The sequence below is a fragment of the Heyndrickxia ginsengihumi genome, from assembly GCF_011008565.1.
Taxonomy (GTDB): Bacteria; Bacillota; Bacilli; order Bacillales; family Bacillaceae_C; genus Weizmannia; species Weizmannia ginsengihumi.
The window spans coordinates 1-57,671 of the sequence record NZ_JAAIWK010000021.1; the positions used below are offsets into that span (position 1 = coordinate 1).

Consider the following 57,671-nt stretch of genomic DNA (forward strand, 5'->3'; position numbering starts at 1 on the left):
CGCCGCCAGCGTTCGTCCTGAGCCAGGATCAAACTCTCCAAAAAGATGTTTGATATAAGCTCATAAAAAAATTGACGTTTCGTTTTGTTCAGTTTTCAAGGACCAATTCCTTTTACAGTCACTTTTTTCATTTTACCAAAGTAACTTATCATTGTCAACAAGTTTTTAAAATTATTTTTTAAAGTTGTTTGTCTCTCTATCGGACGAATATTAATATACCATGCATTTTTTTCTGATGCAATAGTTTTTTACATTTTTTTTAAAGAATGTAATCAGATTGCAAACTTTGCATTTACGTTAAGAAACTTACTTTCTAAAAATACATGTTTCACGTAATGATTTCATATTGTTTATCAAAATGATTTTCATGAAAAGGAGGCTTGTTTGCATGACTATTCTTGCCTTTATTTTAACAATTTTAATGGCTCTTTATCTATTTCTATACTCGTTTCTTATTATTAAGCAAAAGCAACAAACGAACATTATTCCTTTTATCATCATTGCCTACTTATTCAGCGGTCTATCCTATCTCTTCATTGGATAAACAGTTTTTTTATGATGTCGCTTTAACATACGACCATTCAACATATAATAAGAAACAGTTAATAGGATTGTAGTTCCTCCTATCGCCTGAAACATAGTGATTTTTTCCCGGAAGAAAACATAAGCTAATAGCGAGTAACAGAAAATAGGTCCAATTTCGAAAGGAATAAGGATAAAACGATTCTTTCGTACAAACAACATAAAAAAACAAAAAGATCGTAGAGGAAAAATATACGATGAATGTGTATGAAATAAGATCTTCTCTTTTTCTTATATATTGTCCAATCATTCAATATCCTGTAATGAGAGCACAAGAAATAAGAGATAATATATCGCCCAGCAGCGCTTTCCCACTAATATAGAAATCTCCCCAACTAAGCACTGCCCAAAATCGCCAGTCCCCCACACAATTGAATTGAAGGAAATTGCTTCTTTAAAGACTATATATGTACCTGTGAACGCAAAAATCGGCTGCAATGTGACAAGAACTGTTGAACTTGCAACCGAAGTATAGTTCAGCGATTCAAACCAAAGGATAAAATGAAAGGCTGATAGCCCTCCCGCTATACAAGATAGTAGCAGATCCTTCTTTTGCATATTCCTAACTTGTTTCACATATTTTATAAGAAAATCAGCGGTAGATAATCGAGAAAAAAGCGATAAAATGCAATCACTCCAACATCAGCAGTACTTAACTTCACAAATATGGCAGAAGTGGTCACGGCTAAAACGCCTGCAACTAGGGCTATGTATGGATTCAAAATGATTTTCTCCTTTAAGTAAATCAAGCCTTTGATAAAATATAATTACTATTTTTTAATATCGAAGCATTTATTTGACTAGTAAATGAGGTGAATAATTGACTTGTTGCATTTTGAACATGTTGAAATTTTTCTAAAGCTTGGAATATCAGCGATATTAGGGTTAATTATTGGACTAGAACGAGAGCTAAAAAGAAAACCTCTCGGATTAAAAACAAGCCTTGTCATTTCTATCATAAGTTGCTTATTAACAATTGTATCGATACAATCCGCTTATCTTTTTAAAGGCTCAAATTATATTCAAATCACGATGGACCCATTAAGATTAGCAGCACAAATCGTATCAGGAATTGGTTTTTTAGGGGCAGGTGTCATTTTAAAGAAGGATAACGATACGATTACTGGCCTTACAACTGCAGCGATGATTTGGGGAGCTAGCGGAATCGGGATTGCTGTAGGCTCAGGTTATTATATAGAAGCAGTTGTAGGTGTCATCTTAATTATAATCAGCGTTGAAATCATTCCATATATGCTAAAAAAAATAGCGAGAAATCATTTCCATAATACTGATTTACAAATAAAATTAATCATATATGATAGAAGCTCGATAGATAAAGTCATTTCATCGATTGAGCAAAATAAAATAACCATTGAACAAACAAGAATTAAAGATTTGGATGACACCTCCCATCTATTAGATTTAAAAGTTCGCACAAATTCCTATCAATCTACTACCGAAATCTATCAAAAAATTACAGCTATACCCGAAGTAAGGCGAACAGAAATTATCAATTAAGATAATATGTAATCTTGTTCTTCTGCCGTCATAAAGTAATTCGTTTATCGCTTTTTTATATGAGGATAATAGTTCCGATAAATAAGGATAACTTTACTATTGATTTCAAATTTGATTATATGTAATATATAAATACAAGCTGCGTTGTACGTAACGATAATAAAGTTTTAACCTTTAAGCTGTTATAGGGAGTTTTACATCGAAACTGGATTGTCATACCTCTGTCTAAATGACAAGGAGGCAGACGAGAACGTTTTTGCGAGCACCCACTTTGAGGAGTGTGGTTAAAAACTTTCTTACTCAAGTTACGGCAAAGGCGGCCATACATAGCTTACAAAAACCAGTTCTCACAAAGAACTGGTTTTTTATTTGAGTATGGAAAAGGAGTTTAGACTATGCAAAAAGGAATACTAGGATTGCTTGGCGCTGTTGTCGTAATTGTTCTTTCAGTATTTTTTAATCATACACAACATCAAACGACTACTAATTCAAGTGCGAATCAACAATCTGCACAGCAAAATACAAATGAGGATACGGTCTCTAATACTGCAGATGGAAAACAAATACCTGTTACACTTGTCTCGGCCGTAGATGGAGACACGATTAAAATTATGTACAATGGAAAAAAAGAAACAGTTCGATATTTATTAGTTGATACACCTGAATCAAAAAAAGTTGGCACATGTGTACAACCATACGCAAAAGAGGCATATTACCGCAACGAGCAACTCGTTAAAAGTGGGAAATTAACGATTGAATTTGATAATGGAAGTAAAAGAGATAAGTATGGAAGATTGTTGGCCTATGTATTTGTAAATGGGAAATCTGTTCAAGAATCGTTATTAGAAGAGGGATATGCTCGTGTTGCTTACATATATGATCCTCCTTACAAATATCTCTCACAATTCAATGCCGATGAAAAAAAGGCTGAGGATAAACATTTAAAAATCTGGTCCCGCCCAGGCTACGTAACGAGTAAAGGATTTAACGGATGTGCCTCTGATAGCGGATCATCCGCATCTGACAATCAAAGCAATTCTAATACAACGCAATCTTCTTCAGCAAAACAACAGAATCAAACAGGAAGTAATGAATATTTTCGGAATTGCACAGAGTTGAGAAAGAAATATCCAAATGGTGTTCCAAGCTCCAGCCCTGCTTATCAAGCAAGTATGGACGGCGATCATGATCATTACGCATGCGAAAGGTCTTCCAGGTAATTGGAAGACTTTTTTGTTATCTATATAAAGTGCCAGATCATTCCGATTTCTAACAACTTATTCGATAATTTCCGCGGGCTTACTAAACAGCCCGCGGAAATAACTATTTCTTAAACAAATCTTTCATAAAAGAGCGTTTTCAAAAAAGCGGTCTTGTTAAAATGCTGTCTATCGTTTTGCCAGACGAATAACATTCCACGATAATTTAGGTATTTGAGCTGTGATGATTCCATTTTCTAATACTGCATTTCCATTAGAATGTGGGGCTACATTTGCCTTCTTAGCTGCATTCGTTTGCTTTACATTTTCATTTTCAAGGACAATATGCTCTACTAATTGATATCCATCAAAATTACGAATATTACATTCCATTTGAAGCGCTTCCTCTAAATCCCTATTCACTGCAAAGATCGTCAATTCTTCTTTTTCTTCATTATAAACTGCCGTAGACTCCAGATAAGAAACATCTGTAAAATCTTTACTATCATACTTAGGACTAGAGATAATTGGGTTTAATGCGATGCCACGACCATATTTCGAAGCGTGCATAAATGGATAATAAATGGTTTGTTTCCAGGCTACACCATTCTCCTCTGTCATGATCGGCGCAATGACATTTACTAATTGTGCAAGACATGCAATTTTCAATCTGTCTACATGTTTAAGCATCGTAATCAACATGCATCCGACCAATAAAGCGTCCTCAAAATTATAATGATCCTCTAATTGCGGAGGAGCTATCGCCCATGGTTCAATTAATTTATCAGCTTCATTTGAGTGATACCATATATTCCATTCATCAAATGATAGATTAATTGTTTTCTTACTTCGTTTTTTCGCTTTAATATAGTCCGCAATCGAAATCACTGAACGAATAAAATCATCCATCTCAAGTGATTGTGCTAAATAATTGGCAATATCGTTATCTCGATTGCCATAATATTGATGGAGAGAAATATAATCTACATGCTCATAAGTATGATCGAGGACAGTCGCTTCCCACTCAGCAAAAGTAGGCATAGAACGATTTGAACTTCCGCATGCAACTAACTCAATTGTAGGATCAACCCATTTCATTACCTTTGCTGTTTCACATGCAATTCTCCCATATTCTTCTGCTGTTTTATGACCAATTTGCCAAGGACCATCCATTTCATTCCCAAGGCACCATGTTTTAATGTTATACGGTTCTTTCACACCATGAGAAATACGTAGATCACTATAATATGATCCTGAAGGGTGATTGCAATATTCCACTAAATTCCGTGCAGCGTCAATTCCACGCGTCCCTAAATTGACTGCCATGTTCACTTCAGCATTGACGAGCTTCGCCCATTGCATAAATTCATTCGTCCCAATTTCATTTGTCTCTGTTGTTCTCCATGCTAAATCAAGTCTTCGCGGTCTATGTTCTCTAGGTCCAACACCATCTTCCCAATTGTAGCCAGAGACAAAATTTCCACCAGGGTAACGCACTAACGGAACACCCAGTTCCTTTACCATTTCAATGACATCTTTTCGAAATCCATTCTCATCTGCTAGCTGATGACCCGGCTCATAAATACCGCCATAAACAGCACGGCCAAGATGCTCAATAAAAGACCCATAAATCCTTTCATCAATCTCAGATACTTTGAAATCCTTTTCTAAAATCATTTTAGCCTTTTTCATATTCATGCCGTCCATCCTTTCATTCTGATCATATTTTTTAAGATTAAGAGACTCTTACCATTTCAAATTCCTGAAAGAGCACAATGCTTATCTGGAAATTTAGCCTTAAACTGAACAAAACACCCGCAATATTGACGAGTTGTTCCATTGATAAGAGAAGAACATTCGTGACATAACTTTAATCTACTTTCGTAAATTTCACCCGATACAATTACTGACTGGTCTTCTGCATAATTACTAATAAGCTGTTGAATTTTTTTCTTAGAAACGACTAATGATTCTAGACAGCCTTTACATCTTTTCATTTTTCTCTCTCCACACATTACCGATTACAGGATGGATCATATAGAAGCCCCGTCTCATGAGTTTATCTTCAATATAGTTATGGACATCGGCGGCAGTTGAACATCAATCGTATCGTTTTCTAATTGAAATTGCCGAAATTCGGCGGGGCTTACATTTTCCGGCTGATCAAATGTATTATGCGCATTTTGAACAGTTGCTGTTAGCACCGTTCCTGAAAGCTCTAGATTCCCCTCTATTCCTTGCAAAAATAATTCAACATTCGCACTATTTTCTACATCAATATTTACTAAACTTACATGGCATATCCCGCTTGCATCTTTTGAAGCTGAAACTGTTACTTTCGGTATTTCTATTTCACCCCGCTTTATGATCTCAATATCTGATTCTATTGCTAATAATGTTGCATCTTGATGTACTTTAAAAAGATCAAACACATGATAAGTAGGGGTTTTAAGCATTTTATCTCCCTCTGTTAAAATCATCGCTTGCAAAACATTTACAGTTTGAGCAATATTCGCCATTTGCACGCGATCACAATGTTCATGGAATATATGAAAATGAAGCGCAGCAATCACTGCATCTCTAATCGTATTTTGCTGATACAAAAACCCTGGATTTGTTCCAGGCTCAACATCGAACCAAGTCCCCCATTCATCAATGATCAATCCTACTCTTTTTTCAGGATCGTATTGATCCATAATTGTGCTGTGCTTTGTAATAAGTTCATCCATATAAAGCGCTTTATTCATAGATATAAACCATTCATCTTCAGTGAAGTTAAGTGCTGATCCTTTTCCTTTCCAGAAATCTCCTGGAATCGTATAATAATGCAAGCTTAATCCATCCATGAATGCTCCCGCTTGTTTCATTAATATCTCTGTCCAATTATAGTCATCGACATTAGGCCCGCCCGCAATTTTATAAAGACGATTTTCACCATAATTTCTTGCATAAGTTTGATAGCGTCGATAAAGATCTGCATAATATTCAGGGCGCATATGTCCTCCGCATCCCCAATTTTCATTTCCTACTCCAAAGTACTTTAAATGCCACGGTTCAGTTCTCCCATTTTCTTTACGCCAATTTGCCATGGGTGATTCTCCATCGAATGTCATATATTCAATCCACTCCGACATCTCTTGAACCGTCCCGCTACCAACATTTCCACATATATAAGGTTCACAGCCAAGGAATTCACATAAAAGCATAAATTCATGTGTGCCAAAATGATTATTTTCAACTACACCTCCCCAATGTGTATTGACTATTCTTTTTCGTTCTTCTCTTGTTCCTATGCCATCTTTCCAATGATACTCATCAGCAAAGCACCCTCCCGGCCAACGGAGAACAGGAATATTTAATTGTTGCAGAGCGTTTAAAACGTCATTCCGAATCCCTTTTGTATGAGAAATATTTACGTCCTCTCCAACCCAAATTCCCTCATAAATGCATCTGCCTAAATGCTCCGCAAAATGCCCATAAATATTTCTATTAATCTTTCCTTTTTCAATATCCGTGTTAATAACTATTGTATTTTTCAATCACCCCACCACTTTCTTTTAATCCCATATTGTTTAATGATCTTTCACTTATACTAATAAGAACGAATGCTACGAAGCTTCCTATTATAAATAATAAAAAAGGAAGCACATATACAGTGATTGCACATAATAATAAGAATGCTATACCTGCTATCGTCCACTTGAATTGAGCAGCACTAATTAATAAAGCATTTTTAAATAATATAACGATACTTATTTTTTCAAACTGGATATAAATATTGAAGATATGAACAAGTACACTAAACATTAACAAAGTTGAGAGCAGAATAAATGATATTCCTAAAAACAAGAGAGATGATTGTATACTTGTCATTAATGTTAAGTCTTCATAAACTACGATAAAAAACAAAATAAAAATGAAATTAATTAAGATTTTTTGGAAAATGGATTTTTTCATAGCCCCGAAAAATTCGGATAAAATTCTTTCATCACCACCGTTCCTCCAATTTTTAACAACAGAGAACATTGAGGTCGTTGCCGCAAAAATTGTCATAACGGGTAGACAGCAAATAATCCAGAGTAAACTAAGTAAAATATAATTGGTGAAAATCAGTAAATTCCCATAAAATTTACTATTAATCCAGTTCAATTATCTTCACCCCTTTTTCAGATCAACAATTATTCTTTCATTCCAGACATTACAACTCCCTGTACAAAATATTTTTGTGCAAATATATATACTAATAATAATGGAATCATTGAAATAACAGTCCCCGCCATTACAGGACCATAAAAAGATATATGTTGTCCTGTAAACAATGCTAAACCAGCTGGCAACGTTCTCATTTCTGTTTTACTCGTTAATAAAAGGGGATAAAGTAGATCATTCCAGTTGTTCATTAATGTAAATATGCCAAGGGTTAAAAGAGCAGGCTTACATAATGGCAGCATGATTTTATAAAAAATCTTAAATTCATTTAGTCCATCAACTCTGGCTGCCTCTTCCAAATCTTTTGGTAATGAAACAAAAAACGATCTCATCATAAAAATTCCGAAGGCACTGGTCATTCTAGGCAAAATCAGTCCGATATAGGAATCTAATAAACTCATTTTGTTAATCTCTATAAAAAGAGGAATCATAAAAACTTGAAAAGGGATCATCATCGTAAGTAAAACTAAATAAAACAATATATTTTTCCCTTTAAAATTCATTCGCGCAAAAGCATACGCTGCTAATGAATCGAAAAAAACAGATGTAATAACAACTCCACCAGCAAAAATGATTGTATTTTTGATGTAACTTAGTAATGGAATCGTTGTCCAAACCTTTAAGTAATTCTCAAATGTATATTTATCTGCAAATATTTTAGGTGGATAAGAAATAATATCTTTTTCCATTTTGAATGAAGAAACCAATAACCAAAAAAACGGGAAGATAATAATAATTAAAACAATTACCATAAAAATTTTATAACTGATATTTCCAATCGTTAGCTTTTTCATGATACCCCCCCTTATCCTAATTGTTTCTCTTTTCTATTAAGATAATAATTTGTACTTATCGCAAGAATGGCTATAAGTATAAATAAAATTGCGGAAATGGCAGAAGCATAGCCTAATTGATATGGCGCTGAAAAACCTCTACTGTATATATATTGTACTGCAGTCTCTGTTTTAAATTCCGGCCCTCCATTTGTCGTAATATACACTTGATCGAATACCTGTAAAGAACCTATTAAATTTGTAAGTATACAGAAACCTAACGATGGTAGTATTTGAGGAATTGTAATTTTATAGAACTGTTGAAATTTCGTTGCACCGTCAATTTCAGCTGACTCATAATAGGATTGTGAAATACCCTGAATACCAGCCATTAATATCATCATAGTTACCCCAAAATTTTTCCAAACGGTTAAAGCAACAATTGTCGGCATAGCTTGGTGAGGATCGCGGAAAAACTGCGGTGTCGGCATTCCAAATTTAGATAGCAAATATGGTATTGCTCCGATGTTTGGATCGAGCAACATAGACCAAATAATACCAATAGATGTTAAAGAACAGACAACAGGTATAAAATAAATTGATCTTGAAAATTTATTAAAAACTGTATTTTTCGCCAATAATGCTGCCATAATCAATCCGACAACAACTTGTACTGGCGTTTCCAGAATTGTAAAATATAACGTGTTTTTAAAAGCGTTCAATGCACGAGAATCATGAAAAAACGTTATAAAATTCTCTAACCCTACATACTTTGTATTTGTGAAAAAAATATTGATATCGAAAAATCCGAGAATAAACGTTCCGATCAATGGAACAAAAACGAATAAGATGAGGATTAGAAATGATGGTAATATAAACAAATATGCAGCATGGTTAGGTCTATTCCAATAAGCTCCTAGACTTTTTAATCTGGCATTCATTCGAATCCTCCTCATTTTTGTGCATGGATAATCGTATGAATACGGTTATCCATGCACAACTGAAAATGTTGTTTACTCTTTTAATGTCATTAAATATTAATTCTCGGATAATTTTTCATTGATATTTTTGTCAGCATCTTTTAATAATTTCTTCGGATCTGCTCCACTAAATAGCTTCTCAAGCAATGGATTAATAATATCATTATTAATTGTTGCCGTTTTTGTTGATCCACTCATAAACGGTTTAGCATATTTCACTTGTTTACCTAACTCAGAAACAATATGATTTTTCTTAATTTCTGGATCATTAGAAACACTCTTTAGATACGGAGGAAAGCCATTTTTAGTACTCCATTCTTTTCCGATTTTAGTTGTATTCCAGTACTTAATGAATTCATAAATTGCTTCTTTTTTACTTTCGTCAGTGCTTGACGGAATTGCAAATCCTACTCCATCAAGAATTGCGGTTTTCCCAGCCTTTCCTTCTGGAATAGTTGTAACACCATAATTGATTTCATTTTTCTTGAGTCCATTATTTAACCATGGACCGTTCATATACATGGCTAACTGACCAGAGTTCATTAAGTTATCAGCTTCAGCCCCAGAGATTGATTGCGGTGAAGATTTGTCCTTATATACAAGTTTTTGGATTGTATTTAAAACTTCCAAATTTGCTTTAGAATTAAAGGTCGATTTAGAGTAGTTACTATTTGTTAGACTTCCTTTATTAGCTAGCATCCAATTGTATAAAATAGCATTTCCATCAGTCGGGAAAGCAAATCCATATACTTTCTTAGATGGATCAGTCAACTTTTTAGCCATTGTAACTAATTCATCCCATGTTCTAGGCGGCTTATTTGGATCTAGCCCAGCTTTCTTAAATAAATCCTTATTCCAATACAAATACATTCCTTGTACCTGCATAGGAATAAAATATTGCTTTCCATCGATTTTTCCTAGTTTCAAAGCTGTTTGGCTAAAGTCACTCTTATTAACGCCTTTGTATTTCCAAAAATCATCCAAAGGTTGTACAGCCCCATTAGCAACATAAGATGCGAAATCCCCATAATTCATAAGTACAAAATCTGGTGCGGTTTTGGAGGAAATTGCTGGTGGTAATTTCTCATTAAAGTTCGCCCAAGTCATAACATCCATTTTTATTTTGATATGTTGATCATTTGTTTTGTTGAATCGGTTCACGATTCCTTGTAAAATTTCACCGTCCGAAGCTGTAAACCCATTCCAAAACGTAAGTGTAATCGTTCCATCTTTGCTAGTTCCTGAAGTTTGTTTGCTGCTGCCACAAGCCGTTAAAGACAGAACAAATGCTAGAACAAACATCAATACAAAGGCTTTTTTTATGTGTTTCATTTTAGACACCCTTTCTTTATGTTGGTTTCTAATTTAAATGACTAAATTGAATCATGTTCCAAGATAGTTTCGGCAAGATAAAATGAAAGTTAGAATCATTACTAAAATCTATACTGGTCTTTTTTAATATAATTTTTTCAGGTTCGTCATACGTATTTCCGGCGAACAAATCGTTTCCTTCTAATATCGCATGCTCTATTGGCAATAATTTACCGAATGATTGTAAATTGATGTCAACTTTTACATCATCATCCATACTATAATTTAGTAAAAAGAAAGTGACCTTTTTATCTTTTTGATTATAAATTGCCGATCCATAAACGATTGGCACGTCTCCATATTTGTTAGATTCAGCTTTAGCAGATTCTATTCTCGTGTATAAAGCGCTTCCATTTCCGTGTTTAATTAATTCTCTAAATAGAAGAAATGTGCCCTGTTTAATAGAACTTCCACCCTCCTGAACATTAATCAAACCTCCTTCATTGATTAACAATGCTTGGCACGCAATTTTAACTCGGTCAGAATTATTCATTAATGCGCATATCATCCCTGCCAGAGCTAACAAATCAATGAGAGCTGCTACGCTTTCTCCTTTTGGTTTCTCCCATTCCGCATTGTGTCGATCGTTTGATTTATAACAGGGTTCACAACGTTATATTCATCAAATGATATGTGAACGGTTTTTTTAGTTCTTTTCTTTGCCTTCACAAAATCAATTGTTGAAACAATACTTTTAATATAGTTATTCATGTCGATATAAGAATATAAATAATCAAGAATGTTATTCTCATAGAAGTAATACCTATGAATGGATAAATACTCAATATCTTCATAAGTATTTTCTAATACAACTCGATCCCAGTCTGGAAAAGATGCAAGAGCAGGATCAGAACTTCCACACGCAACTAGTTCAATCGATGGATCCACCCATTTCATAATTTTGGCTGTTTCTTTTGCTTTTTTTCCATAATCATCTGCAGTTAAATGGTTAATTTGCCATGGACCGTCCATTTCGTTTCCAAGACACCATAATTTTATATGATGGGGTTGTTTATGACCAAATGCCTTTCTTAAATCACTCCAATATGTTCCACCGCTATGATTACAGTATTCCACCATATTTCCTGCTTCTTTTGCAAATCCAGTTCCTAAATTGACGGCAGCCATTAGCTCTGTATTTACTTTTTTTGTCCAGTCTACAAATTCATCTATTCCTACTTCATTTGTCTCATGGACTTTCCATGCTAATTCTAATCTTGTTGGTCTTTTCTCAACAGGTCCTATTCCATCAGTCCAATCATAACCTGAAACAAAATTTCCTCCTGGATATCGGATAATCGGTATATTTAATTCTTTTAATAAATCGATAACATCTGTTCTGAATCCTTGTTTGTCAGCTAGTGGGTGTGTAGGCTCGTATATTCCTGTATATACGACCCGCCTCATATGCTCTACAAAAGATCCATATAAACGCTTATCGATTTCTCCAATCACAAAGTCTTTATTTACTATAAGTTTCGCTTCTTTCATCTCTTCCCTCCTTTGAAAATCCAATTGGTATTTATACTTCAAACCGTAATACACAATACTTTCTCAAACTTAAATGAGCTGAATTCAGTTTTGAAAATTTTCAACAACTAAGGGGGCGTCTTTTTTGAAAGCGTATTCTTTGTTTATTCAATAGTTTATTATAGTCATTCGTACATGTCAATTAATTTTTCTAAATTGTACGAACATATAAAAAATTAATTATTTTAGGTGATCTTACAATTTATTTAATCGTACGTTCGTGAGCTATCCCCTAAATTAACATGTGTTATTAATACATTTTTCGATACAATTCCACAATATCTTCCTAAAAAATTATACAAGTGAAATTAAATTCCTTTAATTTGTACGTACATGTTTTATCATATTTACGTCTATTTGCAGCCTTAAAGAGAATCTCATAAATCAATGAACTCTTCTTACTTTCATTAAAGCAATTAGTAAAAATTAGTTTCGTAGAAAAAAGAAAGACCCTTCGAGCAAACTCGAAAGGTCTCTTATCTCAACTAGTCATATACAACAACGCAGCTAGATTTTACATTCTTTCATTATATATGCATTATTCCGCACGGTTATTTTTAGTAATACCTGTTACTTTAAACTCTCCAATTTCGTTCTGTAAATTTTCTGTTAGCTGCGACAAATGTACGGTGTGTCTTGCCAATTCACTTGATAATGCCGCTTGTTCTTCCATACTAGATGAAATTTCTTCAGTTGAAGCAGCTGTTTCCTGAGACACCTCTGCTATATCTTCAATCATTTTGATCACGAGCTGCTTCTGCTCTTCAATAGATTGAATAGAAACTGTTTCCTCTTTAATTGAATGTAACATCGTATCCAATGATGTTTTTAACTCTTTCATTGCCTGACTAACACTTGTCACTGCCTCTTTTTGATTATGGCTAATATCATTTGTCTTTTTCATTACATTAACTAATTCAGCAGTATCTTCAAGAACATTGTTAATGATCTGTTGAATATGGTTTGTTGATTCTTTTGATCTTTCCGCTAAGTTTCGTACTTCATTTGCTACTACTGCAAATCCTTTGCCAGACTCTCCGGCACGCGCTGCTTCAATTGATGCATTTAAGGAGAGTAAGTTGGTTTGTTCAGCGATTTGATTAATTACACCTGTAACATCTGAAATAGATTTCGATTTTTCATTTAGTTGCTCAATCATATTTGTTACATGCTGGAACGCCTCTTCTAATTGGTGGTAGGAAGTTTGCAGATCCTTTACTCTTTCAGTTCCCAATTGCGTGCGCCCTGTAGCTTCGTCAACTTCAGCTGCAATCGCATTAGATTGATTAAATAATTTTTCAATTTCGGTGCTCAATTCTTGGATAATAGAAGAACCCCGATCAATTCGATCAGATTGATTTTCCGCTCCTACGGCAATTTCTTCAATAGCTTTAGAGACTTCTGAAATAGCCGTTTCATTTTCGGAAGTACTCATTTTTAAATTAGATGTTGTTTCATTAACGGAATAAATATTTTTCCCTACATTTATAATTAAATTTCTCATATGATGCAGCATTTCATTGTAGCTTTTTGAAAGATCCCCAAATTCATCATTGGAGTGAATAACAAATTCTGTAACCAAATCCCCTTTTGCCGTTTTTGCCAGCGTTTTTCGCAAATTTGTAATGATCTTTGTTAATCTACTTGCTAAGAAAAATGCACATATCAACCCGATCATTAATCCGATTATAATTGAGTACAATCCAGTCATTTGAACTTTATTTAATTGTACTTGGATTTCTTTCTGTGGATTGAATGAAACAACTTTCCAATTGACAGTAGGAATCGTCGTTGAATATAAATTATACTTTGTTCCAGCCCATGTTAACGTATATTCGCCTGACTGTTTCTTATAAGCATCCTCAACCCATTTAAACTGCGAACGGAGTTTAGAGGAAGATTCGATATCTTTAACACCCTCTACCTTTCCGCTATTGGACGGTTTAATATTTTTTCCGTCCGCTCCGTTTATAAATGAGGTTACAACTACACCTTGCGCATCTAAAATTGCTAGATGTGATGCTGTATCCTTTTCAAATTTTTTCCGTGCTTGGCCAATAGTAGATAAGTCAATATCATATCCTACAGCACCAACCATCTTTCCTTTGTACATGACAGGAGTTACGATAGATGTCATAATCTTCCCTGTAACCTTATCTTTATATACATCCATCCATTGGGTTTCTGGATTTGCTTTTAGTTGCTTATACGTTCTAGTATCCCGCACATCCATATCAAATTTTGCATATGGTGATATATGGAGCTTCCCGGTGTTCCAATCCATATAATATGCAGCAACTAGTGCTTTATTGTTTTTCTGAATGGTATGTATTGTTGCTTCAACATTTGCCATCGATTGCTTACGGCTTAAATCTGTTGAAACTAAATCTGCTAGTTGTTCAACCGAATCTTTATAACCTTTCAATTCAAGATTAATTTGCTCTGCTGCTTGACTAGCATTCGTTTCATTTTGCGTACGGTCATCTTTTTTTAATATTCCACTAATTGTAAAGTATGTAAATGCGACTGTACTTAATAAAGAAATGAGAATAGCGGTACAAATAAAAACACTCCATTTATACCGAATAGAAAATCGCCTTTTTGTCATATTATTTTCTTCCATTTATGTCCCTCTCCCCAGATGAGTAATTTTAATAGACGAAAGGTACCATCAATCGTCCTTTTTTGTCCAACTTTTTTATTATATCGTCATCTATTCAATTTCATAAAGGAATTTTTCTCGGTAATTAAGTTTCCAAACTATTTTTAAAATTTATTTTGCAGTCATTCCATTTAATATCATTGTGTTTCATGGTGTAAAATAGACTCCGGGACTATTTTTTGACAAAAAATCAGCTTATTCGGCACTTGCAAAAAAATGCTGAATCCGATAGAATTAAATGTATTCAATACAAGATATTGAAACATAATCAACAAAACAACACTATATATTGATTCATAAAGCAAAATAATACATTTTATGGTTAAGAGATTATTAGATTTAAAGTAAAACTCTTAAACAGATTGCTTTTATCTTCTTAGACAAAACATATGTGATGAAACATTATAACTTCTCTGGATTTGGGAAGGTGAGACAATGACTTTAAAACATTATTTAAATGTTAAAATCATCGTTCATCCGCTCAAGGTAACCTGAGCAGTTTTTTTATGCCACTTCAGATCAACTCTCTATTAACTAGATACAGATGGTAGGGAATTTTGGTGAATAGCTGTTCATTACATGTGGAAGATGGGAATTTTTTTAATCGAGAGGGGAAAAAACATGCCAGAACTGAAAAATGAATTACAAGATGTGTTAGAAATTATTCAAACTGCTGCGGAAAAATATAACCTTAATGCTACAGATATTATAGAACAAGTAAAAGATCTTAATGCAACTGCAAAAGATGCTAATCAACATGCATTATTCTACTCATTAAATCAAATTGCAATGGATCAACCTCAATGGACTTTTGTTGCGGCTCGTTTATTTTTAAATGAACTATATGAAAAGGCTGCGGCAAATCGTGGATATAGCCGCTCATTAAAATACGGGAGTTTTTTCAACTTAATCCAAACCCTCACAAATAAAGGCATCTATTCACCTGATTTACTGAATCTGTACTCCAAGGAAGAAATCGATGAACTTGCAAAAGGAATTGTTCCAGAAAGAGATCATTTATTCAATTATATTGGATTATTTTTACTTGCAGATCGTTACTTGGCGAAAGACCATGACGGCAATACATATGAATTGCCACAAGAACGCTTTTTAATCATTGCAATGACTCTTATGAAAAACGAACCAAAACAGCGTCGCCTTGAACTAATAAAAGAAGCATATTGGGCATTGAGTCATTTATATATGACGGTTGCGACTCCTACACTTTCTAATGCTGGCAAGAACTATGGCCAATTGTCATCTTGCTTCATTGATACGGTTGAAGATTCACTTGACGGTATTTATTTAAATAACTGGGATGTTGCAAGATTAAGTAAAGACGGCGGCGGTATCGGCATTTATTACGGTAAAGTTCGTGCATTAGGTTCTGATATTAAGAAGTTTAAGGGAAATTCTTCTGGAGTTGTTCCTTGGATTCGTCTAATCAATGATACAGCTGTTAGTGTTGATCAATTAGGACAAAGACAAGGCGCGATCGCGATTTATCTTGATATTTTCCATAAAGATATTATGAATGGCTTCTTAGATTTAAAAACAAATAATGGAGACGAACGTCGTAAAGCACACGATATTTTTACTGGTGTTGCAATCCCAGATCTATTTATGGAAAAACTTCAAGAAGTAGATGAAAATGGTAGAAGCATCGGTGAATGGCATACGTTCTGCCCGCATCAAGTCAAACAAATAATGGGCTGGAAAGATGAAAACGGCAATGCTTTAGGGCTTGAAGACTTCTATGACGAAACAGATAGAAAATATTTCACCGAGAAATATGAAGAAGCAGTCAATCACCCTCTTCTACCAAGAAAAACATATCGCGCAATGGATATTATGGCACGTATCATGGTGGCTCAGTTAGAAACAGGTACTCCATATATGTTCTATCGTGATGAAGTAAATCGACAAAATCCGAACAAACATTTACGTGGCGAAGGTTACACCTCCATCTATTGCAGTAACTTATGTACCGAAATTGCGCAAAACATGTCTGCTACAACAATTCAACGAGAATATCAAGATGAAGATGGAAATCTTGTCATTGTTCGTAAACCAGGAGATTTTGTTGTCTGCAATCTTTCTTCTATTAACTTAGCAAGAACGATTACTGCTAATGTATTAGAACGACTTATTAAGATACAAGTAAGAATGTTAGATAATGTTATTGATATTAATACAATTCCTGTTGGTCAAGCACAAGCAACAAATAAAAAATTCAGAGCAATTGGATTAGGAACATTCGGATGGCATCATTTACTTGCTTTGAAAAAACTCCATTGGGAGTCTGATGATGCTGTACAATTTGCAGATGAATTGTATGAAGATATTGCTTACTACACTATTCGCGCATCAATGGAACTGGCGCAGGAAAAAGGTGCATATAGTCAATTTAAAGGATCTGAATGGGAGACAGGTAAATACTTTGAACGTAAACAGTATACATCTGAACGCTGGAACGAGCTAAAAAATGAAATAGCAAAGAATGGGCTTCGCAACGGTTGGCTCATGGCTATTGCGCCAAACTCATCAACAGCTAAAATCGGTGGTTCAACAGATGGAATTGATCCAATATACTCTGTCGAATACGCTGAAGAAAAGAAAAACTTTAAATTCAAAGTAACTGCCCCTGATCTTGATCATGTTACGTATAATTACTACCGTAAAGCTAGACATGAATTAGACCAAGTATGGAGCATTAAACAAAACGCTGCGCGTCAACGCCATATTGACCAGGCAATCAGCTTTAACTTATATGTACGTCATGATATTAAAGCAAAAGAACTTCTAAACTTGCACATGGAAGCATGGAAACAAAAACTGAAAACAACTTACTATGTAAGAAGTACTTCTCAAACTGAAATCGAAGAATGTGAAGCTTGCCATAGCTAAGCGATATTGTCGACAGGAGGCATTCGTCATGGAACGATTAACAAAAATAAAATTATTAAACCCTGAATTTCCTAATAAATCAACGGGAATTATCAATGGTCAAGCATCAGGCTTGCTTAACTGGAATGATATTGCTTACCCGCAAATGTATGATTTTTATCATACTTTGCTCGGTAACTTTTGGAAGGCTCAAGAAATCAATATGCAAGATGACATCAAACAATGGGATTCACTAAGTCCTAAAGAAAAAGATGTATTTCTAAGGATTAATACACAGCTTGCCTCACTTGATAGCCTGCAAACGCCAACGATGAGTCAAGTGATGGACTATGTAACCGATCCAAGTTTTAAAGCGATTTTTGCTGTTATCTCGCAGCAAGAAGCGGTTCATAATGAATCTTACTCATATATTTTGAGTTCACTCGTTCCATTAAGTGAACAAAATGCTCGTTTTAATGAAGCAAAAGAAGATCAAATTGCTTTAAAACGGATTAAGCCAATTTTAGATGCTTACGAAGAATTTAGAAATGATCCAACTGCAGACCGTTTATTTAAGCTAGCTGTTCACTCTATTACGCTGGAAGGAATATATTTCTATGCAGGGTTTGCTTTCTTCTATAATTTAGCACGTAGACAAAAAATGTTAAAAACGAGCACGATGATCAGCTATATTCAACGTGATGAAATGCAGCATGCTTATTTTATTTCACAGTTTATTCGCATTCTATTAACAGAAAACCAAGCCTTAAATTCTGAAGAAAATATTCGATATGCTTATGATACGATTGATCAAGCAGTCAAACGTGAACAAGAATGGGCACATTTTATTTTAGATGGAATTGAAGGTATTGATTTACATGAATTCGATGGCTACCTTGAATATTTGGCAAATAAACGATTACGTCAGCTAGGTTTAGATAATTTATATGAAGATAAAGAAAATCCAATGCCTTGGATTCACGTCTTTAGTGATGAAATGATTAATAATACAAAATCTGATTTCTTTGAACAAAAATCAAGAACTTATACAAAGGTAACGCAATCTAACGGTTTTGACGAATTGTAGGAGTGCTGAATATGAATATTGCCTTAGTGTATACTTCTAAAACAGGCAACACAAAAGAACTCATGGATATACTCTGCAATCTTTTTCGAGAGCATCATCAACAACAAGTGCAGCTCTATCATATTAATTCCTTCCCGCTCACGCGCTTGGATGATTATGATGCAATGATTGTCGGCACTTATACTTGGGGAAGCGGGGACATTCCTAAGGAAATGACTCCGCTCTACCATGCATTTGAACAGCAAAACGTAAAGCATCTTATAACAGGTGTAGTCGGAACAGGAGACCGCTTTTATCCAAATTTTTGCGGTGCAGTCGATGAATTTAGAGATATGTTATTCGTACATACAAATTTAGCTGTCACATTAAAAGTTGAGCTGACTCCCCAGACACAAGATTTAGAACGTTGCGAGAAATTTGTGAAACTCATGTTAAAAAGATTACAGGAAAAATAAGGTTCCAGCCTCCATGCATGGATATGCATTGTAGGCTGGAACCTTTTTCTGCTATTCATACCGTCTCCCCTACTAACATCTTTAAAAAAATTAATAAAAAAAGATATTTTTTTTAAACTTTTTATAAAAAACGACAGTCTATTTATTGTAGATCGTTTGCCGTAGGAAGCATTGCCATAAAAGAAATATGTTGTTGGAAAGGATTATGCTTATGGAACAAAGTAAAAAAGGCTTTCAGCATCCGTTTTTCAAATATAGCATACGCACGTTATACTATTTGCTCATTCTCATATTACTGGTTCTTGTATATGGATTTCATGATATGCGTGTAGGACCATTTATATATTCTGAGTTTTAAAGATTGGGAGGAGATATATGAGGCTACTAACAAATATTCGCCAAATTGCATTAGATCATCCAGAGAGAATTGCCTATCGTGACCGCAGCCGTACATTGACATACGCGGCTCTATGGCAAAGCGCAAATCAATTGGCTTCTTATCTTATTAAGAATTGCAAACAATCAAAGTCTCCTATTATTGTTTACGGTCATATGGAGAGTGACATGATTATTTCGTTTCTCGGAAGCGTCCTTGCTGGACATCCTTATATTCCGGTAGATTCTTCGATTCCGCTTGACCGAATTAAGAGTATTATAGACAGTTCAAACGCCGAATATGTGCTTGCCATTGAACAGTTGGATGAGCAAGGATTTAGCCAATATCCAATAACCTTTATACGCAATGAAGAGTTACAGCAAATTATAAATGAATCTATTGGGCAAGTTCCAGAAACCCTTTGGGTAAGTAATGAAGATTGTTTTTATATTTTATACACGTCTGGAAGTACAGGAAAACCAAAGGGTGTCCAAATTACGGCAAATAATTTACAAAGCTTTATCGACTGGATTTTAGCAGATCTCCCTCTGCGGCAGCAGATGATTTTTATGAATCAAGCACCTTTTTCCTTTGATTTATCTGTAATGGATCTTTATCCTGCTCTTTATACAGGTGGAAGAATTTTTCCAATTTCAAAAGATCTCATTGCAAAGCCAACAAATTTATTTAAAGAATTACAGCATTCTGGCATTCAAGTATGGACTTCAACACCATCATTTGCACAGATGTGCTTAATGGAACCGACATTCACAAATAAACTGTTGCCAGCATTAGAGGTATTTCTTTTTTGCGGAGAAGTACTTACGCCGGAAACCGCAAGGCATCTTCATGAACGGTTTCCAAAGGCGAAAATCGTTAATTTATATGGTCCTACTGAAGCAACGGTAGCAGTCACGATGGTAGAAATTACAAAGGATATGTATAACAACGAAGGCATGTTACCAATTGGTGCTTGCAAACAAAATGCAAACATTTTCATTGCTGATAAAAATGGACATCCCCTTCCTGATGGAGAAAAGGGCGAAATCACCATTGTTGGTCCAAGTGTTAGCAAAGGATATTTAGGAGAACAAACGTTAACAAAAAAGGCCTTTTTTATAAAAGATGGAGTGAGAGCCTATCGGACTGGAGATGTTGGCTTTCGAAAAGATGGCTACCTTTATTATCAAGGACGCTTAGATTTCCAAGTAAAAGTTCATGGCTATCGCATGGAACTAGAAGAAATCGAACATCATTTAAGCAAGTCACCGTATATTAAAGCTTGCGTTGTCGTTCCAGTAAAACATAATGGGGAAATTCATTATTTAAATGCTGTGATCGTTCCAGCAAAACATTCCTTCGAAAAGGAATATCAACTTACAAGTGCAATAAAAAAAGACTTAATGCAAGTGCTGCCATCTTATATGATTCCTAGGAAATTCTCGTATTATCAACAATTGCCGATAACAGCCAACGGAAAAATAGATCGTAAAGCCTTATCAATAGAGGGATTGCGATGATTCCATATGATACTTTTCTATTTTTCTTCATCATTGCTGTACTACTGCTTCCAACGATCATTATCGGTTTGAATGGAAAACGAGCAAGATCTTATAATATGGTGATTACGCTCGTCATGCTAATCATTATGTTTGCAAACAATCTCGTTGGCATCGTTTCTCTTATCTTATTTACAATATGGCAGCTTTTGCTTATCAAAGGTTATGTTTTCTACCGGCAACAGCAAAATAGTACTTTTCTATTTTGTCTTTGTGTCATTGCATCAATTTTACCTTTAGTTTGTGTAAAGATTTTTCCAATTTTAGGTTTACATGATTTATTTGGATTTTTAGGGATTTCCTACCTCACTTTTAAAGCAGTACAAATGGTGATGGAAATCAGAGACGGACTAATAAAACATGATATATCGACAATAGATTTTCTCTACTTTTTATTATTCTTTCCAACGATTTCATCAGGCCCAATCGATCGTTGGCGCCGATTTAAAAAAGATGACGCTGTAACGCCATCAAAAGAAGAATATCGGACATTCCTATATGAAGGAATTAATAAAATTTTTCAAGGCTTTTTATATAAGTTTATTATTGCATATTTGATCCATCACGATCTTTTAGTCTATTTGCCTACTAATCCTTTTGTCTATATAAAACCTTTTATCGCCGATCTTTTATATATGTACGCCTATAGCATGTACCTTTTCTTTGATTTTGCAGGATACAGTGCATTCGCGATTGGGGTCAGTTATATAATGGGCATTAAAACACCTGAAAATTTTAACTTGCCATTTTTAAGCAGAAATATTAAAGATTTCTGGAATCGTTGGCATTTATCGCTCTCCTATTGGTTTAGAGACTATGTATACATGCGCTTTGTTTTCTGGATGACAAAGAAAAAGTGGATTAAAAATCGTTATACCGTATCTAACCTAGGGTATCTATTGTTATTCCTAATTATGGGATTATGGCACGGTATTGCCCTCCAATATATTGTATATGGGCTGTATCATGCATGTCTGATGATCGGCTTTGACTATTTTGATAGATGGAATCGAAAACATAAATTTTGGCCAAAAAATAAATTAACTCACGTCCTTTCAGTTTTCATTACGTTCAACATTATTTGTTTCGGTTTTTATATTTTTTCAGGACAATTATTTAAATAAAGGAGATTAAATAAAATGGAAAAACAAGAGGTATTCAATATGCTCGCTGAAGTATGTCAAGATGACGTCGTTGTAAATGAACCAGATATTGATTTATTCGAACATAACCTATTAGATTCATTCGGCATCATTACCCTATTAGTAGAAATCGAAGGTCGCTTCGGTATTAGTATTCCTATTACAGAATTTACACGGGAAGAATGGAATACACCAAATCAAATTGCAAGGAAGTTAGCTGAACAGGAATGAAAAAATATGCATTTGCACCAATCATCATTGCCTTTGCACTATTTCTCGTATTTTTATTCTTTCCAAATCGTTGGATTGAACATTTTATTACGGATCAAAACGTGGAAAGTGCTGCAACAGAATTAAACCCGCTCATGTTTCAAGGGGAATATATTCAAAGTAAGATGCTTGAAAGCAAAAAATACTTTCCTATTTATGGGTCTTCAGAGTTGGCTCATTTTGATCCCTTCCATCCTTCTAATTACTTTGCAGCAAATTCAGATGGATTTACTCCCTTCCTATATGGGCGTGGCGGTTGTCAATCCATTATTCAATTTATGAATTTTGCAGCACATGCAAATCAATTAAAAGGAAAAAAGTTAGTATTTATTATATCGCCACAATGGTTTCATAAAAACGGTATAGATGATTTTCATTTTGATCCGAACTACTCAATGCTGCAAGCCTATGATTTGGCGTTTAATCGGGGGCTTGATCCAGCACTAAAAAAACAAGCGATCAAAAGACTGCTACATTTTGATGTTGTTACAAGGGATCCGATTTTGACAACTTTATTCAAAGGTGAGATCAGTGATTCATCATCCGCTCACTTTAAAGCTGCTGTTGTGAAACCAATCGCGTATATGACTAAGCAGCTATTGGTTAAGAAAGATTTGTACTTTACACTTGCAGGTCATTTTAAAAGAAATCGGCAGGAAAATACGCAACTTATTAAAAACAAATCATGGACTAGCTTAAAAACACTTGCCGATCAATACGGCAAAAAACGATCAACAAATAATCCATTTAATGTAGAAAATGGTTATTATAAAAAGAAAATTGCTTTTCGCGTCAAACAGTTAAAGGGCTCTAATACTAATACATCCTATACAAATTCTATTGAATACGAAGACTTCCAAATGGTCTTAGATTTGTTAAAAGAAAAAAATGCAAAACCACTGTTTGTCATTCTTCCTGTTAACGGAAAATGGTATGATTATACAGGATTATCAGAAGCAAATCGGCAAACCTATTATAGAAAAATTAAAGCACAAGTTGAACAAGCGGGATTCCCGGTTGCTGATTTCTCTAATCATGAATACGATCCATATTTCTTAAAAGACACAATGCATATCGGCTGGAAAGGCTGGGTGTATTTAGACGAAGCAATGGACAAACATTGGAAGCAATAATCGAAATAAGGACTGTGAAGCTACTCACAGTCCTTATTTATATCTTCTCACTATTATTTCTAATTTTTTCTTTTAAAAATTTCTTTTATTTATCCCCTTCTCTTCGATATAATCTTGATATGTGTGAAAAGAAATTTACTGAAAAAGGTGTATATATATATGAGTATTTTATCTGTTAAAAACTTAAGTCATGGATTTGGCGACCGTGCGATCTTTAATGATGTCTCCTTTCGCCTGTTAAAGGGTGAACATATCGGCCTCATCGGTGCCAATGGCGAAGGAAAGTCAACATTTATGAATATTATTACAGGAAAGCTGCAGCCAGATGAAGGAAAAGTCGAGTGGGCAAAAAAAGTAAGAGTCGGTTATTTAGATCAGCATGCCCAATTACAAAAGGGAATGAGCATGCGTGATGTCTTAAAAGGTGCCTTTCAATATTTATTCGATCTAGAAACAGAAATGAACGGATTATATGAGCAAATGGGCTCAGCAACTCCTGAAGAATTAGAAAGTATGCTCGAAGAAGTTGGAACGATACAAGATATTTTAACAAATAATGACTTCTATATTATTGATGCAAAGGTAGAAGAAATTGCCCGCGGTCTTGGACTTGATGATATTGGACTTGAGCGGGATGTCCATGACTTAAGCGGTGGTCAAAGAACAAAAGTACTATTAGCAAAACTGCTGCTTGAAAAACCAGACATTCTCCTTTTAGATGAACCGACAAACTATTTAGATGAGCAACATATCGAATGGCTTAAACGCTATTTACAGGAATATGAGAATGCCTTTATTTTAATCTCTCATGATATCCCATTTCTAAATAGCGTAATCAATCTAATTTATCATATGGAAAATCAACAATTAACCCGCTATGTCGGTGACTACGATGATTTCATGAAAGTATATGAAATGAAAAAACAGCAACTGGAAGCTGCCTATAAAAAACAGCAACAAGAGATTTCCGAGCTGAAAGATTTCGTAGCGCGCAATAAAGCAAGAGTTTCTACTAGAAATATGGCAATGTCCCGCCAAAAGAAACTCGATAAAATGGAAATGATTGAACTTGCCCAAGAAAGACCAAAGCCGGAGTTCAATTTTAAAGAAGGCAGAACGTCCGGAAAAGTGATCTTTGAAACAAAGGATTTAGTTATTGGTTATGATGAACCGCTGTCTAAACCATTAAGCTTACGAATGGAACGCGGTCAAAAAATTGCCTTAGTCGGAGCAAACGGTATTGGTAAAACGACTTTATTAAAAAGTATTTTAGGAGAAATCCAACCAATATCAGGTTCAGTAGAACGCGGAGACTATTTATTAACTGGCTATTTTGAGCAAGAGATCAAACAAGCAAACTACCGGACTTGCATTGAAGATGTATGGAATGAGTTCCCATCCTATACCCAATACGAAGTTCGCGCAGCACTTGCCAAATGTGGCTTAACGACGAAACATATTGAAAGTAAAGTAGAAGTACTCAGCGGTGGCGAAAAGGCAAAAGTACGTCTTTGCAAACTAATTAACAAAGAAACAAATGTGCTTGTGCTTGATGAACCGACAAACCATCTCGATGTCGATGCCAAAGATGAACTCAAACGGGCTTTAAAACAATACAAAGGAAGCGTCCTTATCATTTGCCACGAACCAGAATTTTATCAAGATGTCGTAACAGATGTTTGGAACTGTGAAAACTGGACTACAAAGGTGTTTTAATCCCCACCCCTACCTCCCCTGTTTATAGAATAAAAAATGGCAAAAAGGCTTGCACTCTCTATTATTTTTTATATACTAATAATAGAAATGATTCTATAAACGGGGCATTAGCTCAGCTGGGAGAGCGCTACGCTGGCAGCGTCGAGGTCAGGGGTTCGAGCCCCCTATGCTCCATCCCATTTAAAAAAGGTCAAACCCCTTATTTATTAAGGGTTTTGACCTTTTTTATTTTAAAATCAATTGATCCTCAAAACGTGCACATTGTCAAAACAACTTGCACAAAATCTGCACAATATAATTTATTGAGTAGAGGATGCAGTTCATACTGTCCCCTCCTTTTTTCGACTTTTTGTGCTAACCTGAACGTTTATTAGCAGGGAACTAGAGTTATTACAATTTCTTATTTATTGATGAAGATGGGATATTGATGGAATATCTGTACGAGAGTGATCTTCTACAAATAACTTAGTAAGGGTTCCTTAATCAAATTTATAAAGGTCCATTCGAATTGGGCCTTTTTTATGTTATGAAGATTACCTAACCATTTACTCTGTCCTATATGAAACATTATAGACGCAGTTAAAGTGATCAATTTTCAATAAATCAGATTAAAATCTGAACTGCCAAATTGAATCAAAACACCTTTGAAGCATAAAAACGGGCTTTTTTGAAGAAAATTTGATTGACAAATGGGGCTATTCTGTAATACTATATACTAGTAGTTAGTAACACTGAATATCGGTAACACAAAATACCTCTGTTACAGAGTATAAAACAAATAAAAACAAAATATAAATGGAGGTAATAAATTGGAAAATATCACAGAAATGCTAAAAGGGGTGCTTGAGGGGTGTGTCCTTGAAATCATCAGCCGTGGTGAAACTTACGGCTATGAAATCACGCAACAGCTGCGAAAACTTGGCTTCACTGAAGTAGTTGAAGGCACAGTTTATACGATCACCATGCGGCTTGAGAAAAACAATCTGGTGGACACTGAGAAAAAGCCATCCAATATGGGACCGCCGAGAAAATTTTACACCCTTAACGCAGCGGGTCAAAAACAGCTTGAAATGTTTTGGAAAAAATGGGATTTCGTCTCAAGTAAAATTAACGAGCTCAAAAAAATAAAATCAAAAGGAGATGTATTATGATGAGTTTTTTAGAAAAAATCTTTGGAGATTTTAGCGAAAAGAAAGTATGGCGCGAAATGGAAAACCGTGCAAAAGCCTTACCTGAAGACTACTATAACGCCTACAAAGCGATGCAAAAATATCTCTGGAACACTGGCGGCATGATGGATTGGCAAGAGACGAAATTCGTCTTTAATCACATCATCGATCTTCTTGAAGAAGCCGCAGCCGATGGCAAGCGTGTTAAAGAAGTTACTGGCAACGACGTAGCAGCCTTCTGTGATGATCTTGCCATTGATGGAAAATCGTGGGTTGATAAGCAGCGTCAAAAACTTAACGATTCGATTCAATAATAGAACTTTGCTGAACAGCATCTGAAAGGAGACTACAATGAGCTTTTTAGAAAAAATAACCGGCAGCGATATGACTAAAGAAATAAAAGGTTTTGAAGCACGAGCAAAAGTCTTGCCAGCTGAATATCAAACCGCTTGGAAAGAAATTAAAAGTAATCTTTGGATTCACGGAGATTTCACTGGTCGTAATCTGATGCCGATTCTTGACAGTGCTCTTGAACTGCTTGAAGTTACATCAGCAGACGGCCAGAGCATCGAAGAAGTACTAGGGGATGATATCAAAGGCTTCTGCGCAGCGCTTGCTGGTGACGAAGGCGCAAAAACTTATCGAGATAAATGGCGTGAACAACTCAACAAGAACGTAGCAAGAAAATTAGGAGGACTGAAATGAGTATCAAAGAAATCATCGAAGGCAAAAAAGTATGGAGAGCCCATGTTGCGCGTGTCAAAACGCTTCCACAAGATTACCAAATTGTCTATAAAGAGATCCAAAAATATCTCTTCAAAGTCGGTCCTGTTGAGTTAAACAAAGGTATCGGACTGCTCTCGGAAATTCTCAGTTTCTTTGAAGAAGGCGTAACTGCCGGGAAAGGTGTGCTTGAAGTTACAGGAACAGATGTTGCTGCTTTCTGCGATGCGCTGATTGAAGATTCTAAGACTTACGCTGATCTCTATCAAGAATCAGTCAATCAAAAAGTCGATAAGGCGATGAAAAAATAGAAGCAGCCTAGTACTTGACGGCAAAATACTATCGAACTTTTCCCTAAATATTGCACTTTAAAAGTAATTTCAATAGATAAAACCGACTGAATAGCTGGTTACAAATGTAAATTGCCACCTTCACTATTCAGTTATATTTTCAATCCAGTAGTAAGTATTACAGATTATCAGTATGACTAAGTAGAGGAGTAAAGGTAATCTAGTGCCTTGCTGGACTTTTATAAGGAGGAAAAAATATGAGCAATGTGGCGATTTCTGTAAAAGGGGTAAAAAAATCCTTTAAAGGCAAGGAAGTCCTAAAGGGGGTGGGGTTTGAGGTACAGCGTGGCGAAATTTTCGCACTGCTGGGCTCAAATGGAGCGGGAAAGACGACGACGGTCAATATCCTTTCGACGCTGATGAAGCCCGATGGCGGCGAAGCTGCTATTTGCGGCTTTGACGTCCAGCGTCAACCGGATCATGTTCGCCAGAGCATCAGCCTGACAGGGCAGTTCGCAGCTTTAGACAGCATGCTCACAGGTAGGGAAAATCTAATGATGATCGCTAAGCTGCGCGGAGTTTCCAATCCCGCTCAAGTCGCTGACCATCTGCTGGTAAGGTTCAGCCTGACTGATGCGGCCAACCGCCGGGTAGATACCTATTCCGGTGGGATGAAGCGCCGGATTGATATCGCCATGAGCCTGATCGGGACGCCAGAAGTCATTTTTCTCGACGAACCGACGACAGGGCTTGACCCGAAAGCACGGATTGAAGTCTGGGATACCGTCAAGAAGCTTGCCGGAGGCGGCACAACCATCTTGCTGACAACTCAGTACCTGGAGGAAGCTGAACAACTGGCGGATCGTATCGCCATTCTAAATGACGGGAAAATCATCACGACCGGCACTCTTGCTGAACTCAAAAAAATGTTCCCGCCAGCGAAAGTAGAATACATTGAGAAGCAGCCGACATTGGAGGAAATTTTTCTCGCGATCATCGGCAAAAAGGAGGAGATGTAAAATGAAAAGCAGAACAGGAGTATTACTAGGACGTTTAATGCGCAACATCATGCGCAGTCCGGATACAATTATCACGGTAGCGATTACACCGATTGCGATGATGCTGCTGTTTGTCTACGTATTGGGCGGCGCCATAAAGGCAGGAACGGATAACTACGTCAATTATTTATTGCCCGGAATCTTGCTGATGGCTATCGCATCCGGTGTCTCTTACACTTCCATGCGGCTGTTTAATGATGTAAAAAGCGGACTGATGGCGCGTTTCATTACCATGCCCATCAGGCGCTCGTCGATATTGTGGGCTCATGTGTTGACCTCCCTTGTTTCTAATGCGCTTACTGTCATCGTAGTAATTCTCATTGCGCTCTTGATGGGCTTCCGTTCCAACGCCGATATCCTGCATTGGCTCGCAGTAGCTGGGATACTCGGGCTGTTTACACTAGCGCTGACATGGCTGGCGGTCATTCCCGGATTAACTGCAAGGTCTATGGAAGGGGCGACAGCCTACTCATATCCGCTAATTTTCCTGCCGTTTATTAGTTCGGCCTTTGTCCCCACCAAAACCATGCCTAAAATTATCCGTGCGTTCGCCGAGAATCAGCCCGTGACTTCCATCGTAAATACGATTCGTGCCCTCTTGTATGGAGGAGCTGTTGGCAACGGTATCTGGATCGCACTTACCTGGTGTGTCGGCATCATGATCATTGCTTACTTCTTCGCCAGTAAAGCATTTAAACGCCAGTTAGGGTAAAGTACATCATTATGGGGATTGCTATATCAATAGTCAACCGTTGCGATGACTGCATTTAGTATGAGGGACAATCTCCCACTATATGGCTTTGAGATTGTCCTCTTTTACATGTATGAAATTAATCATTAGTTTCAACATATTGATTCACTATTGTTGGTGTTACTTAACATCCGTACTCGATCTACAAAAAAGCGGTGAGCCACAAATTCTGGCAGCGTCGAGGTCAGAGGTTCGAGTCCCCTATGCTCCATCCCATTAAAAAAAGGGCAAAACCTTTATTTATTAAGGGTTTTGCCCTTTTTACTTTAATATACATTTTCAAGATCCACTCAATACATGTTTGCTATTCCCCACAAATAAAATTAGCTAACATTTCAGATGTTTTCCTATGTACTTCTTCATCAATATGGTAGTTGATTTTTATAATGGGGGACACAAGGCCGAATAATTTTCTAATCTTTAAATAGACTACTCATTACATAACTTGTATTTGAAATTCATTACAATCGATAGTAAATGTTATAGTCCAATACATATAAGTACTGCAAATAAGCAAATACATAAAATAGAAGTAATCATTTGTTTTACAACAATTGAAAGAGCTGTTTTCCAGCAGCCCATTTGCCTAATTATAGCTGTTATCGTAACCATGCAACTTGAAAACGTTGATGCTAAAAATACTAAAGTGAATAGCTGGAAGCTACTTAATTGATGCAGAAACTGCCCACTTCCTTGATTAAAAAGCAGCATCCCATCTTTACGTATCATGGCAAAGACGATACCTAAAGACGCTTCTGTGGGAATATTTAACAAATGCAAAATTGGATAAAAAACAAAAGAAATCGTTTTTAATAAAGGCGTCAATGCTAATAAACTTGCAAGTACACATATTGAAGCGAAAATAGGTAAAGCCTGACAGAAAAATAGAAGGGATAGAAGGATTTGGAGAGGATCATGTCATTCATAAGCAATCTCTGTTTTCATTTAGCGAGCATACTCCTGTAATGATAGAGTCTATCGGTACAGGCGAAGTGCTTGAAAATCTTATCCCCATTTTGAAAAGCATTGTCGTCGATGGAATTGTATTTGTCACTCCTGTAAGTGTAGCTATGAACAATTAATGTAGCTGGTAACAATTAGCAAAGTCATTATTCTATTAGGGAATGATGGCTTTGTATCTATTTTTTTATACTCGTTCAATGCAAATGAATGTTCTTCTTTTAAAATCTGGAAGTTATCGTATTTCTTCTGATTCGTAAACCTCTAACAGAAAATAAATTAACACTTCAAAAATGATATTCTCTATTGTTTCATGTTTATTACATTAGATGGGATATCGATGTTCATGTTCGGAAGATGATATTTTCTCTCTAAGTTCTACTGCTATCAATAGTCATATCCTGCCATGCAAGCTATGCTTCATTTAGATATAGGATATTCAAGTATATCTATCTCTTCTCTTTAGGATTACTTACCAAGTTCCACCTCAACATGTAAAATATAGAAATAAAAATATGTTTGTTTTTTAAAGCCTCTTTAATAGAAATTTAACAATACTACGTTATCCTATTAATCAGTGAGGATAGCACGTGTGGCTATCATGGTATTTAGCGAAGGTGGGGCTAATACTGTTATACTCCTGTCGAATTGGCCAATTACTCAGGAAAAATTTTTTAATACAATAACGTACAATAATTTGTATTCTTGTGTTCTCAATCATTTCATAAGCTACTTTCTTGATCCTTATATTCATAACATATCTATTGATGCTTTTCAGAATACAACGGCTCTTATCATTAAGAAGCTTTATCGTTAGTAGATTGTTAATTACTACTTCTTTCGAAATTCCATATCTGATAATCGAGTAAACGAGGGGTAATGTTTGGATAATATTTTTTTAGTAGTTTAGTAGTTTCATCTAACAAACTTTGAGCTTCTTCTAACTTGACTTTTCTTTGAAGTACTTTTTCTAAAAATCGTGTAATCATTCTGTCAGGTTTTATCCATTGGTCGTCCCCAGCTAGCATATAAAAGTAAACAAGTGAAATGCCACTTTTTTGACCAGGTATAGTTCTAATTTCATTTTCAAATTCTTCATTACCGTATATTTTTTTTACATCCTGTAAATAATTCACTCCATACTTATTTAATATTTTGCAAAACAAATAAACTGCCTCAGCTTTTAATATCCCATTTGTTGGAGAGGTTCTTTGTTTATTTTTTAAAACATCATTCACAAATATTTCTAAACCTAAACTTTCAAAAGAACTTAGATATTCTTCAATTGAAAATTGCTCACTTATGTCTAGAATTTCAGTTCCACGGCGTCCTTGATTAAGATTAAAATAGCTACAAAACCTACTTACTGTATTTTTAACACTTTCATACCGAACTCCTATGGAAAATACCGAATCAATAACACAAAGGGGAAGACTAGAATAATAATATTCACTAGGGAGTTTTGTATTTTCTAGCTCTAAAACCTCTGCACAAAATTCAGTAATTTTATCATTATCTTTATGCGTTGTAGGGAGCATAACTTTTCTCCTTGTAATCTTTGATTTTATCAACTGTTCTTACCTCTAATTTAATACAAATGGATATTTTTGTAAATACTCAAAAAATTTCTAGCATTATAGCTAAAAATTTCTATACTTGATTGCTATATTTATAAAAACGATTCATCATGGTTAATCTTAAATAGTCATATGTATAGAACTGAGCCTCTTCCTCGTGATTTAACACGTTCTAAAAAAACACATAAAAATATTTACATAATTTTTATTCTATTATAAAATGATTATATATTCATAATCATAAGTGATTTGCTTAAAAATATTTATACATCGCTGACCAGACAGACTGGAGGCTAGTAAAACTATCACCTGAATGATAGTTCTACTAGCCTCTTTTTGTATAAAGATTTATTTAATGATTTGGAATAAAAATGTTTGACTATAAAATCAAAGATCTTTAAGGAGGAATACAGTTGACCACAAGAGTACGTCGTTCTGGATTATTATATGCAAATCATGAACAAGCATACCATTGTCTCATATGCTTTAGTGCAGAGGATGGTAAAACTCATTTAATAGATATGAATGGGCAGGAAGTTCATCAATGGAAATACCACGGACTTCCTGGTGAGGTTATCAATCCAACATTAATTAATGGCAAGCGTGGGCATATCCTAGTACAATACGAAATGCTAGAAGAACGTACTTTCGGAATATTCGGAAATAAAACAGTAGCCGAGGTGGATTGGGATGGACAATTAATCTGGAAATGGGGAGAACAAGCTCCTGGTGGGGCTGCAAGGCAGAATCATGACTGGCAGCGTCTCTCCAATGGCAACACTATGCTGATGATTACTCAGCCCCGTGTTATCCCTATGTTAGGTGATGTGGAGGTCGGTGATCAAGGTATATTTGAAGTCAATCCAGCCGGTGATATCGTATGGAGTTGGCTTGCAGGGGATCATATTGAAGAATTTGGGTTTTCACAGCAAGGGCTGAATTATCTACGGAACATACTGAACAATAAAGAGCAAGATCCATGGGGATACCTCGAACTTAACACTCTGCAGCTATTAGGACCAAACAAGTGGTATGACAACGGAAACGAAGTATTCCATCCGGACAATATCATAATTAGTTCAAGAAAAGGTAACTTTGTTGCGATTATCGAGAAAAAAACTGGAAATGTAGTATGGAAGATTGGTCCATACAGTAATGTTAATGCCAACCCTTATTATCGCCTTTTAAACAGAGCAGTTCCACGCCCTCTCGATCAAACTTGTGGTCAACATAAACCACACTTGATCCCTAAGGGGCTTCCTGGAGCAGGAAATTTGTTGCTATTAGACAATCAAGGTAGTTCAGGGTACCCGCCAGTTTCCCTTGGTACCTATGCTGGCTCAAGAATTCTCGAAATAAATCCAACAACAAAAGAAATTGTTTGGCAATATACTGCGGAGAATTCTGGAAATCCCGTTTGGTCATTCCATACATCTTTCGTTGGAAATACACAAAGATTACCCAATGGCAACACTTTAATCAACGAAGGAATGAATGGTCGCATCTTTCAGATTACGAATTCGGGTGAGATCGTGTGGGAATATATAAATTCATATCCGGGTTTCTTCTCTGCGGGTAAAGACACTATTGAAAATCCAATGGTTTATCGAGCTCAAGCAGTTCCTGTTGATTGGCTCCCTGAGCTATAAACAAGCGGGAAGCGAAGAAAAGTAAATGAATATTAATAGGAATACTTAAAGAACTCTGGCAGCTTGAGTTCTTTTTTTGCAAGTAGTAAGTTGTTACCCCCCCTTGTTCAGATAATGAACGATAAAGGAAAACCAATTAATGGTTCAATTGGGCATAAGAAGCAATGATAACTCTCGTATACTTCTATTTTTCAAAACAACTTACCAGCTGTAAACCTAAGAAATTGAACAATGACCTAACCTAAAAAAATTAGTATGGATAAAGAATCAAAATGCTCATTTAATATCAAAAAATTATATGCTTGTTAGCAACGCTTAATCAATATCTATATAAAAAGTGACTATGCTGCTTACTCTAACAATCTCTGATATCGAGTAAAGCGCATAACACTTCCTGAATTATATGATTTTTTAAATTTTTTATTTTTTATTCGGTAATAACTGTGATAAAATCATTTTAAAAAAATCTTCTTAATGGACAAATATTTAATTAGATGGCATGTTTGCATGATTTGAAATCATACCTCTCCTTTTTTCTTACTAAGTAAAAAAATATATTAAATTCTTTTTTAACTTTAATTATTATGCATATATTTAGCATAAATAGGAGGTTGCCTATGTACTTCAAATTTTCGTTCCTTAGCTTCATTACTGGCTTAATAATGATTTTTGTTATTCAATTAGCTACATTCTATAGAAACTTACAAATAAAAACAGGAAAAATGGATGGTGATACATCCTATACTCTATTAAGTTCAAGTTTAATAGTTATTCCCATCATTTTATTCAGCCTATCGTTGATCTTATTTCAATTACATATAAAAGAAAAACAAAAAATTTAGACGACGATATATGGCAAATTATTATTAAGTTTATTGTACTTGTTATTTCTACACATTTACTTATTCTATGAAAGGACTATCGTTGTCAGTAATATAAATTATTGTTAACGTTTTACTAAGTGCCATGTTGTGAAGCTTTGTTAAAAAGAGATAATCAACCCTGATATAAAAAAATTTTTTCAAAAATATTTTTTATTTTTTTATCCAAATATCAGAAAAAATGAAATATTGACATATTAATATACATTTGTTTAAAATTATTTATAAGAAACGTACTTTACACCCGTTAATTGAAGATAAATGTTCAAAAACAAGACTAAAAAATTTATCTTCTTTTCAAGAATGTTTACTGAACCTTTACCAAAAACTTAGCCAATTGGCTAAGTTTTTTAGCTACTAGCATGAGAGCTTCTATGTAGGGACTCCCAAAATCTTCAAACCAATTTAATTAAAGCTTTCGGAATACATATACGCTGCTACATGAAATGTTCAGTAAACAACTACAAAAGAATGTATTGTAGCTTTTAACCTTCATTGTATACGTTTGCATATTTGTGCCGTTATAGGGGAAACGATGCACATTTTAAAGCTGGGAGTTAGTTTGAACAGTCAACGCACATGAGCGTTATGCAATTAGCGTGATCAACACTTATGTGCTAAAAGGGGGATGTGGGAAAATGAAACAAACGGATAACCATGCAATATCAAGACGGATAACGAGTAATATCTTTAAAGGATCACTTGGGAATCTTATCGAATGGTATGATTGGTATGTTTATTCTGCTTTTGCTGTCTATTTTTCGGCTGAGTTTTTTCCAGCGGGAAACCAAACGATTCAATTGCTCAATACAGCAGGAATTTTCGCCATTGGGTTTCTGATGCGTCCAATAGGAAGTCTATTAATGGGACGTTATGCTGACAGGTACGGGCGGCGGGCAGCATTGACGCTTTCAGTGTCTATTATGGCAGGAGGTTCCCTAGTGATCGCTTGTACTCCGGGTTACAGCAGCATAGGTATGCTGTCTCCAATTATTCTCGTTGTCGCTCGTTTAGTCCAAGGAATATCCTTAGGAGGTGAGTATGGAACTTCCGCAACCTACTTATCGGAAATGGCCAATAGCGGTCGCCGCGGCTTTTACTCAAGCTTCCAATACGTTACGCTTGTTGCTGGACAACTCGTAGCACTTGGCGTTCAAATTATTCTTCAGCAAGTATTAAGTGATACTGACATGATTTCCTGGGGGTGGCGTATTCCTTTCCTCATTGGCGCAATAGGTGCACTGGCAGTATTATGGTTGCGAAGAACAATGGACGAATCAGAGCAGTTCTCGGAAATGAGTACAGAAACTCGTAAAAATGCTGGAACATTAAAAGTTTTAATGAAATATCCTAAAGCCGTTTTCACTGTAGTCGGATTAACACTTGGCGGAACAGTTGCATTCTATACTTATACGACCTACTTGCAAAAATTTATGATCAATACTGTAGGGATTAATAAAGAAGCTGTAAGCTGGATTAATTTTATTGCATTATTAATATTTGTAGTGTTTCAGCCACTGGCAGGAATGCTTTCTGACCGAATTGGTCGTCGTCCATTATTACTCGGTTTTGGTATATTAGGTACTTTACTGACAGTACCACTATTCCTACTCATGGAGCAGACAAAAAATCCTGTGATTGCCTTTTTACTAATGATGATCGGCCTTTTGATTGTAACCGGTTATACTTCTATTAATGCAATCGTAAAAGCGGAATTATTTCCAACTGAAATTCGAGCGCTCGGTGTCGGCTTTCCTTATTCATTAACTGTTGCTATATTTGGCGGGACTGCGGAATTCATTGCTTTATGGCTAAAGAGCGCCGGGGTTGAATCGATCTTTTTCTTCTATGTAGCAGCATGTATTGCCATAAGTCTTATCGCCTATTGGCGTATGGGGGAATCTTCAAAGACCTCTCAAATTGAAGCTGAACTCCAATCAGAATCTTCAAGTAGTGGAAGCAACACTAGAATTTTATAAAAATATCTTTACAGAAAAGAACTGGGAAACCTTATGATTTAGTTTCCCAGTTCTTTTTCATCAATAAATAAATTTTAATGCAGCCTTTAAACTCTTCAAAACATTCAATAAATATTTTCTGCGTTTATGTTCGACGCATATAAGCACGCACTGTAATTGGGGCAAAAATGATCACGATAACTGCTGCGCCTATTAAAGAAATACTAAGATCCCAGCCGACGGTTCCAGAATTTGTAAGATCCCGAACAGCAGTGACGAGATGTGAAATTGGATTAATTTTCACAAACCATTGGAGCCAGTTAGGCATAGTATCTGCTGGTACAAAAGCATTAGAGAGAAATGTTAGCGGAAATAGCATTATCATCGAAATCCCCTGTACACTTGAAGCAGTACGTGCAATGACACCAAAAAAGGCAAATATCCAACTCATCGCCCATGAACAAACAATAACAAGAAGGCCGGCAATCACTACATGGTCTAAACCACCGTCAGGGCGATAGCCCATAATGTAACCCATAGCAAAAGTGAGTACCGTCGCAATCGTATACCTAACAGTATCTGCCAAGAGAGCCCCTGCTAATGGTGCAATACGTGCAATCGGCAGTGACTTGAATCGGTCAAACACCCCTTTATCCATATCCTCGCGCAATTGAACACCTGTCACAACTGATGTCGTAATAACTGTCTGAACAAGGATACCAGGAATGATGACAGGTAAATAGTTATGCACATTGCCGGAAATGGCTCCGCCAAAGATATAAGTAAACATTAACGTAAAAATGATTGGCTGGAGCGTGACGTCAAATAATTGTTCTGGTGTACGCCGAATTTTCAATAGACCTCGATGAGCCATTGTTAATGAATTCAGTATCGATTGACTTAAACTCGTTTTATTTCGCAGCTGACGTTCATTAGCTGGTTTAATAGAAGTACTATTCATATGCTTACCTCCCCTACTTTCTTTGATTCTGTAAACTCTTTTGATGCATGCTCTTCCACACTATGACCAGTAATCGTCAAGAATACCTCATCAAGCGTTGGTTTCTGGACACTTAACTCAGCCAAGTTGATTCCTGCTTCACGCAAGGCAATTAATAAATCAGTCACCCGATCAGCCTCCGCCATCGGTGCGGTAATTTTCCCACCTTCAGATGATACATTTGATTGGACGTTAAGTACCTTTTCAACTATGTGACGGGCGTTCGTAATATCCTGTAAATTTTTAGTTCTTAATTGCAATGATGAACTGCCAATAGAAGCTTTCAATTCATCTACGGTACCTTCCGCGACCACTCGGCCACGATCAATCACTGCGACCCGATCAGCTAGCTCATCTGCCTCCTGCAAGTACTGCGTCGTTAGCAGTACAGTAGAACCCGATTTGACCAATCGGCGGATCGTATCCCACATTTGATTACGTGTTCGTGGATCGAGCCCTGTTGTTGGTTCATCCAAAAAAATCAATGGTGGCTGTGCGATCAAACTTGCTGCAAGATCAAGCCGGCGGCGCATACCACCGGAGAAATTTTTCAAAGGACGTTTTGCAGCTTCTGTTAATCCAAATTCTTCTAATAATTCAACAGCCTTCTGTTTTGCTTCTTTTCTGCTTAATCCTAAAAGCCGCGAGAAAATAATTAAATTTTCGGTCGCACTAAGTGATTCGTCTACAGATGCATACTGACCAGTTACCCCGATCAGTTGACGAACGACCTGGGACTCCTTCACAACATCATGTCCAAAGATGCGCGCCGAACCATTGTCAGGTCGTAGTAATGTTGCCAGCATCCTGATCGTAGTCGTCTTTCCTGCCCCATTCGGACCGAGTACTCCGTATATAGTACCTGCACGAACATTCAAATTTACTCCATCAACTGCACGATTGTTGCCAAACGTTTTAATAAGCCCTTCTGCTTCAACAGCCCACTCGCCCTTGTTTGCACTTCTTTGTCCACCATTCATTGCATTTCCTCCTTCTTCATATACAGTCATTTGTATATTTTCACATGAATCCTTTTTGCGAAATCCTTTTATTCAATCAGTTTTTTCATTTACTTCTTCTCACCTCAAGACGTTCGCCTGCATATTTTTATATAACTTTGATCATCTTGTTGGAATTATAAATGATCTTTATGAACTGAATATGAACAATGGATGAATATCGTACTAAATAAATTCTCATAGATAGATATAAATACACTGACTATCTCATTTCATAATAGGTTCTTTTCTAAAAGATTGTTATGTTAAATAAATTTTGTTCACTATTGTACTTATCATGAAAGGAGCATTTTTATGGAAAAACGACTGAACGAGCAATCCTTAAACAGGAATGTACCGCAGCCGATAAGAAATGATGGTGCTGGTGCAACTGATTTCGGTCCTCGGGATGTAATAAGAGACCTTGAGAATCCAGACATGTTAATATCACCTGCTACTGACGATGGAGCCGTTCCTAATTTAAAATTTTCCTATTCAGACACTCATATGCAGTTAAAGCACGGAGGCTGGTCACGTGAAATAACCGTTCGAGAGCTTCCTACTGCAACTGCTCTTGCAGGAGTGAATATGCGTCTGACGCCTGGGGGTGTACGTGAGTTACATTGGCATAAGCAATCTGAGTGGGCCTATATGATTTTAGGGCACGCACGTATTACATCAGTCGACCAGGACGGAAGGAATTTTATCGCTGATGTCAGCGCAGGGGATTTATGGTTCTTTCCCGCTGGAATTCCTCACTCAATTCAAGGATTAGAGGAAGGATGCGAATTTCTGCTCGTCTTTGATGACGGAAGCTTTTCTGAATTTGATACCTTCACTATTACAGATTGGTTTGCACATACACCGAAGGATGTACTAGCCGCAAATTTTGGTGTGCCTGAAAGCGCCTTTGCTGACATTCCAACAAAACAGCGCTATATTTTCCAAACAAAAGTACCCGGTTTGTTAGAAAATGATGAAGTATCAGATGCTTATGGCACTGTACCAAAAAGCTTCACATATCGCTTGCATGAACAACAACCGGTAGTAACACCGGGCGGAACGGTACGCATTGTTGATTCTACTAATTTTCCTATTTCTACTACAATTGCAGCGGCGTTAGTAGAAATCAAACCTGGCGGAATGAGAGAACTGCATTGGCATCCTAATGCAGATGAATGGCAATATTACCTTACAGGAACGGGGCGTATGACGGTATTTGCAGCAAATGGTTCAGCCCGTACGTTTAATTATCGGGCCGGAGATGTAGGATATGTACCGTTTGCCATGGGGCATTATATCCAAAACACCGGTAATCAAAGCTTATGGTTTTTGGAAATCTTTAAAAGTGATCATTATGCTGATGTGTCATTAAACCAATGGATGGCGTTAACTCCAAAAGAACTCGTACAAGAGCACTTAAATGTAGGACCAGAGCTAATGAACGCATTAAGGAAGGAAAAATGGCCAGTTGTGGATTACAGAGGTCAATCGGCATTCTTGGAATAAGAGTAGACACTGATAGAAAATGAATGATTCCGCTATTAAAAATCTTATTTATTTTTTAATCTAAAAAATAAGTCACCTTTCTATATATTGGTTATGGCTAACAAAAGGAAACCTGAATATTCCGCTCCAATCCTGCTCCGGAAATATACTTCGCTTTCCGCGGACAGCTGGTGAGCCCTCGTGCTCATGCAGCACTGTAGGGTCTCACCAATGTCTATCCTCCTGCAGGAGTCTACGTATATTTCGAAGCTGATTTTTGCAATATTCGTCTTTAGCTAACTACTTTTGAGTTTTGTTCCAGTCTCTACTTGAATAGTTATTTTATTGTTGATCGCTCTGAAATAGCAACCAATACATCGGAATAGTGAGTAGGAACATTGCCATGAAAGTAATTTTTCAAATTCATGTCAGCAATACTTTGTAATTTTGTTTTGACCGCCTTTGCCATCGTAGCATCCAGCTTCATCTCATTTAAGGTTGCAACAACTTCATTCATCTCAGTAACTCTTCTTTCAGCATGAATGGCTGTGCGTGTAATTAATAGGTTAGCCAATTCTTCAATTGTAGATCCAGAAAGCGTTTCTTGAACCGATGCTAAAATTTCTTTATCCACTCCTGCTTCATGACTAGCTGATAATGTTTCAAGCAATAAAGACGTAAACCCTTTCATAAAAATGCTTCTGAACATTTTCATGGCCGACGAGATACCTGCTGTTTCACTAATAAAAGTAATATCCATTCCAAATTGTTTCATTAATAATTCATATTTAGCAGCACCAGTTCCGCTTACGAGCATAGGAACTTTATGACCATAAGGGGGAACTGGCGCCATTACAGCAGCATCAACGAATAATCCTCCTACCGTTTCTATCACAGCAGCAACTTCTTTTTTTATACTTGGTGATGCTGAGTTTAAATCTATATACATTTTTCCCTTCATAAAGCTGTTTGCCACATCTTGTGCAATTTCAAGTGCATATTTAGCACTCGTTGCACAAAATATCACGTCGCAATTCTTTATGAGCACTTCCAACGAATTGTCTTTATTTACCTCAGCAGTTTCCATCCTTTCTTTTATTTTTATTCCTGCACTAGGATGATCTGCCATCACGTCAAAAGCATGAATCGCTTGAATACCATCTTGTCTTAGCCCCTTACTAATATGAAAGGCAGCTTCACCAAATCCAATGAAACCAATAATTGGTATGGTTGTTGTATCCATAAAAACAAGATCCTTTCTTGGTAATCTAATTTCTTCAATCACGCATTACATTATGATAAGACTGCAGTCATTTCAATCTGGACTCTAAGCCCTTCCCTTAAGTTTTGAACGGTACTATGTCTGGCCGGACGATTATTTTCATCTGGAAACATTTTAATCCACTCTACATTGACAACTTTTTTATATTCCCGATCTGTTACTAAAACACTTAAATGTGCAATATCATCGGTCGTTCCTCCAGCAAGCTCCATAATTTCTCTCATGTAATGAAAAAGATTTGCAACTTCTTCTTGAACACTTTCTGGCATTTCACCTGTCTCCGGATCCGAACCGATAATTGCTGAAGTATAAACCATATTTCCAATCTTCACAGCTGTCGGAATTGGATTTTGATGATTCGATCCTTTTACATGAAGAACCTCACGTTTTGCCATAGCCATTCACTCCTTTTTAAAAAGTCCTGCTGAGAACCAATTCATATAAGAATGGATGCAAAAAACTATTTTTTAATTGCTTGGATAAGTAAGCTAGCATGGGCCTTATTTAATGATTTAACAGCTTTTTTCAAGTTCATCCTCATTTTCATAATAAACAACCTGTTCATTAGCCAATGTCGGTCTGAGGTTGTAGAAATCTAAGCTCAATTCTCCTCTTAATATTTTTTCTTTTGTAGTCGTTTCTTTTAGGATTCTCTTTTTAGATAATTCAAGTGAAGCATGAATATCTCCTTTTTGTACAACGACTACACCATCATCATCAGCCATAACCAAATCCCCTGGACAGACATTTACACCACCGCAAACTGTTGGTGCGTTCACCCAGCCGCCCTTCGTTTTTGTTGTGCCTTGTGAATGAATGGCTCGAGTCCATATTGGAAATCCCATCTCTCTTATTTCAGCTACATCCCGAATAGCAGAATCAATAATAACTCCTTGAACACCGCGCTTCTGTAAAGCGGTTACAATCAATTCACCTATCATCCCTGCAATACATTCTCCGACTGTAGTAATAACTAATATATCACCCGGTTTGCATACTTCAATTGCGGCATGAATCATTAAGTTATCCCCTGCATAACAAACTGCTGTTACAGCTGGTCCGCATATTTTAGTATTTGAAATAATCGGTTGCAATTGTGGATCCATAATACCGCTCTTGCCTTGTGCTTCGTAAATTGTCGAGACACTTAAATCCATATATTCATCTAGTATTTTTAGCTCCGGTCTTTTAATATTTTTTACGATATATTTTTCCATCAAACAAATTCACCCCCAACATAAGGGAAGAAGCGACTAAATGCTTCAGCATATTTATATTCATTGTTACCTGAGCAGCGTCTTGCATGGTTACCACGTAATTCAGCTTTTGCACTATAATATTTAATTAAATGTTGTTGTGCTTTAAAGCAATTCATGGCAGCAACTTTCTGTTCATAGGTTTCGGTAATATCAATAATCACTTCTGGTTTAAAATCGCTAATTTCTGATTGGTGTGGTTCAAAACCGAACAATTTCGCCTGTTTTGCCGTCGGATACCCCTCTATTCTTACACCATTAGATGTTGATAAAACACTTGCATCAAATACGAATTTGGATACGGTTTCATGATCAGGATTAAAAGCGTCCCTTGGGCCATGACTCAATATTGATTGCGGCTTTACTTCTCTGATTTTCCGAACTAATCGATCCATCCTTTCCGGAGTAATTGTCATATGATAATCTTCAAAATCCCAAAATTCAATATTATTTACTCCTAAACACGCTGCCGCTGCTTCAATTTCACTGTGGCGAATTGACTTTACATTTTCAAGTGTTTGCCCATCCTGCTTCCAAAGATCATTAGATTCTCCTCTTGCACCATAACTTAAAATAACGAGTGAAACATTTGCATACTTCGCATACTTAGCAATTGTACCTCCGCCTCTCCAAACAAAATCAGCTGCATGGGCGCTGACAACCAATAAGTTTTCTTTGTTATCAATCATGCAATCTCCTCCTCGTATAGGTTTCATTTATAATTAAATTAAAACCTTTATATTTAATCTAAATTATCTGAATTTTAAACCGGAGCAAATACTTGATAAATACCTAGCCTCAATCAAAGTATAATATTGTTTTCTACTACTCCATGTCATTGTCTTTACATAACTGATTTTCTAATAGATTTGTAATTTACTAGATGTTAATTGATTTTGGTCGGAATGTAGTAACTCATTAATGTTCACTATCAAACGGTGAATAATCTGTATCCATTCACTTCGTTAAAATCACTAGACTTTCATTCGAACATTGAAGTTTCTTAACAGTTACTCACCCTTTTGTAAAACCTCTAAGTTACGTAGAAAAGTAAGGAACATACATATTAATATTCACCATTTGCCAATCAAAATTGTTCAACAATATTGTTTACAAATAGGATTTTATATCAAATCGATTATTCTGTCAACTGCGATTTTATTTAAAATTCAAATTACTCATTAAGATGTATCTTTATAGGTAAGCGTTTTCTAGAGGTCTTCTCTCATTAATGAGAGAAGATGAAAAGAAGTAAAATATTTATACTGATTATTGCAAAAGTGGAATCAAAACTAAATACATTATGATATTACATAAGAAAAGAATAATTCTCTGCAATTGTGCGTCTTACTTGTGAGATATGATATTTCACGGCATCTTCTACCCACTTCTCATCTCTCAGTTTTAACGCATTCAATATTTTTTGATGTTCTTTAAATGATTCCTCATGCCTTCCCGGAACCAAAATAGTTTTCAATTGAAAGCGACGAAGCTGTGTTTTGATCATTTGAACCATTGATACGGCTTGCGTATTAGAAGAAGCTTCGTAAATAATATTATGAAAAGATAAGTTGCAATTTGAATATTCATCGAAACGATGATTTTCCAAATGCCCTTTCATCTCTTCCAAAATATTTTCCATTAAACTTAACTTATCCTCACTTATATAAGGCGCGGCAGTTTTGGCAATAAGCCCCTCCAACACTTCACGAATTTCAAGAAACTGAACAATTTCATCTAAAGTGAATGACTTCACCGTTGCACCTTTATTCGTCTCAATACAAACTAAATTTTCTTGTTGAAGCTTTAATAATGCTTTTTTAATTGTGTTTCTACTGGCATTAATTAGATTAGACAGATCGCTTTCAATGAGCTTTTGCGAAGGTTGATAAGTACCGTCTAAAATCCTCTGCTTTATGAATTGATAAGCTACCTCCATTTGTGTACTCATTTTCTTAACCCCATTTTCTTTAGAATTCTAAATAAATAGCACCATAATTGTTGAAATATTTATAAAAAAAATATAACGTAAGAACTTTAAAACTGTCAATTTAAAATCCTCCCCCCATTTATTAGCAGTTCGTATTTTTGTTTAGAATTTTTAAACTATTATTGACATTGAATTTTATTATATTTATAATCAATATTGTTTAACAATTTTGTATTTATAAAGGGGAGTGAATTTCATGAGTTCTTATGAGGAACCAATACTAGATGTAGCCCATTTAGGACATATTGAGCTTTTAACGCCAAAAATTGAAGAAAGTGTAGATTTTTTTAAAAATGTAATGGGAATGGAAGTTGTCCATCAAAAAAAACAATCCATGTATTTAAGAGCGTGTCGAGATTATGAATCTTATAGTCTAAAATTAACTGAATCAAAAGAACCCGGGTTAGGTCATATGGCAATGCGAACTTATAGTAGTAAAACGCTTGAGCGTCGTGCTCTTGCAATTGAAGAAAGCGGTTTTGGAATTGGATGGAGTGATGGAGACTTCGGCCATGGTAAAAGTTATCAATTTACTGATCCAGATGGTCATACTATGGAACTCTATTATGAGACAGAAAAATATAACCCACCTCCGCACTTGGTCCCTGCTTTAAAAAATCAACCACAAAAGTGTACTTCAAGAGGAGTTTGTGTAAAGCAGCTCGATCATATTAACTTATTTGCTTCAGATGTAGATCAAAACTCTCAATTTATGCGCAAAACATTAGGATGCAAGCTTAGTGAACAGATTATTCTAGACATCGGTAAACAAGGAGGGGCTTGGTTACATTTAACGAATAAAGCTTATGAAATTGCCTATACATTGGACAGTACAGGTGCAAAAGGGAGATTACACCATATTACTTATAATGTCGACAGCCGTGAAGCAGTATTACAAGCAGCCGATGTCTTTTTAGAAAATGGAGTTTTTATTGAATTTCCTCCTAGTAAACATGCCATTCAGCAAACTTATGCGATGTACGTATACGAACCTGGTGGTACACGAATTGAAATATGCCACGGAGGATATTCGATTACTGCGCCTGATTGGGAACCAATTACATGGACTGAAGCCGAACGTGCCAAGGGGCAAGCATGGGGAAATAAAACTGTTCCTACCTTTCATACTTACGGAACACCAAATATTATATAAAATATTTTTGTAAACGCTGTCATTTTTTTGAATGGAAATTTCATGGTCAAAATCAATAAGGGGAGTGGAAACATGCCAAACCATTCAGTAAAAAATTTTTTAGACACAAGCAAATTTAATCGCTTTCATACTGTTTTATTGCTTTGGGGACTTTTCACGATTTCTTTTGAAGGATATGACTTAGTTGTTTATGGATCTGTGGTTCCAATCTTATCTAAAGATTGGGGCCTATCTCCGATCCAGGCAGGCATTATAAGCAGTTATGGTCTTTTTGGAATGATGTTTGGTTCAATCATTCTCAGCTTTTTAGCTGATAAGTTCGGACGTAAATTACTTATTATCATCTCTATTATCTTTTTCAGCCTTGCCACAGTAATATCGGGCTTCGCTAATAATGAAACAATGTTTTCTTGGTGCAGGTTCCTAGCCGGAATCGGATTTGGAGGAGCTTTGCCTTCTGTAATATCACTTCTTACAGAATATATTCCTAAATCGAGCAAAAATAAAGCGATTACATTAGCCTTGTGCGGAAATCAGGTCGGGGGCATCCTTGCACCGCTTGTCGGTATGATATTTCTTACATCATCCGGTTGGAGGCCTGTCCTCTGGTTCTCTATTATTCCTTTGCTTTTAATCCCTTTCATCATAAAATCATTACCAGAATCCCCACAATTTTTAATTCGTAAAGGGAAAATAGATGAATTACATCGTACTTTAAAAAGAATTGATCCAAATTATAAAAACCGTATGATTGAATCCATTCAGGAGCCTGAAACAAAAACTGAAAAAATTCCATTTATTGGACTGTTTCAAAACAAGTTGGCACTTACAACAATTATTTTCTGCATCGTATACTTTATGGGGTTGTTAATGATCTATGGCTTGAATACGTGGCTCCCTAAATTAATGGAAACAGCAGGATATCCATTAATCTCTAGTCTTGGTTTTGCGCTTTTTTTAAATGGAGGTGCACTACTGGGAACAATCGTAATTGGTGTTTTAGCTGATCGAAAGGGATCAAAAGTATTAATTACTTGTCTATATGTTCTTGGTGCAATATGCCTTGCCCTTCTCAGCATCAAAAGCAACGTATTCTTTCTCTATTTATTAATAGCATTAGCAGGTGTATGCACAATGGGAACGCAAAGTTTATTAAACGCATTTGTTTCTCAATATTACCCTGAAAATGTACGTTCAACTGGAATTGGCTTAGCAAACGGAGTTGGTAGGCTAGGCGGAATGGTTGGGCCAACTTTAGGTGGAATACTTTTATCGATGAAGGCACCGATTGGGATGTGCTTTATTGCCTTTTCTATTCCTGGCTTTATCGCAGCATTAGCACTACTTCTCATACGAAGAAAGAATAGTGAAACATCCACCATTCAATCAAAAACCAATTTAACACTAGAATAAAGTATCCTTTCTTATTTACTCCTTTTTATTAAAGGAGTTTTTTTACTAGTATCTAAAGCCAATTCATGTATTACAAATGAAAGGAATTCAGTACCGGGAACATATTGAAAAAACATCATCATTATTTCATACGATTCCAAAAAGTCATTCTATAAAGGATCTCTATATAAATTGTCTTAGTTATGCAAAAAACATTTTCTTCTATAACTCTTAAATTCTTAGATTCTACAAATTTAATTCTACGCCGCAGTCTTCTCCCTAACTTTCCCATAATAATGTTAATTTTATTTTAAGAAAACCGCATTATAATCTCTTTAAATCAAACTAATAAACTTTGGAGTGAGAAATAGATGGCAAAAAATAAGGGGTTAAAATGGATTGTCGGGCTTTCTAGTATGGCAATTTTTACAGGCTTTATCGGACTTGCGGAAAAATATGATCAATCAAGTGCAACGGCATCAACTAGTACTTCTAATGGGAATACAAACAATGCTTCAAGCTCAAACCAAACTTCCGACAGCAGCGAAAAGTTCTTCTCGAATCGTAGCAATGATGACAATAGTTCCGCCTATCAAGATCGATCCAACGAAAGCCCTGACAGTGAGGACTTTGGACAAAGTGGCGAGGATAGTCAAGTAGGCGGTCATTCTTCGTAGGACAGCTTAACAAAGAAAGGAGAATGATGATGTATCGTTTTCGCGCAATGAATACAAACATTGAAACTTTTTATTTAGGCAGCAAACATTGCCAACAGACTGAAGCATGGTTCCACCACGTGGAAAAAACGCTTAGTCGTTTCTTGCCGGAAAGTGAATTGTCCCAATTGAATAGAACTGAAAATACACCCTTTTTGGCTAGCGATGTCCTATATGAAGCAGTCACAACAGCAGATAGATTCTATCATGAAACAGAAGGCATTTTTAATCCATATCTCGGCCGTGAAATTTGTCAGCTTGGCTACGATCAAAGCTTTGAAAAAATTGCAGCTGGCAAAGCAACATCATATAACCGCGATCAGTTGTCCTGTACTAAAGAAAAGCCGATTGAAATTGATGACAAGATGAGGTTCATTACAATACACGGTGCACTTATTGATCTCGGTGGAATTGGAAAAGGATGGACCGCTCAGCAAGCAGCAAATCAATTGCAAAAGAAAAAAGTGGCATATGGCGGTATTGCCGCAGGCGGAGATATTATTGTCTGGGGAAAGCCAAAAGAAAAGTGGAATATTACTATTTCAACCCCGGAATCATGGGAAAAAAAATTATTTTCTTTCAAGCTCGATCGTCCAGCAGGGATTGCAACTAGCAGTACCATTAGAAGAAGCTGGAAAGATCATAACGGGAAAACGTTTCACCATATTCTCGATCCGCGCACATGCCAAAGCGCCAACACTGACCTAGTTCAAGCAAGCGTGATCGCTCCTGATCTGATCACTGCAGAAGTTTATGCGAAATGCATGATTATTTTAGGTTGGGAAAAAGGGATGGAATGGATCGCAGGAAAACGCACAGATCTAGGAATTATCGGTGTTAAAACAGACCACTCTATCGTAACTGGCGGGACAATCCGCTGCTATTCTTCGGAAGGACTGATTTACTTTGAATGAATTATTAAATAATGTTCACCACTTCATGCCCGTTTGGACGGTTTCACGTGCTGCCGGTATTACTTCATATTTGTTATTATTTGTATCTGTTATGACAGGAATGAGCGCACATTATCATTTTATGAAGGCAAAAACTAAAGCCAGAATGAACCTGATACATCAGTCAACAGGATGGTTCGGCATGTTATTCGGGATGACACATGGGTTGATTCTAATCTTTAGTACATATCAATCATTTTCGATTTTGGAAGTCATCATCCCATTTGCTTCTAAAACACATCCGCTGCTGATTGGAATTGGAACTTTGGCGCTTTATGTGATGATTATATTAATTGTGACATCGGATTACATGAAAGTACTTGGCCGAAAAACATGGAAGACGATACACTTTTTAGCCTTTCCAGCATTTATCAGTGCGTTTTTCCACAGTGTTTTGCTAGGCCCTGATTCACATTATCCCTTTATGATGTTTTTATACTGCCTAACAGCAATCATTACCGTTGTGGCGCTTATCTGTAGAATTGCTGTCCGTCCGCCAAAAAAAGAACTAACATCAACGCAAAAGTAAGAAAAAAATTGTCATTTTAGAATGAGCCTGAAAGAACTGCTTTCAGGCATTTTTTTGCATGGAAATTTCAAGAAGCAGACATTTATGGGGACAGTATCAAGTCCCCCAGCAATTCTCTCACTTTTCTTCAGGAGACTTACGATCTTCCTCAGACTTGCTTATACTCCTTACTTTCAATAGGACCATCTTGCTCAATCTCGTCTTGATGAATTTCAAATGATTGACTAAATTCATTAATAATCATTTCAACTGCTTTTCATTCTCCTACTAAAATAGGATTGATAGTTTGTAGTTCCGGTGATTCTAATTGTTATTTTAATGTTAACCGCTTCACATAATGTCTGTTTAAAAATTCAATCGCTCTTCCTCGACGAAATATTTTTGCACTACGAACATGTTCTTGCGCTTAGGACCGTCGCCGCCTGGATGGCGATTTTCTTCCAAACTATATTTCCCATCGAAATGCCTCTTTCTTTAAGAAGCTAGGAAAACACGCAAAAGTGGTTAACTAAAGACGACGAACGTAGACTCCTACAGAAAGCGGAGGATATTTCCGGAGCGGAGTGGGGCGCAATATTCGGATTTTCTTTAGTTAATATGCTTTTCCCAGCCTCCAGATTTTTCTAGAAATGACTCTATATAGTTAATCTATAGTATACCAACACGCGATGACTGCTTTTTTAATTCATTTTAGCCTTCTGATAGAGAACGGATTTTCCTAAGTGAAGGAAATAAATACATCCACAAGCAAGCGACTACGATAGTTCCAAGACCGCCGATAAAGGCAGCTGGGACAGTTCCAATCAATCCAGCGACCATGCCGGATTCAAACTCGCCAAGTTGATTGGAAGTTCCAATGAAAAGAGAATTTACAGCGTTCACTCGGCCACGCATCTCATCGGGAGTTTGCAGTTGCACAAGTGAAGACCTAATCACAACACTAATTACGTCCGAAGCACCAATCATTAGCAAAGCAATTAATGATATCATCAAATTTGTCGAAAGAGCAAAAACCATTGTAGCGATTCCAAACACAGCAAGTGCACCAAAAAGTGTAGGTCCAAAAGCTTTTTTAAGCGGAAAATAAGCGAAAATAATGGACATCAATAAGGCGCCAATTGCCGGTGCTGTTCTCATAAGTCCCAATCCCCACGGGCCCGTATGAAGAATATCTTGAGCAAATATCGGTAAAAGTGCTGTCGCTCCCCCAAGCAAGACGGCAAAAAGATCAAGCGATATTGTTCCTAAAATGACTGGATGGCGATAGACAAATACTAATCCTGATAAGAGCGAACGCATTGATACAGGTTCCAGCTTGCGGACACTTTTCTCCATACGAATTAAGATCGTCAGAAACCCAGCAATTAGGAGCGCTATCGTTGCTATGGCGTAAACGAAATTAGGTCCTATGGAAAAGAGCACTCCCCCAAGGGATGGACCTAAAATTTGCGCCGCTTGTCCAGCTGAAGTACTCCATGCGATTGCCTGCTGGATAACAGCTTGCGGAACGAGCTGTGGTAATAGTGCAGAAGATGAGGGACCTTCAAATGCACGACAGGCACCAATAACTGCAGCAGCCAGTAAAATTTGTTCCCGTCCAAGCCAGCCGCTAATATTTCCAAATAATAAAAGTGCAGCGATCGCCCCCTCCGTAATCTGGCATAAAAAAACTATTTTGCGGCGATCAAAACGGTCTGCGGCATGACCGACAACTAATGTTAGAAGCACCATTGGAATAAACTGGGCAAGACCCACGAACCCAAGACTAAAAGCATCATGTGTTAACGAATACATTTGCCATCCGATGGCAACAGAGAGCATCTGAAAGGATGTCGAGGACAAAATTCGTGAAACCCAGTAATTTGTAAAAGATGGCTCCATCAAAGCTGCATTCTTTACTTGAAACAAAACTTTACTCACTTCCTTTCCAAAAGAATAAAAAAATCTTCTTTAAGTTATTCAGCCACTGATTTATAAAACACGATATATTATACTATAAACTTCATAATCAATGGATTTAAATGAACTCATTGTTAAATTCCAAGCCTAATTCCTAATCTCAGTATTAGTTTTTAAACATTTATAGGTGAAAATATAGTGTTTGCGCATAAATAAAAACGGGATGACTTTCTTCATAAAAGAGAGTCATCCCGTTTTTATTTCGTATAGTTGCCTATTACTTTACTTATTAACTAATTATTCATCGCTCTTTTCTAACAAAATCTCATAAATAGCGTTAATTCAAATCGAAAGTGGGATACTCAAGCGGAAGTCCGCTCTACCTTCTTTCATTACAAGCATCGAAACGAAGAACCTATTCGAATTAATCCGCTTGCACTCAAATTGCTTTAGAAAAGAGTACTCCATAATAAGTAGGCATTCAACACAACAATAAGTGCCGTTACAAACCATGCTAACCATTTTATCCATGGTTTATTTACAAATTCACCCATTTTCTTTTTATCGCTTGTAAACATGACGAGTGGGACAACTGCAAAAGATAATTGAAGTGATAGGATTACTTGACTTAGTATTAATAAGTCACCAGTCCCTTTTTCCCCATACATTAATGTAACGATTACTGCCGGAATAATTGCGATCATTCTTGTTATCAGGCGACGCAGCCATGGCTTTATCCTTATGTTTAAGAACCCTTCCATTACGATTTGACCAGCAAGTGTTCCTGTCAATGTAGAGTTTTGACCAGAGGCAAGCAATGCAATACCAAATAAAATAGCAGCAGCACCTGAACCAACTAAAGGATCTAATAAATGATACGCATCTTGAATTTCAGCAACATTTTTATGACCTGATGAATGAAAAACGGCAGCTGACAGAATAAGGATTGCCGCATTTACAAACAAAGCAAGCATTAATGCAACTGTTGAATCGATCGTTGCATATTTAATTGCAGAACGTTTCCCCTCTGAAGTATCATCATAATTCCTTGTTTGCACAATAGAAGAATGAAGATAAAGATTATGTGGCATCACTGTTGCCCCTAAAATACCTAAAGCAATATAAAGCATGTCAGGATTATAAACAATCTCACTGCTTGGTAAAAATCCAGTTAATACACCGCCAATTTCGGGCTTAGATAAGATAATTTCTACACCGAAACAGACTGTGATCGTGGCAATTAAAGCAATAACGAATGATTCAATATAACGAAAACCTTTATTTTGAAGAAGTAAAATCAGTAAAACATCAAATGCTGTAATACATACGCCGTAAATAAGCGGAATGTTGAATAATAAATTTAAGGCAATTGCAGAACCAATGACCTCTGCTAAATCACATGCAACAATCGCAAGCTCACATAACACCCATAGTGCGACTGATACCGGTTTGCTAAAATGATCTCGACAAGCTTGAGCAAGATCTCTCCCTGAAACAATTCCTAATTTGGCTGCTAAAGATTGCAATAAAATCGCCATTAAGTTTGAGATTAAAATAACAGATAACAACGTGTATCCATAAGATGCTCCGCCGGCAATAGAAGTTGCCCAGTTACCTGGATCCATATAACCTACTGCTACTAAATATCCAGGTCCAATAAACGCCAGTAATCTGCGAAAAAAACTTCCTGTTTGTTTAACCGGAACAGACTTATGAACTTCTTGTAAACTTGGATTGTCATTGTTTTTTCTCCACGATTGCTGTTTCGAATCTTGTGCTTCTAATTCTCTTGCATTCATTTCCCCATCCTCCTTTTCAATCTGATTGCTGATCTGCTTTTATGTTGGTTAATACGTTATGATAATCCTCTTCATTAATAATTCCGAACTTTTTACACATATAAGAATACAACATCATTTTTTTCTTCATTCGCTTAGAAAGATACACGATTTCTCCACCTCTCCTGCCTTTTAATGTAATTATATTCTACATCACAAAAAAGTTTCCTTCAACCAAAAAATATTTATTAGGACAATATTATTGATCATACGAAAACAAAATCGATTATTAGCACGTTTCATACGGATAAATAATGCATTTAAACAATGTACGAACAGCACTTGAACAAAAAACTCTTCTCTGATGAGAAGAGTTCAACAAGACCACGCAGGAGTATCCCGCGGAAAGCGAACCCTTGCAGTGGAAATCAATATTATAAGCTCTTTACACTTGAACTTTTTTGTTAAATTGCTTTATTCTTTTTATCCCGTGTTATCTTCAACTCATTTCGGAAATACTAAACAAAGGATTTTTTTAAGGAGATGGGTCCATGCTACATACCGTATATTATCGATTTCTCCATTGGCCAATCATCGTTCGAATTTTACTACTTTCACTAGCCTTGATTTGCTGCTTTGGATTTGCCATACATTTGATCGAGCCAAAAACCTTTCCAACAGTATTTGATGGGATCTGGTGGGCTGTCATCACAACAGCAACAGTAGGTTATGGTGATTTATACCCAGTAACCTTTCTTGGTCGTATGCTTGGTATTCTTCTTGTGCTATCTGGTGCAGGGATATTATCTGCATATTTCGTCTCGCTGGCAACCGCGACTGCAACGAGGCAAAATGCTTTTATGGAAGGAAGAGGTTCCTATGGGGGAGAAAATCATATTGTCATCATCGGTTGGAATGAACGTGCAAAAAAAGTCATTCAGCAATTATTTGTCATTTCTCCTAATCGCCATATCGTACTTATCGATGAAACCCTTAATATGAATCCTTGTCCAGATAACAATGTCAACTTTATTCATGGCAAACCTTATCACGATGAAACATTAAAAAAAGCAAATATTAAAGTTGCTGACATGGTACTGATAACAGCTGATCAGCATAAAACGGAAACCGAAGCAGATATGAGCACTATATTAATATTAATTGCTGTAAAGGGGATGAATCCTAACACATATTGTATTGTAGAAATTTTAACAGAGGATAATGTGTTAAACGCCAAACGAGCTGGAGCAAATGAAATCATTCAGGCGAATACACAGACAGGTTATGTAATGATGAATAGCCTGTTAGCAAATGGAATGTCAGAAACATTGCTACTATTGTTGGACCGATTCAATAAAAATCATTTTCTTTATATTGGAGTTAAACCTGAATGGGAGGGTTTAACAATTACAGAGTTAAATCCCCATTTATTGTCAGAAAGAAAAATATTAATCGGTATTCAATTTAATCATGAAACGATCATTAACCCGCCTCCAGAATTTCAAGTAATAGCAGGACAGCGCTTATTTGTCATTTCAGCAGATCAATCAACATAAGAAAAAAGAGTAGAAACTGAAGTGTTCAAGCTTATAGACACATAAAAAAACGAAGAGGCAATTGCGGTTGCCTCTTCGTTTTTTTATTATAAACGTTTTTCAAGTTCAGCTTTTTTATCTTCATATCCAGGTTTGCCAAGGAGTGCAAACATATTTGTTTTATAAGCTTCTACACCTGGTTGGTCAAATGGATTCACACCATTTAAATATCCGCTGACAGCACAAGCTTTTTCAAAGAAGTATACGAGGTAGCCAAAAGTATAAGCATCAACTTTTGGAATGCTAACAACAAGATTAGGTACGCCACCATCAGTATGTGCTAACAATGTTCCTTCAAAAGCTTTATTATTTACGAAATCAACTGTTTTACCAGCAAGATAATTTAAACCATCTAAATCATTTTCTTCTTTTTCAATTGTTAAGTTTTCACGTGGTTGTTCGACTTTTACAACTGTTTCAAATAAATCACGACGCCCTTCTTGTACATATTGTCCAAGAGAGTGTAAATCAGTTGAGAAGTTTGCTGAAGATGGATAAATACCTTTTTGGTCTTTTCCTTCACTTTCACCAAATAATTGTTTCCACCATTCAGAGAAATATTGAAGACCTGGTTCGTAATTAATGAGCATTTCGATTGTTTTTCCTTTACGATAAAGGACATTACGAGCTGCTGCATATTGGTAAGCAATGTTTTCTGATACGTCCGGATTTGCGAAATCATCAACAGCTTTTGCTGCACCGTCCATTATATCCTGAATATTTACGCCGCTTACAGCAATTGGTAATAAACCAACAGGAGTTAAGACAGAATAACGTCCACCAACATCATCAGGAATGACAAATGTTTCATATCCTTCTTCATTAGAAAGTGTTTTTAATGCACCTTTTTGACGGTCCGTTGTTGCATAAATACGTTTTTTCGCTTCTTCTTCACCGTATTTTTCTTTAAGAAGCTTGCTGAAAATACGGAATGCAATTGCAGGTTCTGTTGTAGTACCAGATTTTGAAATAACATTAATAGAGAAATCTTTTCCTTCTAAGACATCCATTAAATCTTTCATATAAGTTGAGCTGATGCTGTTTCCAAGGAAAAAGATTTGTGGTGCTTGACGTTTTTCTTTTGGCAACACATTTGCAAAACTATGGTTTAACATATCGATTGCTGCGCGTGCACCTAAGTATGATCCACCGATACCAATTACTAATAAGATATCAGAATCATTTTTAATTTTTTCTGCAGCTTTTTGAATGCGTGCAAATTCTTCTTTATCATAGTCTTTTGGAAGAGTAAGCCAGCCAATAAAATCATTTCCAATTCCAGTTTTATCATGTAATTGCTGATGAGCCAATTTGATTGGTTCAGCTAAATATGTAATTTCATGTTCACCGAAAAATGAAAGAGCCTTTGAATAGTCAAATTGAATATGCGTCATGTTCATTTCCTCCAAAAATTATTTTAACAACCACTTTCACTTTAACGAAATTTTTTCATTTTATCAAGAAAAGTAACGTTTTTCTCACAATATATACATGAATAATTTACACCGATTAGAAACATCCTATTCTTGTACGAAAATAAAGGAGGTTAAAACCATGAGCATTATTCAAAGAATTGCTTTAGTGTTAACGATTATCGGGGCAATTAATTGGGGTCTTATCGGGTTTTTTAACTTTAATTTAGTAGCAGCCATTTTCGGTGATGGTTCAGCTCTATCTCGAATCATCTACGGTATCGTAGGGATCTGCGGTTTAATTAACCTTGGTTTATTATTTAAACCTGATGCAGAAGTTGAACGTTCTACTGAAGCAAGAACAACTAGATAACGACTTCAATAGCTATGGCGGATAGATATGAATATCTTCCGCCGATGTTTACATAATACACGTCAATTAAATCTTGAGTAGAAAAGAAAGCTTTTAGCTTTATTTTTCTCTCAAGATTTCTGCGCTCATTTACTTAAAATTTTCGTAATTCTTTCAAGTGCCCAATCTAGCTCTTCATCTGTTATTACTAATGGTGGAGCAAAACGAATGACATTTTCATGTGTTTCCTTACATAAAAGCCCTTCATCTTTTAAAGCTTCACAATATGGTCTTGCTGATTCATTTAAAACAACGCCGATAAATAGGCCCTTTCCGCGAACTTCCTGTATATGTTCACCTTTTATTTGTTGTAATTGCCGCATAAAAATAGCACCTAACTGTAATGAACGTTCTGCTAATTGTTCTTCTTTTAACACATCAAGGGCAGCAATCGAAACGGCACATGCAAGCGGATTCCCTCCAAAAGTCGAGCCATGTGATCCTGGATTGAACACACTTAAAATATCCGTGTTAGCGGCGACACATGAAATAGGGACAACCCCTCCCCCTAATGCCTTTCCTAAAATATAGACATCAGGAATGACTTGCTCCCAATCACAAGCAAACATTTTTCCAGTTCTTCCTAAGCCAGTTTGAATTTCGTCGGCCATAAATAATATATGATGTTTTTTACATAGTTCGTATGCTGCTTTTAAAAATCCTTCAGGAGGTAAAATAATTCCCGCTTCGCCTTGAATTGGTTCCAATAAGAATGCTGCTGTATTAGGGGTAATCGCTGCTTCCAATGCAGCAATATTCCCATATGGTACAAGCTTAATACCTGGTAGCATCGGTCCAAAACCTTGTTGATATTCTTTTTCTGAAGAAAGTGAGACAGCGGTCATTGTACGCCCATGAAAGTTTCCTTCGCATCCAATTATTTCTGCTTGATTTTCTGCAATCCCCTTTGTTTGATATGCCCAGCGCCGTGCTGCTTTAAAAGCTGTTTCAACTGCCTCTGCCCCTGTGTTCATCGGTAAAACCATTTCTTTTTTCGTTAAATCACTCACTCTTTTAAGCCATGGTCCAAATTGATCATTATGGAAGGCACGTGATGTGAGTGTTACACGATCTGCTTGTTTTTTTAATGCTTTAATGATTTTAGGATGGCGATGTCCTTGATTTAAAGCTGAGTACCCGCTTAACATATCCATATAGCGATTTCCCTCAGGATCTTGAACCCATACTCCTTCCGCTTGTGAAATCACAACAGGCAGAGGATGATAATTATGGGCGCCATATTGTTCAGTTTGTTTTATTAGTTGGTCAGATGTTGTCATGTTTTTGCCTCCTTTTCTAAAATGTTTAATATTCCTGTTCATTACCTTTATAAAGCTTCTGAAACGGTTTTTGC

The 57,671-nt window shown here is 36.2% G+C and carries 56 protein-coding genes, 1 tRNA gene and 1 other RNA gene (1 of these 58 running past the window's edge); 32 read left to right on the forward strand and 26 right to left on the reverse strand.

What is annotated here, in order from left to right; genetic code table 11:
- The first annotated feature begins 388 nt into the window (after positions 1 to 388).
- Entirely contained in the window at positions 389 to 544 is a 156-nt protein-coding gene (locus tag G4D61_RS12585; RefSeq protein WP_155918531.1) for a hypothetical protein, read from the forward strand.
- A gap of 284 nt (positions 545 to 828) precedes the next feature.
- On the opposite strand, the gene G4D61_RS18630 is transcribed toward G4D61_RS12585, so the two are convergent.
- The gene (locus G4D61_RS18630) at positions 829 to 1,140 is read right to left on the reverse strand and encodes an EamA family transporter (protein WP_025731260.1); all 312 of its coding nucleotides are present in this window, start codon (positions 1,138 to 1,140) and stop codon (positions 829 to 831) included.
- Positions 1,141 to 1,410: 270 nt separating this feature from the next.
- Here G4D61_RS18630 and G4D61_RS12595 point away from each other — a divergent pair, with 270 nt between their 5' ends.
- The 3 genes from G4D61_RS12595 (at position 1,411) to G4D61_RS12605 (ending at position 3,320) form a co-directional block, all read left to right on the forward strand.
- Positions 1,411 to 2,100 carry an MgtC/SapB family protein gene (locus G4D61_RS12595; RefSeq protein ID WP_163174147.1) on the forward strand — a complete coding sequence of 230 codons (690 nt, stop codon included), beginning with the start codon at positions 1,411 to 1,413 and terminating at the stop codon, positions 2,098 to 2,100.
- A gap of 133 nt (positions 2,101 to 2,233) precedes the next feature.
- A non-coding RNA gene (ssrS, locus tag G4D61_RS12600) (6S RNA) lies at positions 2,234 to 2,427 on the forward strand.
- A 68-nt stretch (positions 2,428 to 2,495) separates the two neighbouring features.
- The gene (locus G4D61_RS12605; RefSeq protein ID WP_025731258.1) at positions 2,496 to 3,320 is read left to right on the forward strand and encodes a thermonuclease family protein; all 825 of its coding nucleotides are present in this window, start codon (positions 2,496 to 2,498) and stop codon (positions 3,318 to 3,320) included.
- Positions 3,321 to 3,488: 168 nt separating this feature from the next.
- Here the strand turns inward: G4D61_RS12605 and arfA are convergent, their stop codons facing one another.
- The 10 genes from arfA to G4D61_RS12650 form a co-directional block, all read right to left on the reverse strand.
- Entirely contained in the window at positions 3,489 to 4,997 is a 1,509-nt protein-coding gene (gene arfA / locus G4D61_RS12610) for an arabinosylfuranosidase ArfA (RefSeq protein ID WP_035356193.1), read from the reverse strand.
- Positions 4,998 to 5,053: 56 nt separating this feature from the next.
- Positions 5,054 to 5,296, reverse strand: coding sequence for a DUF6171 family protein (locus G4D61_RS12615; protein WP_163174097.1), 243 nt, complete (start codon positions 5,294 to 5,296; stop codon positions 5,054 to 5,056).
- Positions 5,297 to 5,350: 54 nt separating this feature from the next.
- Positions 5,351 to 6,838 (reverse strand): alpha-N-arabinofuranosidase, encoded by a 1,488-nt coding sequence (locus G4D61_RS12620; RefSeq protein ID WP_163174099.1) that lies wholly within the window; start codon positions 6,836 to 6,838, stop codon positions 5,351 to 5,353.
- The gene (locus tag G4D61_RS12625) at positions 6,816 to 7,448 is read right to left on the reverse strand and encodes a DUF624 domain-containing protein (protein ID WP_163174101.1); all 633 of its coding nucleotides are present in this window, start codon (positions 7,446 to 7,448) and stop codon (positions 6,816 to 6,818) included. The genes G4D61_RS12620 and G4D61_RS12625 overlap by 23 nt, the downstream gene beginning before the upstream one ends.
- A 29-nt stretch (positions 7,449 to 7,477) precedes the next feature.
- On the reverse strand, positions 7,478 to 8,302 hold the full coding sequence (locus tag G4D61_RS12630) for a carbohydrate ABC transporter permease (protein ID WP_025731253.1): 825 nt from the start codon (positions 8,300 to 8,302) through the stop codon (positions 7,478 to 7,480).
- 11 nt (positions 8,303 to 8,313) lie between these two features.
- Positions 8,314 to 9,222, reverse strand: coding sequence for a carbohydrate ABC transporter permease (locus G4D61_RS12635; protein ID WP_163174103.1), 909 nt, complete (start codon positions 9,220 to 9,222; stop codon positions 8,314 to 8,316).
- A 96-nt stretch (positions 9,223 to 9,318) separates the two neighbouring features.
- Complete coding sequence (locus tag G4D61_RS12640; RefSeq protein WP_025731251.1) at positions 9,319 to 10,593, reverse strand: ABC transporter substrate-binding protein; 1,275 nt, start codon at positions 10,591 to 10,593, stop codon at positions 9,319 to 9,321.
- A 28-nt stretch (positions 10,594 to 10,621) separates the two neighbouring features.
- The gene (locus G4D61_RS17985) at positions 10,622 to 11,140 is read right to left on the reverse strand and encodes an alpha-L-arabinofuranosidase C-terminal domain-containing protein (protein ID WP_340139775.1); all 519 of its coding nucleotides are present in this window, start codon (positions 11,138 to 11,140) and stop codon (positions 10,622 to 10,624) included.
- Positions 11,141 to 11,172: 32 nt separating this feature from the next.
- Positions 11,173 to 12,123, reverse strand: a complete 951-nt coding sequence (locus tag G4D61_RS17990; RefSeq protein ID WP_205603277.1) for an alpha-L-arabinofuranosidase family protein — start codon at positions 12,121 to 12,123, stop codon at positions 11,173 to 11,175.
- 577 nt (positions 12,124 to 12,700) lie between these two features.
- Complete coding sequence (locus G4D61_RS12650) at positions 12,701 to 14,785, reverse strand: methyl-accepting chemotaxis protein (protein ID WP_025731250.1); 2,085 nt, start codon at positions 14,783 to 14,785, stop codon at positions 12,701 to 12,703.
- Positions 14,786 to 15,445: 660 nt separating this feature from the next.
- Between G4D61_RS12650 and G4D61_RS12655 the strand changes: the two genes are divergently transcribed.
- The 16 genes from G4D61_RS12655 to G4D61_RS12730 all read left to right on the forward strand — a co-directional run bounded on the left by G4D61_RS12655 (position 15,446) and on the right by G4D61_RS12730 (position 29,400).
- Positions 15,446 to 17,731 (forward strand): ribonucleoside-diphosphate reductase subunit alpha, encoded by a 2,286-nt coding sequence (locus G4D61_RS12655; RefSeq protein ID WP_025731249.1) that lies wholly within the window; start codon positions 15,446 to 15,448, stop codon positions 17,729 to 17,731.
- 28 nt (positions 17,732 to 17,759) lie between these two features.
- Positions 17,760 to 18,797, forward strand: a complete 1,038-nt coding sequence (locus tag G4D61_RS12660; protein WP_025731248.1) for a ribonucleotide-diphosphate reductase subunit beta — start codon at positions 17,760 to 17,762, stop codon at positions 18,795 to 18,797.
- Positions 18,798 to 18,808: 11 nt separating this feature from the next.
- The gene (locus tag G4D61_RS12665) at positions 18,809 to 19,252 is read left to right on the forward strand and encodes a flavodoxin domain-containing protein (protein ID WP_025731247.1); all 444 of its coding nucleotides are present in this window, start codon (positions 18,809 to 18,811) and stop codon (positions 19,250 to 19,252) included.
- A gap of 211 nt (positions 19,253 to 19,463) precedes the next feature.
- On the forward strand, positions 19,464 to 19,610 hold the full coding sequence (gene dltX / locus G4D61_RS12670; protein ID WP_081750084.1) for a teichoic acid D-Ala incorporation-associated protein DltX: 147 nt from the start codon (positions 19,464 to 19,466) through the stop codon (positions 19,608 to 19,610).
- Positions 19,611 to 19,627: 17 nt separating this feature from the next.
- A complete protein-coding gene (gene dltA / locus G4D61_RS12675) occupies positions 19,628 to 21,148 on the forward strand; it encodes a D-alanine--poly(phosphoribitol) ligase subunit DltA (RefSeq protein WP_163174106.1) in 1,521 nt (506 codons plus the stop codon).
- Positions 21,145 to 22,311, forward strand: coding sequence for a D-alanyl-lipoteichoic acid biosynthesis protein DltB (gene dltB / locus G4D61_RS12680; protein WP_163174108.1), 1,167 nt, complete (start codon positions 21,145 to 21,147; stop codon positions 22,309 to 22,311). Before dltA ends, dltB begins: the two co-directional genes overlap by 4 nt.
- Before the next feature lie 15 nt (positions 22,312 to 22,326).
- On the forward strand, positions 22,327 to 22,560 hold the full coding sequence (gene dltC, locus G4D61_RS12685; RefSeq protein ID WP_163174110.1) for a D-alanine--poly(phosphoribitol) ligase subunit 2: 234 nt from the start codon (positions 22,327 to 22,329) through the stop codon (positions 22,558 to 22,560).
- A complete protein-coding gene (gene dltD, locus G4D61_RS12690; RefSeq protein WP_025731243.1) occupies positions 22,557 to 23,732 on the forward strand; it encodes a D-alanyl-lipoteichoic acid biosynthesis protein DltD in 1,176 nt (391 codons plus the stop codon). Before dltC ends, dltD begins: the two co-directional genes overlap by 4 nt.
- Before the next feature lie 159 nt (positions 23,733 to 23,891).
- Positions 23,892 to 25,448 carry an ABC-F family ATP-binding cassette domain-containing protein gene (locus G4D61_RS12695; protein ID WP_163174112.1) on the forward strand — a complete coding sequence of 519 codons (1,557 nt, stop codon included), beginning with the start codon at positions 23,892 to 23,894 and terminating at the stop codon, positions 25,446 to 25,448.
- Positions 25,449 to 25,549: 101 nt separating this feature from the next.
- Positions 25,550 to 25,622: transfer RNA gene (locus G4D61_RS12700), tRNA-Ala, on the forward strand.
- 635 nt (positions 25,623 to 26,257) lie between these two features.
- Positions 26,258 to 26,599 carry a PadR family transcriptional regulator gene (locus G4D61_RS12705; protein WP_163174114.1) on the forward strand — a complete coding sequence of 114 codons (342 nt, stop codon included), beginning with the start codon at positions 26,258 to 26,260 and terminating at the stop codon, positions 26,597 to 26,599.
- Entirely contained in the window at positions 26,599 to 26,931 is a 333-nt protein-coding gene (locus G4D61_RS12710; RefSeq protein ID WP_163174116.1) for a DUF1048 domain-containing protein, read from the forward strand. The genes G4D61_RS12705 and G4D61_RS12710 overlap by 1 nt, the downstream gene beginning before the upstream one ends.
- Positions 26,932 to 26,968: 37 nt before the next feature.
- Positions 26,969 to 27,322, forward strand: coding sequence for a DUF1048 domain-containing protein (locus G4D61_RS12715; protein WP_025727030.1), 354 nt, complete (start codon positions 26,969 to 26,971; stop codon positions 27,320 to 27,322).
- Complete coding sequence (locus G4D61_RS12720) at positions 27,319 to 27,651, forward strand: DUF1048 domain-containing protein (protein WP_025727031.1); 333 nt, start codon at positions 27,319 to 27,321, stop codon at positions 27,649 to 27,651. The genes G4D61_RS12715 and G4D61_RS12720 overlap by 4 nt, the downstream gene beginning before the upstream one ends.
- A 236-nt stretch (positions 27,652 to 27,887) precedes the next feature.
- Positions 27,888 to 28,649 (forward strand): ABC transporter ATP-binding protein, encoded by a 762-nt coding sequence (locus G4D61_RS12725; protein WP_025727032.1) that lies wholly within the window; start codon positions 27,888 to 27,890, stop codon positions 28,647 to 28,649.
- 1 nt (position 28,650) lies between these two features.
- On the forward strand, positions 28,651 to 29,400 hold the full coding sequence (locus G4D61_RS12730; protein ID WP_025727033.1) for an ABC transporter permease: 750 nt from the start codon (positions 28,651 to 28,653) through the stop codon (positions 29,398 to 29,400).
- Between the two features lie 519 nt (positions 29,401 to 29,919).
- On the opposite strand, the gene G4D61_RS12735 is transcribed toward G4D61_RS12730, so the two are convergent.
- A complete protein-coding gene (locus tag G4D61_RS12735; RefSeq protein WP_025727034.1) occupies positions 29,920 to 30,264 on the reverse strand; it encodes a hypothetical protein in 345 nt (114 codons plus the stop codon).
- 68 nt (positions 30,265 to 30,332) lie between these two features.
- Between G4D61_RS12735 and G4D61_RS12740 the strand changes: the two genes are divergently transcribed.
- Positions 30,333 to 30,521 (forward strand): DUF190 domain-containing protein, encoded by a 189-nt coding sequence (locus G4D61_RS12740; RefSeq protein ID WP_268812501.1) that lies wholly within the window; start codon positions 30,333 to 30,335, stop codon positions 30,519 to 30,521.
- A gap of 702 nt (positions 30,522 to 31,223) precedes the next feature.
- Here the strand turns inward: G4D61_RS12740 and G4D61_RS12745 are convergent.
- Positions 31,224 to 31,937, reverse strand: coding sequence for a DUF8548 family protein (locus tag G4D61_RS12745; RefSeq protein ID WP_163174118.1), 714 nt, complete (start codon positions 31,935 to 31,937; stop codon positions 31,224 to 31,226).
- Between the two features lie 452 nt (positions 31,938 to 32,389).
- Between G4D61_RS12745 and G4D61_RS12750 the strand changes: the two genes are divergently transcribed.
- From G4D61_RS12750 to G4D61_RS12760, 3 genes are all read left to right on the forward strand, one after another.
- Positions 32,390 to 33,625, forward strand: coding sequence for an arylsulfotransferase family protein (locus tag G4D61_RS12750; RefSeq protein ID WP_163174120.1), 1,236 nt, complete (start codon positions 32,390 to 32,392; stop codon positions 33,623 to 33,625).
- Between the two features lie 617 nt (positions 33,626 to 34,242).
- Entirely contained in the window at positions 34,243 to 34,467 is a 225-nt protein-coding gene (locus G4D61_RS12755; RefSeq protein WP_163174122.1) for a hypothetical protein, read from the forward strand.
- 677 nt (positions 34,468 to 35,144) lie between these two features.
- Positions 35,145 to 36,485 (forward strand): MFS transporter, encoded by a 1,341-nt coding sequence (locus G4D61_RS12760; protein ID WP_025727035.1) that lies wholly within the window; start codon positions 35,145 to 35,147, stop codon positions 36,483 to 36,485.
- Between the two features lie 124 nt (positions 36,486 to 36,609).
- Here G4D61_RS12760 and G4D61_RS12765 read toward each other — a convergent pair whose 3' ends face one another.
- Both G4D61_RS12765 and G4D61_RS12770 read right to left on the reverse strand, forming a co-directional pair.
- The gene (locus tag G4D61_RS12765) at positions 36,610 to 37,425 is read right to left on the reverse strand and encodes an ABC transporter permease (RefSeq protein WP_025727036.1); all 816 of its coding nucleotides are present in this window, start codon (positions 37,423 to 37,425) and stop codon (positions 36,610 to 36,612) included.
- Positions 37,422 to 38,444: an efflux ABC transporter ATPase subunit, DrrA-related gene (locus G4D61_RS12770; protein WP_163174124.1), complete on the reverse strand. Its 1,023-nt coding sequence runs from the start codon at positions 38,442 to 38,444 to the stop codon at positions 37,422 to 37,424. Before G4D61_RS12770 ends, G4D61_RS12765 begins: the two co-directional genes overlap by 4 nt.
- 333 nt (positions 38,445 to 38,777) lie before the next feature.
- Here G4D61_RS12770 and G4D61_RS12775 point away from each other — a divergent pair, with 333 nt between their 5' ends.
- On the forward strand, positions 38,778 to 39,971 hold the full coding sequence (locus G4D61_RS12775) for an oxalate decarboxylase family bicupin (RefSeq protein WP_035356127.1): 1,194 nt from the start codon (positions 38,778 to 38,780) through the stop codon (positions 39,969 to 39,971).
- 316 nt (positions 39,972 to 40,287) lie between these two features.
- Here the strand turns inward: G4D61_RS12775 and G4D61_RS12780 are convergent, their stop codons facing one another.
- The 5 genes from G4D61_RS12780 to G4D61_RS12800 all read right to left on the reverse strand — a co-directional run bounded on the left by G4D61_RS12780 (position 40,288) and on the right by G4D61_RS12800 (position 44,439).
- Positions 40,288 to 41,193, reverse strand: a complete 906-nt coding sequence (locus tag G4D61_RS12780; protein ID WP_163174126.1) for an NAD(P)-dependent oxidoreductase — start codon at positions 41,191 to 41,193, stop codon at positions 40,288 to 40,290.
- A gap of 50 nt (positions 41,194 to 41,243) precedes the next feature.
- Positions 41,244 to 41,627 (reverse strand): RidA family protein, encoded by a 384-nt coding sequence (locus G4D61_RS12785; RefSeq protein WP_163174128.1) that lies wholly within the window; start codon positions 41,625 to 41,627, stop codon positions 41,244 to 41,246.
- Between the two features lie 117 nt (positions 41,628 to 41,744).
- Positions 41,745 to 42,449: a 4-carboxy-4-hydroxy-2-oxoadipate aldolase/oxaloacetate decarboxylase gene (locus G4D61_RS12790; protein ID WP_035356121.1), complete on the reverse strand. Its 705-nt coding sequence runs from the start codon at positions 42,447 to 42,449 to the stop codon at positions 41,745 to 41,747.
- A complete protein-coding gene (locus G4D61_RS12795; protein ID WP_200886155.1) occupies positions 42,449 to 43,177 on the reverse strand; it encodes a PIG-L deacetylase family protein in 729 nt (242 codons plus the stop codon). The genes G4D61_RS12790 and G4D61_RS12795 overlap by 1 nt, the downstream gene beginning before the upstream one ends.
- 620 nt (positions 43,178 to 43,797) lie before the next feature.
- Positions 43,798 to 44,439: a GntR family transcriptional regulator gene (locus G4D61_RS12800; RefSeq protein ID WP_163174130.1), complete on the reverse strand. Its 642-nt coding sequence runs from the start codon at positions 44,437 to 44,439 to the stop codon at positions 43,798 to 43,800.
- A gap of 235 nt (positions 44,440 to 44,674) precedes the next feature.
- Between G4D61_RS12800 and G4D61_RS12805 the strand changes: the two genes are divergently transcribed.
- From G4D61_RS12805 to G4D61_RS12825, 5 genes are all read left to right on the forward strand, one after another.
- Positions 44,675 to 45,631 carry a catechol 2,3-dioxygenase gene (locus G4D61_RS12805; RefSeq protein WP_163174132.1) on the forward strand — a complete coding sequence of 319 codons (957 nt, stop codon included), beginning with the start codon at positions 44,675 to 44,677 and terminating at the stop codon, positions 45,629 to 45,631.
- Positions 45,632 to 45,703: 72 nt separating this feature from the next.
- Positions 45,704 to 47,044 (forward strand): MFS transporter, encoded by a 1,341-nt coding sequence (locus G4D61_RS12810; protein WP_035356021.1) that lies wholly within the window; start codon positions 45,704 to 45,706, stop codon positions 47,042 to 47,044.
- 350 nt (positions 47,045 to 47,394) lie between these two features.
- A complete protein-coding gene (locus tag G4D61_RS12815; protein WP_052137954.1) occupies positions 47,395 to 47,700 on the forward strand; it encodes a hypothetical protein in 306 nt (101 codons plus the stop codon).
- A 29-nt stretch (positions 47,701 to 47,729) separates the two neighbouring features.
- Positions 47,730 to 48,653 carry an FAD:protein FMN transferase gene (locus G4D61_RS12820; protein WP_163174134.1) on the forward strand — a complete coding sequence of 308 codons (924 nt, stop codon included), beginning with the start codon at positions 47,730 to 47,732 and terminating at the stop codon, positions 48,651 to 48,653.
- Positions 48,646 to 49,221: a ferric reductase-like transmembrane domain-containing protein gene (locus G4D61_RS12825; protein WP_052137956.1), complete on the forward strand. Its 576-nt coding sequence runs from the start codon at positions 48,646 to 48,648 to the stop codon at positions 49,219 to 49,221. Before G4D61_RS12820 ends, G4D61_RS12825 begins: the two co-directional genes overlap by 8 nt.
- 690 nt (positions 49,222 to 49,911) lie before the next feature.
- Here G4D61_RS12825 and G4D61_RS12835 read toward each other — a convergent pair.
- The 3 genes from G4D61_RS12835 to G4D61_RS18360 all read right to left on the reverse strand — a co-directional run bounded on the left by G4D61_RS12835 (position 49,912) and on the right by G4D61_RS18360 (position 53,067).
- Positions 49,912 to 51,129 (reverse strand): MFS transporter, encoded by a 1,218-nt coding sequence (locus G4D61_RS12835; protein ID WP_025727043.1) that lies wholly within the window; start codon positions 51,127 to 51,129, stop codon positions 49,912 to 49,914.
- A gap of 440 nt (positions 51,130 to 51,569) precedes the next feature.
- Positions 51,570 to 52,919, reverse strand: coding sequence for an Nramp family divalent metal transporter (locus G4D61_RS12840; protein WP_163174136.1), 1,350 nt, complete (start codon positions 52,917 to 52,919; stop codon positions 51,570 to 51,572).
- 16 nt (positions 52,920 to 52,935) lie between these two features.
- Positions 52,936 to 53,067: a hypothetical protein gene (locus G4D61_RS18360; protein WP_268812497.1), complete on the reverse strand. Its 132-nt coding sequence runs from the start codon at positions 53,065 to 53,067 to the stop codon at positions 52,936 to 52,938.
- A 382-nt stretch (positions 53,068 to 53,449) separates the two neighbouring features.
- On the opposite strand from G4D61_RS18360, the gene G4D61_RS12845 reads away from it, so the two are divergent.
- Complete coding sequence (locus tag G4D61_RS12845; RefSeq protein WP_025727045.1) at positions 53,450 to 54,454, forward strand: potassium channel family protein; 1,005 nt, start codon at positions 53,450 to 53,452, stop codon at positions 54,452 to 54,454.
- 86 nt (positions 54,455 to 54,540) lie between these two features.
- On the opposite strand, the gene G4D61_RS12850 is transcribed toward G4D61_RS12845, so the two are convergent.
- Positions 54,541 to 55,887, reverse strand: coding sequence for a glucose-6-phosphate isomerase (locus tag G4D61_RS12850; RefSeq protein WP_025727046.1), 1,347 nt, complete (start codon positions 55,885 to 55,887; stop codon positions 54,541 to 54,543).
- 160 nt (positions 55,888 to 56,047) lie between these two features.
- On the opposite strand from G4D61_RS12850, the gene G4D61_RS12855 reads away from it, so the two are divergent.
- Positions 56,048 to 56,278 carry a DUF378 domain-containing protein gene (locus G4D61_RS12855; RefSeq protein WP_025727047.1) on the forward strand — a complete coding sequence of 77 codons (231 nt, stop codon included), beginning with the start codon at positions 56,048 to 56,050 and terminating at the stop codon, positions 56,276 to 56,278.
- A 125-nt stretch (positions 56,279 to 56,403) separates the two neighbouring features.
- Here the strand turns inward: G4D61_RS12855 and G4D61_RS12860 are convergent, their stop codons facing one another.
- Both G4D61_RS12860 and pruA read right to left on the reverse strand, forming a co-directional pair.
- Complete coding sequence (locus G4D61_RS12860; RefSeq protein ID WP_025727048.1) at positions 56,404 to 57,597, reverse strand: ornithine--oxo-acid transaminase; 1,194 nt, start codon at positions 57,595 to 57,597, stop codon at positions 56,404 to 56,406.
- Positions 57,598 to 57,644: 47 nt separating this feature from the next.
- Positions 57,645 to 57,671, reverse strand: partial view of an L-glutamate gamma-semialdehyde dehydrogenase gene (gene pruA / locus G4D61_RS12865; protein WP_163174138.1) — the 3' end only. 1,518 nt of this gene lie beyond the right edge of the window; only the last 27 of its 1,545 coding nucleotides appear in the window; the start codon falls outside the window, past its right edge; its stop codon occupies positions 57,645 to 57,647.

What these genes read in the sequence shown, in the direction of transcription:
- G4D61_RS12585 (WP_155918531.1), top strand. Translation starts at nt 389, where the DNA reads ATGACTATTCTTGCCTTTATTTTAACAATTTTAATGGCTCTTTATCTA.
- G4D61_RS18630 (WP_025731260.1), bottom strand. Translation starts at nt 1,140, where the DNA reads ATGCAAAAGAAGGATCTGCTACTATCTTGTATAGCGGGAGGGCTATCA.
- G4D61_RS12605 (WP_025731258.1), top strand. Translation starts at nt 2,496, where the DNA reads ATGCAAAAAGGAATACTAGGATTGCTTGGCGCTGTTGTCGTAATTGTT.
- arfA (WP_035356193.1), bottom strand. Translation starts at nt 4,997, where the DNA reads ATGAATATGAAAAAGGCTAAAATGATTTTAGAAAAGGATTTCAAAGTA.
- G4D61_RS12615 (WP_163174097.1), bottom strand. Translation starts at nt 5,296, where the DNA reads ATGAAAAGATGTAAAGGCTGTCTAGAATCATTAGTCGTTTCTAAGAAA.
- G4D61_RS12630 (WP_025731253.1), bottom strand. Translation starts at nt 8,302, where the DNA reads ATGAAAAAGCTAACGATTGGAAATATCAGTTATAAAATTTTTATGGTA.
- G4D61_RS12635 (WP_163174103.1), bottom strand. Translation starts at nt 9,222, where the DNA reads ATGAATGCCAGATTAAAAAGTCTAGGAGCTTATTGGAATAGACCTAAC.
- G4D61_RS12640 (WP_025731251.1), bottom strand. Translation starts at nt 10,593, where the DNA reads ATGAAACACATAAAAAAAGCCTTTGTATTGATGTTTGTTCTAGCATTT.
- G4D61_RS17985 (WP_340139775.1), bottom strand. Translation starts at nt 11,140, where the DNA reads ATGATATGCGCATTAATGAATAATTCTGACCGAGTTAAAATTGCGTGC.
- G4D61_RS17990 (WP_205603277.1), bottom strand. Translation starts at nt 12,123, where the DNA reads ATGAAAGAAGCGAAACTTATAGTAAATAAAGACTTTGTGATTGGAGAA.
- G4D61_RS12650 (WP_025731250.1), bottom strand. Translation starts at nt 14,785, where the DNA reads ATGGAAGAAAATAATATGACAAAAAGGCGATTTTCTATTCGGTATAAA.
- G4D61_RS12655 (WP_025731249.1), top strand. Translation starts at nt 15,446, where the DNA reads ATGCCAGAACTGAAAAATGAATTACAAGATGTGTTAGAAATTATTCAA.
- G4D61_RS12660 (WP_025731248.1), top strand. Translation starts at nt 17,760, where the DNA reads ATGGAACGATTAACAAAAATAAAATTATTAAACCCTGAATTTCCTAAT.
- G4D61_RS12665 (WP_025731247.1), top strand. Translation starts at nt 18,809, where the DNA reads ATGAATATTGCCTTAGTGTATACTTCTAAAACAGGCAACACAAAAGAA.
- dltX (WP_081750084.1), top strand. Translation starts at nt 19,464, where the DNA reads ATGGAACAAAGTAAAAAAGGCTTTCAGCATCCGTTTTTCAAATATAGC.
- dltA (WP_163174106.1), top strand. Translation starts at nt 19,628, where the DNA reads ATGAGGCTACTAACAAATATTCGCCAAATTGCATTAGATCATCCAGAG.
- dltB (WP_163174108.1), top strand. Translation starts at nt 21,145, where the DNA reads ATGATTCCATATGATACTTTTCTATTTTTCTTCATCATTGCTGTACTA.
- dltC (WP_163174110.1), top strand. Translation starts at nt 22,327, where the DNA reads ATGGAAAAACAAGAGGTATTCAATATGCTCGCTGAAGTATGTCAAGAT.
- dltD (WP_025731243.1), top strand. Translation starts at nt 22,557, where the DNA reads ATGAAAAAATATGCATTTGCACCAATCATCATTGCCTTTGCACTATTT.
- G4D61_RS12695 (WP_163174112.1), top strand. Translation starts at nt 23,892, where the DNA reads ATGAGTATTTTATCTGTTAAAAACTTAAGTCATGGATTTGGCGACCGT.
- G4D61_RS12710 (WP_163174116.1), top strand. Translation starts at nt 26,599, where the DNA reads ATGAGTTTTTTAGAAAAAATCTTTGGAGATTTTAGCGAAAAGAAAGTA.
- G4D61_RS12715 (WP_025727030.1), top strand. Translation starts at nt 26,969, where the DNA reads ATGAGCTTTTTAGAAAAAATAACCGGCAGCGATATGACTAAAGAAATA.
- G4D61_RS12720 (WP_025727031.1), top strand. Translation starts at nt 27,319, where the DNA reads ATGAGTATCAAAGAAATCATCGAAGGCAAAAAAGTATGGAGAGCCCAT.
- G4D61_RS12725 (WP_025727032.1), top strand. Translation starts at nt 27,888, where the DNA reads ATGAGCAATGTGGCGATTTCTGTAAAAGGGGTAAAAAAATCCTTTAAA.
- G4D61_RS12730 (WP_025727033.1), top strand. Translation starts at nt 28,651, where the DNA reads ATGAAAAGCAGAACAGGAGTATTACTAGGACGTTTAATGCGCAACATC.
- G4D61_RS12745 (WP_163174118.1), bottom strand. Translation starts at nt 31,937, where the DNA reads ATGCTCCCTACAACGCATAAAGATAATGATAAAATTACTGAATTTTGT.
- G4D61_RS12755 (WP_163174122.1), top strand. Translation starts at nt 34,243, where the DNA reads ATGTACTTCAAATTTTCGTTCCTTAGCTTCATTACTGGCTTAATAATG.
- G4D61_RS12760 (WP_025727035.1), top strand. Translation starts at nt 35,145, where the DNA reads ATGAAACAAACGGATAACCATGCAATATCAAGACGGATAACGAGTAAT.
- G4D61_RS12765 (WP_025727036.1), bottom strand. Translation starts at nt 37,425, where the DNA reads ATGAATAGTACTTCTATTAAACCAGCTAATGAACGTCAGCTGCGAAAT.
- G4D61_RS12770 (WP_163174124.1), bottom strand. Translation starts at nt 38,444, where the DNA reads ATGAATGGTGGACAAAGAAGTGCAAACAAGGGCGAGTGGGCTGTTGAA.
- G4D61_RS12775 (WP_035356127.1), top strand. Translation starts at nt 38,778, where the DNA reads ATGGAAAAACGACTGAACGAGCAATCCTTAAACAGGAATGTACCGCAG.
- G4D61_RS12780 (WP_163174126.1), bottom strand. Translation starts at nt 41,193, where the DNA reads ATGGATACAACAACCATACCAATTATTGGTTTCATTGGATTTGGTGAA.
- G4D61_RS12785 (WP_163174128.1), bottom strand. Translation starts at nt 41,627, where the DNA reads ATGGCAAAACGTGAGGTTCTTCATGTAAAAGGATCGAATCATCAAAAT.
- G4D61_RS12790 (WP_035356121.1), bottom strand. Translation starts at nt 42,449, where the DNA reads ATGGAAAAATATATCGTAAAAAATATTAAAAGACCGGAGCTAAAAATA.
- G4D61_RS12795 (WP_200886155.1), bottom strand. Translation starts at nt 43,177, where the DNA reads ATGATTGATAACAAAGAAAACTTATTGGTTGTCAGCGCCCATGCAGCT.
- G4D61_RS12800 (WP_163174130.1), bottom strand. Translation starts at nt 44,439, where the DNA reads ATGAGTACACAAATGGAGGTAGCTTATCAATTCATAAAGCAGAGGATT.
- G4D61_RS12805 (WP_163174132.1), top strand. Translation starts at nt 44,675, where the DNA reads ATGAGTTCTTATGAGGAACCAATACTAGATGTAGCCCATTTAGGACAT.
- G4D61_RS12810 (WP_035356021.1), top strand. Translation starts at nt 45,704, where the DNA reads ATGCCAAACCATTCAGTAAAAAATTTTTTAGACACAAGCAAATTTAAT.
- G4D61_RS12815 (WP_052137954.1), top strand. Translation starts at nt 47,395, where the DNA reads ATGGCAAAAAATAAGGGGTTAAAATGGATTGTCGGGCTTTCTAGTATG.
- G4D61_RS12820 (WP_163174134.1), top strand. Translation starts at nt 47,730, where the DNA reads ATGTATCGTTTTCGCGCAATGAATACAAACATTGAAACTTTTTATTTA.
- G4D61_RS12840 (WP_163174136.1), bottom strand. Translation starts at nt 52,919, where the DNA reads ATGAATGCAAGAGAATTAGAAGCACAAGATTCGAAACAGCAATCGTGG.
- G4D61_RS12845 (WP_025727045.1), top strand. Translation starts at nt 53,450, where the DNA reads ATGCTACATACCGTATATTATCGATTTCTCCATTGGCCAATCATCGTT.
- G4D61_RS12850 (WP_025727046.1), bottom strand. Translation starts at nt 55,887, where the DNA reads ATGACGCATATTCAATTTGACTATTCAAAGGCTCTTTCATTTTTCGGT.
- G4D61_RS12855 (WP_025727047.1), top strand. Translation starts at nt 56,048, where the DNA reads ATGAGCATTATTCAAAGAATTGCTTTAGTGTTAACGATTATCGGGGCA.
- G4D61_RS12860 (WP_025727048.1), bottom strand. Translation starts at nt 57,597, where the DNA reads ATGACAACATCTGACCAACTAATAAAACAAACTGAACAATATGGCGCC.